Here is a 57,671-nt window from a genome sequence, read left to right on the forward strand (position 1 = left end):
GAATGCGGATCCGACAGGATCAAGCGGGTGTTGGGTTAGAGAGCGGTCTACAAACATCATTAAACCGGAATGGTTTGGGGCAATCTGGGACGGAACGACAGACGACACCTCTTCAATCCAACATGCCGTCAACTTTGCCGAACCCGATGCCACGATTGTTTACAGTCCCGGCGATGTCAGGGTGGACGGGAGTATTACGCTCAGCAAGCCCGCGAAGCATATCGCTATGGGAACATGCTTCAGGAGAACATCCCTGAACAATACGGACAACTTTTTTCATGGTCAACATATTACCGGCGTTATTGAAATGAAAGGAGCGCGATTTTATGGGTCGGTCGACCGAACCAAGCCCGGTTTTTTAGCCTCTGCGGCTTGTATACGTTTCGACGGTTGCAGCGATGTGAGAATCTATGAGGTATACGCAAGAGGAGGGGCGAGCGGCATACAAGCGTATACATGCAGCGCATTGACCGTAGTTGACACGGAAGTGACCGGGAATGTGCTTACCGGCGTTAGCGGCATAAGCAATAACGTATCCATCAAAAGAATCAAAAGTCACAAAAATGGATATGTAGCCACGGGTCTTACCCATGAAGTGTATTTTTTGAACAGTAGCAACGGGTCGATCACGGATAGCGAAATCGGCGATCCCGTTGATCCTTCGTCATCGACACTCGTTGTTCGTTACGATCAACCGCAAGATGACGGCGGAGCATTTTCCGAGGTTTCCAATTGGTCCGTTCTTGGATGTACATTTTACGGAGGCGTAGGAGTCAGATTCAACTCCATTGCCAGTACCGTTGCCACCAGGAAACCGGTTAAAGGTATAAAATTTTTCCATAATGAGTGCTCCGGCGGCGCCGGACTGCGAATCGACGAGCCGGAACGATGCGTCAGCGCCAATAATGTGATGGATTTTTTAACGGTTGCGGGGGCGGCTCAATATCCGGGATACGCCATCAGTTTCGTCAGCCAAAACGATCGTGTCAAGCGCGTCAACGAGAATGTTTTGACCGCTCTGCGGCTTGTTGCCATTAATAGCGTGCGATTCGAGAACATCACCGTGGATAACGGTACCGAGCCGGCTTTTAACGTAATAACCGGATACGGCGGCATTGCGGCATGCAGTATCGTGAATCCGATCATCGAAGGAACGGGAGTTCCGTTCGACAGCGGATTTCTGACGCGTTATCGTGTTAACCGGGACGTCAAGGTACTTTCAGCGACAGGTCTTAAGCAGTTTAACCGGGAGGACATCGTCCTCGAAACGTCCGCGACCTATACGCCCGATAATAATAAAGCCGGCGCAGCGCCGTTTTATTTGGCCCTGTCCGATCCTGCCGGCACTAGCATTCAAGCTCCTTCCGTCGCGACAGAAGGCATGGCTTTGGAGATGGTGCTGCGAAATACGGGCGGAACGGGGATGACCGTCTCTTTCGACTCCGTGTATAAATTGACGGCGCTTACCACTTCCATTCTGGGAAGCAGTTCCTTGCATCAGTTTATGTATCTAAAATTCATGTACATCCAGGGAGCCTGGAGACAATTGGGCGAAGGAGCGTGGACGCAAGCCTGATTCTCGTCAGGAACTTGACCGAACGGCACGCGACATGTCCAAAACAGAACTTTAACAGTCCGGCCACAGCCGTGTGTACGCCTTTTCCGAAAAAGGACGAACATACGGCTTCTTCTATGTATTTGGGATAGCAGTCGCGAAATTGGGAGGATGGAACGATGCGCACGTGAGTCGTGCAACATTACAATAAAAGGATAACAACTAACGCAGTATGCAGAGGAGGGAAATGATGTGGAACCGCTTGATACCCTGCTGTCGCCGTATGGATGCCAGCGTATCACAACGGAGCAGTTGCCCTTGCCAGGGAGCGAACAAGCTGCTGATCGGCAATTGCTTGTTCTGCCGAGCGACAACATCCTAGAGATGATGGACGAGGCGATGGAAGAAGGAATGCCGTTTGTTGCCTGCGTTGCGATGAAATTGGAGCAGGCCCAGCAGATGACGAAGCTCGATGCGTTTAGCAGTATTGTTCATTCGTTTCTTAACGCCCTTGATGAGATGCCGCGCGAGAAAGAAACGTATGCCACCTTTGAAGCCGTCTATGCGGCCTATGTCTCGGTGTGGGACGGGCATGAGATGCTGGAGGAGCAGTGGAGCGAGACGTCTTATACGCATCCGGACATTGATTTGTCGTGGATCGCGGATCGGGAGGAAGACGGGCTTCTGCTTTTGACGCTGCCTGCGGGTGAATCGCAGTATGCGCCGCTGATCGTGCCGATGGGCGGCTTTAATGAATGCCCCCAGCCTTTGGAACAAGCTGTGCTGTTCCGGCATTGGCAGGAAGAATACGGGATGGTTCCGCTTGTGGTCACCCAGGATACTTGGGTCGTTCGTGTCAGCGAACGCCCTGCGACGGATGCTGCGGCACTGCAGCTCGCGAAGGAGCATTTCCTGTTTTGCCAATATGTGCTGGAGACCTTTGATTCAATCGGACAATATGCATCCTATCTGCGCCGCCACGATATATGGATGTTTTGGTGGGATTGAAGCGGCTATCCGGACCGGAAAGGGAGGACTAAGATGATGGAGAATTTGTATCGGCAAGCATACGAGGCGTTGACGGAGCAGCAGCGAAACGAATTGCTGGAATCGTTGGCTGCGGGACGCACAGGTCTCATGTTTAAACGTTTGGAATCGTTTGAACGTTTCGGTATGCGGACCGAAACGGCCGTTTACGAGCTGGATGGAGCCGAGTTTGTTTTTGTTCCGGGAGATACGGTTACACTGGGATGGGAGTCGTTTGCGGACGGGCTTGACGTAGATACGCTAGCAGACTTGGATCAGGTGATGGAGGAGTATGACATTCCGGATCTCGCGTCGTTTCTCCAGAGCATGATGTCGCCTGTACGAACGGTAACAGTCGAGCCTATGCTGGTGGAACGGAAGTTGCATGAAATCGGTTGGCACCTGGTCGATCCGGATAGCGAAGTGATGGTGACGCGACGCCAAGATATTGAGGCGTTTGAGGCTTCCCCGAACAGGATATCCATTACAAACAAACGGCTGCGGCTGACCCGATCAAGCTCAGGAACCGTCGTCGAGGAGTACAAGCCAATTGCATACGCCGATCTCATTGTAACGCTGCAGGAACAAGGCTGCTCGCTCCCAACGGAGGATGAGTGGGAGTATCTGTGCGGCGGCGGCGCTCGCACGTTATGGCGATGGGGAGACAGCTTTCCGTATGACACGCATATTCGTTATTTCGAAGATCCGGCGCTGAAAGGAACGCCCTATGACATGGAACAGCCCAACCAGTTCGGCCTCCATATTGCCTATGATCCATACAAATATGAGGTTGTTGACGCTCCATGCCTGTTAAAAGGAGCCGACGGAGGCAGTTTTATTTGTGGAGGAACGGGTATTGCAATGGGGTATATGCCAGTCGCGACCTATTTTCGCTCGCCGAATGACATGATGGACAACTACAAAGCGGATATCGGCGGAGACTATACGTGTTACCGAAAAGTGATTCGGCTGTAGGTTCCAACTAGAGGCCCAGCTTCAAAGAGTACGGGGCGGGGGCTAAACATCAACACCTCCGCTTCCGTCGCGATCACAAATAACAACTTTTTCAACATCAAGTCCAACAGTCTTCGTTTCAATCAATCGAATTATTGTCTGTTTGCCGGCAATGTAATCGATGAGTGCGGGGATACCCCGAACAGCTCGGACGTGCTGATCACGGGGGCTCCAGCTATAACAGCTTGCAGGGCAATATGATTCGGAACAGGCTGAAGCAAGCCGGGACCGTGAAGTCGGGAACGACAAGCTCCATCGCCTTGGCAGACTCGGCTTCCGCAACCACCGGCGAATACAATAACATGCTTGTCTACATAACGGGCGGAACGGGATACGGCCAAAAGCGGAAAATCTCCTCTTATGACGGCACGTTAAAAGTGGCGAGTGTCTCCACAAGTTGGGCGGTCATTCCGGATGCGACCTCGGTGTACGAGGTCCGATACGGCTCGGCCAATGGAATCGCCGTTTTTGCCGCAACGGAGCTTTACAACCTGATTCAAAACAATGAACTTATTTTCGGCACACCTCTTTATAATTCCAACGGGATTAGCGACCACGGGACAGCCACGTCTATGGCCAATAATTTATCCTTTTAAGGAAGCGATCCGCAAGAGTTAAATAATGCGGCAGTTTAGGACTTTCTTTTCAGTCCAGGACTGCCGCTATTGCATTTTTCCATCTATTTCCTCGAGAGCGGTTGCTTGGTACAATCGAACTAGATCCGTGGTGCCAAAGTGAATCGACGGCCTATTTGCATGTTCAGAAATTCTCAGAACCCATTCGTCCCGAGCGGATAAAAATTTATAAAAAACTTGTGTCTTTTTTCCATCCTGAACTGTCTAACATAGCTGGGAGGTGCTACCGGTCCGTGAATTGGCACGATAATGACCTACTACTGGAGCATTATGATCGCATCAAACGGTATATTGCCTACAAAGCCGGGATCGATCAAGCGGAGGATTTGACGCAGCAGGTGTTTCTCAAGGCCAATCAGTCGCTGAACTCGTTTCAGAACAAGTCGAGTTTGTACACATGGCTGTATTCCATTGCCTCCAACCTCATGATAAACGATGCAAAGAGGGCGTATCGCACCAAAGAAATGCCGGTAGGTCAAGAGACAACCTTTTCGCGATTTATAACGACTGACTTCACGAAGGAGGTGGATTTCAAAATTGATCTCGGTACTTCCTTCAACAAACTGGATCTGCTCGATCAGGAAATTCTCACCTTGCGTTATATTGCCGACTACTCCTTTCGCGACATCGCCAAGCTGTTGAAATTAAATGAAAGCATGATCAAAAACAGGATGTACCGCTGCCTGGGGAAAATGAGACATGACCTGGAAAACTGGCACATCGCAGCGCCCTTCAATCCTAAACAGTATATTCATATGGTCAATATGCTGGAGACTGGGCAAAGCGGTCCGGAATTCCAGAAGGTGACCGACGATTTCACGTCCATTTTGCGTCAAAACTTCCGGCGCATTACATCAGCTTTAAATTTCAATCCGCACACCAAAATAGCGTATGAAATTTATCCCGATCGAGAGTCGATATTCCCGGGAGCTTATCCCCCTAATCAATCATTCATCGGAAGCTTTCGCCAGTTGAACGTTGTGAAGATCGTTTCACCTTTGAATCCGGGTCCGCGCTTTAATTATCACGGTATCGTCCGGCATTCGTTGGCTCTGTATAGTAATGCGTTAGCCAAGCAATTGAACCCGCAAATACCTACGTTTCTTCTACATGGGATAGGACAGTATCTCGGGCAAATATGGTCCCGTGAGCAAGTACGAAGTCGGGTAACCTCCATTTATCGACAACGTGAACTCCCTTCGATTACCTACTTGCGGGTAATTGACACGACAATTAAGTTTTCACAGATTGGAGGCCGCGAATTAAGTTACACCTTGATTGATTTTATCGTGACTCGATATAGCTGGGACGCCCTCCAACGCTTGCTTCGAGACCTGGGCAACCTCGAATCCATCTTCGGGCGCACACCGAGCCAGTTTGAGGCGGAGTGGAAGATGTTCTTGATGGAACAGTATATGGATGATGCACATGACTCATCAGGAGCTGTAATAACCCGGGAACAGCCAAGTCCGAAAGAAGGCTCTTTGACGATCCTTGTACCCGACAATGACGATGGCTTAACCAGGTACAGACTAGCCACGTTCTTCGAATGTGCACAGACTTTCGAATCCGCCAATCCAGGGATAGAGGTTACCATTGCTACAATGACAATATCCGATTTCCAGGGGGCCAAATTTTTGGAACGAATAAGCGGCCCCGACGCCGTAGACCTCGTCTTTTGGCCTTATGATACCGCAATCAGCAGACTGGGCCTGTTTGCCGATCTGCTTCCCTTTTATAAGGAAGATGGAATAACTCCTGACGACTTATTCAAATCGCTAACCGATATGATGACAGAGAACGGACAATTAACAGGGATCCCGATGTCTCCTCAACCGCTGGCCGTATTTTACAACCGAGATTGGTTCAACAGGGCGAATCTGCCCGAGCCGACGGAGGAGTGGACATGGGAACAATTTTTCGCCATGTCGGTCCATTTGAAAGAGGCAAACGCCGCACAGGGGAAGGAGATTTACGGTAGCGTAGTTCCGATCATCCCAGATTTATTTGAATCCTTTGCCCAAATCAACGGCGGCAGCACGCTGTCCCCCGACAATAGCCGCTTTACCGGATTTTTGGATAGCCGGCCTGTCATCGAAGCGTTCGCCTTGTTGCGGAAGGAGATGGACAACCAAGATGTCGTCAAAAAGGTGCGCAGTGGGACTGGTGCAATCTTTAGAGAAATGGCCTCCGGCCATGTGGGAATGGGCGTCGGGAGAATCGGAAACTATTTGCTTTTTACCCGTAACCCGAAGCTCAGAGAAAGGATCGGAGTCGCTCCGCTACCCCGCCTGGCGAGCGGAGTTCGGGCCAATGCGATATGAATCCAAGCTGCTCTGTCCATCGTCGCAGCTTCCAAACAGCAACAACTGGCCTGGAGGTTCATGAGGGATATTGTCCTTAATCCGGAAAGCCAATTCCAAGTGGATTGGTCCAAACAGGAAACACTAACCTCCCGTTCTTCCATTCACAAGCTTAAACTGAACGACGAGCCGGGTTGGAAGGTATTCACAGACGAATTGAATCATGCCGTCAAGCCAGTCATTTACCGCAACCCCAATATCAAAATGGCCGCTCCAGCAAAAAATATGTGGAACCATCTTGTTTCTCTGGGCTCGGAAGCGGAAGTACAGATGGAACTGGCGCGATTAGCTTCCGAGCTTGATGGATGGTTGGATGAGAACAATTGGTACTAATGAAGTGGGGGACATTATTCTTTATGGGGGGGATAGGCCGAGTGAAAAAAATCAATATGGCTATATGGGGGGCAGGGTTGCTTCTTCTCGGTTTTTGTTTATTCGCCGCCGCGACCAGCAAATCGGGCTTTGCCGGCGCCGCTCTTGCCTTTGCCTCAACCCTTAGCGTAACCGCATCGTTTCTGCTGAACCTGTCAGGGCTCAAGCGGAACATGACTAACAGGCGTATATGGATGTTTGTTATCGGCTTTTTTTTCACTGTAATCAATACGTTTGTTTACATGTACTTCTTGATCGCCGGAATGACCCAAGTAGGTGAATACAGTAACAATATGGGACTGCTTCTATTTGTATTTGCATTGATCCTACCTGCCGTTCTTGCTTTTATATTTGCCGTTAGGGGAGGACTACCGAGCACGAAGGACAGGATAGGGAAATAGAGGTGTAGGGTCGTTCTTTTGAAATGAATCATTGGGGGGAGTGGAACGAATGAAAAAAACGGCTGCGATCTTTATGTTATGCGCTGCTTTATTATCCGGGTGCTCAGGGGCGAACGACAAGAAGACGGACAGCAATAAGACCGTGAATGCAGACGAAACGAAAAACCAGGAGTTAGTGCTTGTGATGCCGGAGAATACGGCGGCTTCCGTAAAATACCGAATTAATACGTTTCAAAAGTATGCCACACAATTTGAAGCGGAAAATCCAGGCGTTCATATCACTATTGAAAAGCTCTCCGGGCAAAGCTACCAGAGAGATTTGAACGCGCGATTGAAGGAAGGCAAGCAGACGGATCTTATATTCGCCCCGTTTTATCCGCTCATGACTGAAGCGGGAATGTATGCCGATTTACTCTCCTTTTGTGACATGCTCCCACCACTTATAGAAGTGGGGGCTTCCCAGGACTTACCTGCAATCGCAGTTATCCTTACTGGGCTATCCCCGCCAGTCCGGCGGTTCTCTCTTCCTCTAAGTAAGGCCTAACATTCTCAATCCTTCGGCCCTTATGTTCCCGGCTGCATTCGCATCCCTTAGGTGGATACGGCCGCAGCCCTCGCACACCCAGACGCGTTCCTTCAGCGTGAGTAGCTTGTTGATCTTGTTACAGGCTCCGCAGCGTTTGCTGGAGGGAAACCATTTGTCGATTCGAACCAGACGCTTTCCCCGATCGGCCAGTTTATAGCCCAGGAACGTTCTGAACAGGCCATTGCCGTTATCCATCGTTGCTTTTCCGAGCGATAACGATTGCGACATGGCTTTCATATTCAGATCTTCCACGACGATGGCCTCCCAGGTTTCGGCTAGCTGTTTGCTTACTTTATGCAGGAAGTCTTTCCGCTGATTGGCTACTTTCTCATGGAGTCGCGCGATCCGAAGCTTTTGTTTGTGCCAGTTGGAGCCACCCGTTTTTCTTCGGGAGAGCACTCGCTGTTCCTTCCTCAGCCGAATCTCCATCTTGCGGAGGTACTTCGGATAGTCCGCAGATGTATTCGTATGGTCGATATAGAGGGACTTTGAGCTATAGTCCAAACCGAGTACCTTGTCAGAATGGGGGAAGATCGGTTTTTCTTCGGTCTCATAATGAGTCAGGATCGAGATATGGTATTTCCCGCTAGAACTGCGGCTGATCGTGGCCGACTTAATGGTATGGCTTTCCGGAATGTGGCGGTGGAGCTTGATTCGGATCTCGCCGAGCTTCGGAATCCGGACATGTTTGCCACCCGCTTCCAGGCGTATGGTCCCCTTCTGATTGTTGGTTGTGTAGCTCTGCACCGGATTTTTCCGGCTCTTGAACTTCGGGTATCCGGTACGCTTATCTCGGAAAAAATGCCGGAAAGCCGACTTCAGGTTCAGCTCCGCATTGCATAAGGCAAGGCTGTCTACTTCGCGAAGCCAGGGGAACTCCGTCTTGAACGCTGCCGGTGTCCGAAACTTTTGCCGCTTCGGTCGCTCGGCATCCGTTTGATCCCATTCGGACGGGGTCTTACGTTCCGCCAACATCTGATTGTAGAGAAACCGGACACAGCCAAATGTTTTACGAATCATCGTCTCTTGCTCCGATGTAGGATAGATGCGGAACCGATAAGCCTTATTCATGCACTCCCCCCCCATAACCAGATTATACCACAAGAAAGGGAATGCATGTTCCCATTTTTGATAACAAAGAACATTACGAAGAGCACCGATTCATCCCCCAACTACACGCTCACTACGTGAGTAGGGTAGTTTAAAGGTCGGGGAATTCTCGGTTTTTAAGTTAAAACGGATCGAACAGATATCAATGACCTGTACGAATCTCTCACCAAAATGGCAACGACGACCAAAGGGAATCTGATTGGCATCCCGATGTCGCCGGCACCGCTAGGCGTATATTATAACAAGGAGTTCGATAAGGCGGGAATCAGCTATCCTGGCGGCGATTGGACCTGGGAGCAATCCTTCGACCTGTCCATCAAGCTCAAAGCTGCCAATGCTGTGGCTAATAAAGAGGTTTTCGGTAGCGCGATACCGTTCGAACTCACGTTTATAGAGTCGCTGGTGCAAAGCAGCGGCGGCAGTATCTTATCGCCGGACAACAGCAAGGTCAGCGGTTATTTGGACAGTCGTTCGATCGCGGATGCTTTTGCGCTGCTGGCTCATCATAAGAAAACGAATAACTCGATTAAGGTCGTGGAAAACATGGGAAATCCCACTTTATACGAAATGTGGGATGGCAATGTAGGGATGAGCATAGCGCCATACGGCATGTATTCTTTTTTAGAGCAAACCAACCGGGCAACAGCCGGAAAAACAGCAGTCGCACCGTTGCCGCGTCTGGAAAAAGGAAAAAAAGTAAACAGCGTGAGCATGCAAACCTTGTCTATCGCAGCGATTTCGAAACAACAGGAGCTGGCTTGGAAGTTTATCAAGGATGTTATTCTGAATGCGGACAGCGGGTTTCATAAAGATTGGTCGCGTCAGGAATTGTTAACGTCCAAGTCTGCCGTTCAGAAGCTCAGTCAGGCTGCCGATCCTGTAATCAAGGTATTTCTCGAAGAGCTGAATTATGGGATTACGCCGTCTGCCTATCGAAATCCTTACTTGCCTACGTTTATGACCAAGCAAATCATCACGAGCGCGCTTGATGCTCCTTCCAGCGAGGCTATCCAAACCATATTGACAGAGGCGGCCCATACGATCGACCAGCAGTTGGCGCTTGCTGCGCAGCAACAGAAATAATAAGAAAAACGTCCAGCGAAGTACTTCAAGGATGAGCGAATGCCGGTTCGACCGGTGTTCGCTTCTTTTCGTTTTTTCGTATACCATAAGGTTATGAACATTGGGGTTCAAGGAGGATGTGTGAAATGACAGTAACGCTGGAAGAAATCATGACCAAGCTCGAAGACATGGGATCGGAGCAAACGAAAAAGACGTTTATTCGGCATGGGGCGAAAGAGCCTCTGTTCGGAGTGAAGGTCGGGGACATGAAGAAGCTGGTCAAGGACGTCAAGAGGAACCAGGAAGTCGCTCGCGCTTTATACGAAACCGGAAATAGCGACGCCATGTATTTGGCCGGACTTACCGTCGACCCGAAGACGGCGAGCAAGGAAATGCTGCTAAGCTGGGCGAGCGCCGCCAATTGGTATACGCCGGCCGAATACACGGTCGCTTGGGTCGCTGCGGAAAGTCCGTTCGCCGCTGAGCTCGCCGAAGAATGGATACAATCCCCCGAGGAATTGATCGCCGCCTGCGGCTGGAGCACCTATGCGAACTATATATCGATAACGCCTGACGACCGGCTTGACTTGGAGCGCATCGAACAGCTTTTGCGGCAAGTGGCTGCGACGATCCACGAGGAACGGAATCGGGTGCGCTATACGATGAACGGGTTCGTCATTGCGGTTGGCGCCTACGTGGCGCCTCTGCACGAAACCGCGATTGCCGCAGCGGAGCAGATCGGCAGCGTGCAGGTGGATGTCGGGCAGACGGCCTGCAAGGTGCCGCTGGCCACCGAGTACATCCGCAAGGTAGAGGAGCGGGGGACGGTAGGCAAGAAAAAGAAAACGTGCATCTGTTAACGATGCCCGCTTGAAGCGAAACTTCGGCTTAGTTGGCCGAAGTTTTTTTGTTTGAGCGTCTGCGCCCTACATTTCAGGTCAATTCGATTGGGGGGAATTTTGCGTTGCCTGCCTCGCTGGCGAACGTGAAACAGAGTGCATAAAACATGAAGGAATTAGCCATAGCCAAGGAAGGGTCAATTTAATACGATAAGGGCAAGCTTCCTTGCCGCCGGCGGAGACCCGCATGTAGGACGACTGGCGTACGGAGGGAGAAACGAATAGTTACCGATTGAACGGAAGGGAAGGTCATTATGGCAAATACGGTTCCTACCTTAATACCGGCGCCGAAGCAGATGCGCTATCACGGAACTCTCTCGTTGGACAAAAGCCGGACCGTGATCGTGGAAGCGGAGGAGCGGGCGGCTCCCGTGACACAAACGGCCTCGCGCCAACTGACCGCATGGCTGTCAAACAATTGGAGCGGCAAAGTTGCGGCGCCGGACTTTGATGCCAAGGGGCATGCGAATGCTGAAGGGGAACGCACTTACCGGATATGGCTTTCGGAAACGACAGTTGAACGGGAAGCCGCGACTGCCCCGAAAACGGCCGCAGGAACGGAGCTGAGTACCGAATCGGAAAGGTACAGCCTCGTCTCGGGTGATACGGAGATTCGCATAACCGGATCGCCGAGAGGCATTATGCACGGCGTACAGACGTTGATTCAACTGCTTCAGGTTGGGACGTCCCAGGAATTGCTGAGTATGCCTCTTGTGGAGATCGAGGATGAGCCCGATCTTGCGGTGCGGGGAATATTTGCGGAATGCTTCTGGGGCTCCGATATGATGAAGCTGGACGACTGGAAGGCGATGGTCGACGAACTGGTCGCCTTCAAACTGAATACGCTCGTGGTCGGTATATACGGGTGCTGGCCAAATCGCTACCCGACAGATGCCAACAGCAGTTCCGAATTTTTGTTCGCGCCGGTTCTCGATCATGAAGAACTGATGCCGGACAGACAGATCCAGTATTTTGACCCGATATCCAAGCAAACGGCGACCCGGACATACCGGCCGGCTCTATACGAGGATGATGGACTGGGAAAGCTGATCGCTTACGCGGTGGAAAGGGGCATCCGCGTTGCTCCTCAATTCAACGGTCCTGGTCATTCCCTGCTGCTGCCCCGACTGTACCCGGCCATTTCGGCAGTTAATGAGCGGGGGGAGGCGATAGGATCGGGCTATTCGCTGACGCATCCGGACACGTTTCCCATGCTGAAACGGATACTCAAGCGGGTAATCGATCGTTACATGCTGCCTTACGGGCAAACTTGGTTTCATATTGGAATGGATGAAATATCCCGCTGGTGCAAGACGGATTTGCAAAAGCATTCCCCTCGCGAGCTACTGGAGCTTTATCTGGTTGAAATCGGGCGGTATGTGCTCGATAACGGAATGGAAAAGGTGATTGTTTGGCACGATATGGCCGACAGTTTGACCGGATTCGACGAATCGTTCGAGGCGGTTCTGGAGAGAAACGGGCTTGCCGGGAAAGTCGTCATTCAATGGTGGAACTACACCATGCCGGTTTTTCCGGTCAAAGCGGTTCGAGGCGCGGAAGGCTGGGCAGCGCCGAGCACGGGCTGGTTGCCGGGCATGTTTTATCAAGACAATGTGGACAACATTGAAAACATGATCAACGAAGGGGTCGAGCATGCGTTCCGTGGCGCGGTAGCCTATGCTTTGTATTCGCCCAGCTATCGCAGGAATACGGCCTGCCTGGCAGAGAAAAGCTGGAATACGAGGAAAAGGGATATCGCCGATTATGACCGCCAGTATGCCGGCTGGATCGTCACGGACGAGACCGAACGCTGGGCCAAAGGCATGGGCGCGATGCGCAGGCTGTTCGAATATTCGTCCACATTTGTGCTGCTGCTGGAAATCGGCGTATTTTCGGGCAATTCCGATTCTTCCCGCCCCTATCCGGCAAGAATCATCCGAAGCGTTCTGGCAACGGACGGTACGCATAAAGCATTCAGGGTGACGCGCACGCTGGCCCGCAATGCGCTGCTGGCTTTTGAGCGAGGCAGCCCGGCAGCGGGCAAGAAATACGAGCTGGAGGTCATTCGGTTCGAATGCAGGAGGGTTATCGGGCTGATCGATGCACTGCTAGGGCTTGTTGATGCCGTTCGCGCCTATGAACGGATCGCTGGCGGCCCCGTTGCGGGGCGGAGTGGGCTTGGCGCCGTCGGCGAGCGGCTGGAGCAGGATTTGGAAGCGTTCGATGGGCTGCTTGCCGAGATGCAGGCTGTCTTGCCCGCTTACATGGTGTATGTCGGCTGGAGGGAATATAAGTTTCTGCGCGAAGCAATCCGGGCGCAAGCCGAACAGTTGGGACATCTTGCCGGAGACCGGGCCGTTCTAAGCGGCGAGGTCTGCCTCCCGCCCCCCGTTGTTTGGAAGGCGCATTGTCAACAGGACATAAAGAACTAGACTGGGCGTTTTTAATTTAGACTTATGAGGTCAGCCAGATTTTTCTGGTTGACCTCATTGTCGTTACGGAAACTATTTTCTGCTGACAACCATCGCTCTGCAGAGAAATGAAATAGAGTGCATGAAAAACGAAGTATGCGTGCATAGGAAATGAAAACGGTTTCGAATACGATTAGATTGTTAACGTTAACTATTATTTCTAGGGGGATTTAGAATGAAAACCAGACTTATGGCGGCATCGGTACTATGTGTTATACTTGCAAGCTCTTGCAGTGGGCCCAAGGATGCAAACGGAGGACAAGGAGCAGGTTCGACGCCATCGGTAAAGGAGCAAGAGCCTGTAACCGTAACGGCGGTGATAGACGGGACGTACGACGAGCAGTTTGCGGAATCCTTACGCCGGCATATTAAGATGAAGTATCCGAACATAACCTTGGATATGCTTACTTCAAACTCGGGCACCCTGGACAATCTGCTTGCAAGCAATATGATTCCGGACCTTGTTTTCACTTACAACGGCAACCTGAAATCCTACAAAGACAAAGGACTACTTTATGATCTGAGCCCGCTTATGAAACAAGTGAACGTACCCGAGGAGCGTTTCGAAGCCAATTACATGGCCGATATACGTAACGCGGTGGATGGCACAGCTATATATGGGCTTCCATACGAAACGACATTTCATGCGTTGTTTTATAACAAAGGAATCTTCGATATGTTTGGAGTGCCCTACCCGAAGGCGGGCATGTCTTGGGACGACGTATACGAGTTGGCCAAACGCGTGACACGCCAAGAAGGCGGCGTGCAATATCGCGGAGTCGACCCCGGCAGCGGAGTGATCTGGATTTCGCAGCCGTTGTCGATTGCGGCGGTAGACTACAGAACAGAGAAAGCTTCCGTGAAGTCGGATCAATGGAAGATGATTTTTGAGCTGGTTAAAAAAATGTACGACATTCCGGGCAATACGCCGGTAGGCGCGCCGCTGGATCAATTTACAAAAACAAAGACGCTTGCCATGTTAGGACAACTGAACATTTTCGGCCGATTGGCGGATGCCGAAAAAGAAGGCATGGACTGGGACGTAACGCAGTATCCGAGCTTCAAGGAACGTCCAAATACGTATGGGAATGCAAGCGTATCCGTGGCGATCATCACACAGACGAGCAAGCATAGGGAAGCGGCGATGCAAGTACTGGACGTATTGACATCCGATGCATACCAGACCGAGCGTACCCGCGGAGGCGCTATCACAACCTTGCGCAGTCCGGGAGTGAAGGCCGAATTTGGCAAAGACGTCCCGTCGCTTACGGGCAAGCATGTGGAAGATATTTTTAAAAGCAAGCCGGTGCCGTATCCTATTGCCTCCATGTACCGTTCCAAAGCCGAAAGCTTGTTGAAAAAGGAATTCGATAAATTTGCTGCCGGCGGCATGGATGTCATTACGGCGCTAAACCAAGCGGATGAAGCGATCAACAAATTAATCGAAGCGGAACGGATCAAATAAGCTTGCGTTCATCTATCAATCGGACAAAAGCGCCTTTACCGACAAACCGGTTAAAGGCGCTTTTGCTCATAAATGATGCGCTTTGCGATATTGCGAAGGGCTCATTTGCATCTTTTTGGAAAAAATGCGGCTAACGTACAGCCCGCTTTCATAACCGCATTTTGCAGCGATCTGATCAAGCGTCATAGTAGTTTCGGTGAGCAACCGACATACGCGTCTGAGACGCAAGGCGGCCAGATAATCCGACGGCGTTGCCTGGTAGACCGAGCGAAACCGGCGGGTAAATTGTACAGGACTAAGTCCAAGCTCATCGGAAATACGTCTGATGCTGACAGTGGAGGCCAGATTGTCCCGCAGCCATTGTTCGGCTTGTTCCATTAGAGCATCCGGCTGCGGCATGTGGCCGCCCTGGTTTCCCTGCTCCTTCTCCACCGCATGCAGCTGCCATATGTCTTGCAGCAGCAATCGCTTGCGTTGCAGGCCTAGCTCATCCTTGTCTATTCGCCATCGTTCCATATAGGAACAGGAAGATAGTACGCGGCCCCAGTCCTGAATAATCAGCTTGCCCGCCATGCCTGGCAAGAGCGATTGATCTTCCCGAATTTCATCTCCATCGGGCGTGAATAATCGGAAGTAGATCGACAGAAAGGACAAAGGCTCCAGTACTTCCCGCTCAAAAGGGATATCCGGCGGGCAAAGCAGCAGTTCACCCGAAGCCGCAATGCCTTGTTTGGTCGCAATCCGAAAACGAAGGCTGCCCTTCTCAATGACGAACAAGGTCCATAGCAGATTGCTGTCTTTGTGGAATTGAAATTGGCTCTTATTGTTCCATCTCGTCACAATAAGTACTTGCGGAAGAAGTTGTTCCATGCGCCATTTTTGCATCCCGTTCCAACTCCCTTGTCAAACCAATCAAGTTCATGTCCCTTGCAGAAAGCGGGGGTCCCGCCGGCTCATGATAACATTATAGCAGAAGCAAAAAACGTATAGGTAGATTGTCTTCGTTGTTTCCTCTTAGGCGCTATCTCCGTATAGAACAGAATGACAGATAAATAGGAAACGGCATTTGATAAACAGTATGAAAAAGGGAAAGGAACGGCTTCCGACGACAAAACTCAACAAACGATTAATGCATTTTCAAACGAAAGCGAGAAGGAGGCATACCGGTACTGCGCTTAAATGATTTGGAAAAATGAAAAATATCAGAAAAGCCACAATAGTCCGCAATTTCCTGATTGCTCAAATTCGTTGTAGCTAGCAGTTCTTTCGCATGCTGGATTCGCAGATGCAGTAAATATTGATACGGAGACATCCCGAAATGCTCACGAAAAACAACGTTGAAACGAGAAGGCGACAAGTTCGCTCTGTGCGCCATCTCGCCTACGGTAAGAGGTTCCGACAACCGGAATGACATATACGAGGTAATCCAGTTCATGACCTGCTTCGAGTCTGACGGCTTATCCTGTTCCTTCAGATGGTCTTTAAGTATCATAAGAACGAGTTCAGTCGCCACATTTTGCGTTTCCAACTGTGCCAGAGGATTCATGTGCTGACAAAGCTGTACAAGCCGCAGCATCTTTTCCCGGAATTGGACTGGCTGGCTCGGGGTGAACCGGACCGGAATGTCGATCCCCTGCAGATCGTTCAAGCGAGGCTGTATCAAATGACGGTACTCCGCCAGGTCCGACTGGCCGGGCCGGGTTGTGAAGCTTTGTTCGCGTAGCGGATTATAAAAAAAGTCCATATGGACAAAGGGCGTAATCGTATCGGTAACGCCTTCCAGCGTGAGCATCCAGTCCGGTTGGATTAGACAAATGTCGCCGGCCTCGAACTGGTATTCTTTGCTGTTTACCGTTGCGATAAACGTTCCTTCCTGCACATAAATTAGCAAATAATCGAGCAGCTTTCGCTCTGGGACGAACCACGGCTTGCGTATGGCGTAATCGGCTTGCCGGATAAAGGGGACGATTGGAGTTTTAGCGGTCTGTTCGCTCAATTGCATGTATATCCTCCTCCGCAGGGCGGACCCGCATGTACATCTAACCGAATCTTACCAAACCCTGCAATGAGATGACAATTGCTTTTGACAAATAGGATAAATCGATTTGACATTCAGATCGATTCCCTCGTGCATTATGATTAAGGTGACCCATACCATCCATCGAAGGGAGGACTGTTTATGAATTCCCAACAGAGTAGTAATATTTATCCGGAATTAGGCAGTGATTATCGGATCGAAAAAGAACAGTACCAATCATATCTCGAAAAAGGCCATATCGTGCTCCGGGGAGTAGCCATTCCGGAAGAAGCGATGATTTATCGCAACGAGATTTGCGATCAGGTGCGCAAGCTAAATCCGCACCAGAAAGATTTGAACGACCGGGATACTTACGGGAAAGCATTTATTCAGGTAGGCAACCTGTGGAGACAAAGTAAAGTAGTAGAGAAATTCGTATTGGCCCGCCGCTTCGCGAAAATAGCAGCGGATTTGATGGGAGTAGAGGGGATCAGAATTTATCATGACCAAGCGTTGTTCAAAGAGCCTGGAGGAGGGCACACACCTTGGCACCAAGACCAAATATATTGGCCTTTGGATACCGAGCACACGATTACGATGTGGATGCCGCTCGTCCCCATTTCCGAAGAAGTCGGCTCGATGACGTTTGCTTCCGGGACCCATAAAGAAGGCCCTATTACCCGCCAAGTCATATCGGACGAGTCGCATAAAACGCTCTCGCAATACGTTACGTCCAGGGGGTACGAGCAGGTGAATTACGGGGCGATGGCTGCTGGCGACGCGACCTTCCATTCGGGATGGACCGCGCATTGCGCACCGGGCAACCCGACAAATACCATGAGAGAAGTCATGACGATCATCTATATGGCGGACGGAGTCCGGGTTGCAGAACCTGACAGCTCGGCACGCAAAAACGATTTGCTGGCCGTTTTTCCTGGACTCAAACCTGGAGATATAGCGGCAAGCCCGATTAACCCGTTAGTTTATCATAGAAATTGGGACAAATAACCAGATAAATTATCAAAACCAATATATGATCTAACTAGAAGCCGCGTAAATCGCGGCTTCTTCTGTTTATGGGATTCAGAGGACATCCTCCAAAGCTTTTTGTCGTCTCAAGCTGGCAGCAAAATAGTTCAACGCGATCGAAACATCGTGCTATTGTCGGCTTCCCTTGCAGCGAATAAAGTTAAAGTGTCGACGATGTACAAAGCAATTGCGTGAAACTGGCATTACGATTATAGGCATAAGGGAGATCATTCGTTCATGTTCGTGTTCGATCGGGAAACATCGTCCATTCGTTACGACGGCGAGCCTGCCATTGTTTTACGGGCCATTCGGGTGAAAGCGTCCGTAGCCGGCGAAGGCGAAATCGGATTGTCGCTTCATTCCGCGGAAAAAATGGCGACGGAAGCAGGGGATGAGGACGTTCTCTCAGGCGGGTATCGCCTACAGTATGAAGATGCGCAGAACACCATTACCGCAGAGCTGCTGTTAAGATGGCGAGGGCCGTTTCTGGCCGTGAGCGTGGAGGCTCGAATCCGCAACGGTACGGCCTACCACGCCCAGCGGACGTTTACGGAAAGCGGAGGCATCCGCATCGGAATCGGGCGGCTCGACGGGCTGCAAGGACTGCTGGCGACGTCCAGGCATAAGGAGTGGTGGACTCGTCCGCATTTCGATATGGACCTCAGCCGGCTGCCGCCTCGCACCCAATCGCTTCTGTGGAAGACTGACGCCGGGTACGGCTATCTGTTGCCCATATGCGACGAGCTGCACCGGACCGACTTGACCGGATCGGAAGAAGGACTGGCCGTGCACGTTTCATCGGGGGAAACCGGGCGCGAGAGCATCGACATGAAGGCCGCCATCGTTTTGGGCGCGGGCACCGATCCGTACCGACTCGCCGCGGATAGCGCCGCCGTAGGGTTTGCCGCCCGGGGAAGCGGCGGAAGCGCGCGGGCCGGCAAAACGTATCCGCAGACGCTCGATTACGTCGGCTGGTGCAGCTGGGACGCTTTTTATGCAGAGGTGGATGAGCAGGGGCTAGTAGCCAAAGCCGCAGAGCTGGCCGGGTTCAGGATACCCGTCCGTTGGTTCATGATCGACGACGGCTGGTCGGACGTGCGGGAGCGGAAGCTGCACGGCTTCGAAGCGAATAAGGAGAAATTCCCCGGCGGCCTGGAGCGGACCGTCCGGCTGCTGAAGGAGAAGCACGGCATCCGTTGGGTCGGGGCATGGCACAATATTGCCGGTTATTGGGGCGGAATCGACCCGGACGGAACGGCGTTCGCCGAAGCTAGAGAGTACGTCCACAAGACGCGCAGCGGAAGGTGGATCCCCCATCCCGATCCGGGGAGGAACTTCGGTTTTTGGCAGCTGTGGCACTCGTCCTTGAAACGGCAGGGCATCGATTTCGTCAAAGTGGACAACCAAAGCTCGCTCAACTCCTACTTCGGCGGCGAGCAGTCGATCGCCCGAATAGCCAAGGGGGTGCATACCGGACTGGAGGCGTCGGTCGCCTTGCATTTTGACGGCTGCCTGATCAACTGTATGGGGATGGCGTCGGAAAACGTCTGGCATCGACCAGAGTCTTCCGTCTCGCGCAGCAGTAACGACTTTTTGCCGAAAATCGTGAACGGCTTTGGCGAGCACGCGCTGCAAAACGCCTACAATTCCGTCTACCACGGCCCGTTTTATTGGGGCGATTGGGATATGTTCTGGACCATGCACCATGACTCCGTGCCGCATATGACGCTGCGCGCCGTCAGCGGGGGGCCCATATATTTCAGTGACGGTCCGGGCCGCACGAATCCGGACATCATCCGTCCGCTTATTTATGGCGACGGCAAAATCATACGCTGCCAGCAGGTCGGGCAGCCGACGGAAGAGTGGCTGACGGTCGATCCGCTCACTACGCCCCAAGCTTTTAAAGTGTGGAATAGGGCAGGCGGAGCCGGGGTAGTCGCGGCGTTTCACGTGTATGACGGCGAGGAGGAAGTAGAAGGAGAAGTTGGGCCGAGCGACGTGCCTGATTTGGAAGGCGAAACCTTCATTGTGTACGACTCCTTCCGGAAAACCGCGCAGCGGCTGCAAGCGGGAGATAGGATAACACTCCGTCTCGACCGATTCGAGGCCGTGCTGTTCTTAATGATTCCGGCAGCGGAATCGTTCACCGCGATCGGGTTAACCGACAAGCTGGTCGCCACGGATGCCGTGCTGGAAGTGGAGCGCTCCGACCGTTCGGTTCGGGTGCGGCTCAAAGATAGCGGCTTATTCTCGTTCGTTTCGGAGCGTAAGCCGGCCGCCGCTTTCGTGGGGGACATTCGCGCTGCCGTCGAGCCGGCTGACGAGACAGTGGGGCTGTACAACGTCTTATGCCGGCAGGACGCCGGAAAAACATCGCGGGAAACGGAAATCCGCATCGAGTTTTGAGAGGCGACCGGCATTCCGCAACGCAGAGCCTACTTCTCGATGCGTAAAGAATGGGTCGAATCGGAGCTGCAGCTTTGCCGGTACTCGTTAGGCGTCATGCCGACGAGCAGCTTGAAAACGCGAATGAAGTAGCTGCTGCCGTCGAAGCCGGTATCCCGGGCGATCGTTTCGATCGTTTTGCGGGTTTGGCTGAGCTGGGCGGACGCTTTCTCGATGCGTACTTTACGCAAATATTGCATCGGCTGCAGACCGGTTTTCATATGGAACGTGCGGCAGAAATGGTACCTGGACATGCCGGCGCACGCGGCCAGCTCCTCCAGCGTTAGCGGCAGGGCGTACTGCGACTGCATGAGCTGGATCGAGCGGCGTATCGGCTCGGGCGTATCGTCCAGCTGGACGATCGCGTGTCCTTCGGCCATTCGCTGCAGCTCCATGACGAACCGGTACAGCTCGGCGGAGATGGCGAACTTGTCAAAATCCCGATTGTTGTAGATGTGGGCGTACAGCCTGCTGATGCACTGCATCGGCTCGGGATGGTCCTGAAACGAAATGACGGGGCCGAACAATTGGATGAGGGAGTTCCAATGGCGAATCGCGTCCTCGCCTTGGACGGCGATGAACATAAACTCCCACTCCCCGTCATGTTCGTCGAAATAGTAGACGTGATCGCCCGGCACGGTGCACAGAAAGCCGCAATGCTCAGGAACGAAGTATTCCCGGTTCCGGTACCGGATGACACCTTGGCCGGACAAGGTAAATTGGAAGACGGCGCCGTCTTCCGCCTGCCGCTTTAAGCCATCCCACCGGTAGGAGGACGAATTGACGTGCTCCCAGCCGATGGCGATGAGACGAAGGCTGTCGGACATCGGAGTTATATAGCGCGTATAAAAAGACTGCCGGTCCAGTTCCGCGTGCGGGAATAGCAAAATAATGCACCCCATTCGAAATATCGTTTTATTGTTATCCCCCATTGTATCGGATATGCTAAATATAGCAAGACGGATTCGGCAATTGCAATCGTTTCCATTGTTTCAGGGACTTGGATTATGGATTCGAAACAGTATTCCGCGAAACAATCCAATAAGCCCCTAGAAGCAAGACGTCCCATTCGGGGAGCTAGGCAAAAAAGTACTATTTTATGCGAAAACAAGAAAGGGTGGATCCTATGATCAAAAAAAGCGCAATAGCGCTGTTATCCGGAACGCTGCTGCTGATGGCCGCATGCTCGAACGGAAGCGGGGGACAGGGCCAAACCGGTAATTCGGCGAAGCCGGAAGACAAGAAAGAAGCGGCGGTTAACAAGGAGCCGGTCGAGCTCGTGTTTTACGACGGAGTATCGGATTACACCGAGGAGAGGTTCATGAAAGAAATCGGCGAGCCTATCAAGAAAAAGTTCCCGCATGTGACGCCGAAGTTTTCGCCGTTTACGAAGCTGACCCAGGTGCAGGATCTCATTTCCGCCGGTCAGGCTCCCGATATTATTTTCGCCTCCAGCGGACTGTTCAACGACGTCGTCAACAAATACAACATGCAAACCGATATTATGCCGCTCATCCAGAAGTACAAATACGACCTGAACAAAATCGATCCGGTCTCCGTCGACATGATGAAAGAGATTTCCAAAGGCGGCATGTATGCGCTTCCGACCTTGATGTCTCCGTCGCCGATCTATTACAACAAGGACATCTTCGACAAATTCGGGGTGCCGTATCCGAAAGACGATATGAAGTGGGACGATCTGTACGAGCTGGCGAAAAAAGTTACGCGCAAAGACGGCAACCAGCAGTACTACGGCTTCATGGTGTCATTCCAGCATTTGATGGTGCGCAACCAATTCTCGCTCAACTTGGTCGACCCAGCGACGGAGACGACTTCGTTTGCGGACGAGAAGTGGAACAAAATGACGGCCAACATCTCCCGGTTTTACGAGCTTGATGGGGTCGAGCCGAATGCCCAGAAGCTTGGCGCGGCCCAGCAGCGCGTTATGTTTACAAAGGAAAAGACACTTGCGATGTGGATGCCGGTCAGCACGCTGCTGACGGGGCAGGAGCTGGAAGGGATGAACTGGGATATGGCGCAGTTCCCCGAATTCAAGGAGCTGCCCGGCGTCGGACCGCAGCCGTACCCGATTTCGTTCTACATTACGACAACCAATAAGCATAAGGACCAGTCGTTCGAAGTGATCGCTTACTTGGCCTCGGAAGAATACCAGCTGCCTATGGTCAAGCAGGGGCAGTTCCCGACCGCGCTGACGAGCCCGGCGCTTCGTTCCTCCTTCGGTCAAGACACGGCGATGTACAAAGGGAAAAACGTAAAGGCGATGCTGCCGGCGAAATATGCGAAGGCGTCCGCGTTTACGAAGTTCAATAACTTGTCCAGAAACCAGCTGCAAGCGGCGTTGGAAGCTAACGTGCTGCAGAAAAAAGATATGAATACCGCTCTCCGCGAAGCGGCGGAACGCGCCAACGCGGCGATTAAGGCGGAGAAGGCGAAGTAACGGAAGATTGGGAATTCGCTCGCTATCGTTTTTCGTAACCAACCAATAGGGATGGGGCGGTTGAAATGCAGGAGGCGAACATGTCGAGAAGAGCGATGCTGGCTTCGCTCGGTATGGCCGGAGCGGCGCTGGCAACGGGAGGAATTATGGGAGCAAATGCTGGAAGTGTAAATGAATCTGTATACGGAGCGGGCACGGCGTATATCGATATCGAAGATTACGGTGCCGTACCGGGAGGAGTTACGGACTGCTCCGCCGCGATTCAGAGCGCGATAAACGCCGTCCAAGGCGGTCTGTCCGGGACCGTGCGAATACCGAAAGGAAAGTGGAAGGCCAAAAATCTCGTCGTCGAAAACTGCACGATCGCATTCGACGACGGCGCCGTGCTCGTGCTGGAGCTTGGGGCGAACGATAACGGCATGCTGCTTCGCTCCAACACGCAATTGTTAAACGCCACGTTCGAGGTAACGAATTCAGCGTCTCCGCCTGACGGCAATTTCGGCAACGTTTTTCGTCTCGGCAATTATGAAGCCGTTCCGGGAGAAGTACACTCGGGGATCAGGGTGCATGGAGCGAAGCTGTATTGCCACAATACGGTACGCAAGTCGCAAGCAGTCGAAATACTCGGGCAAGTGAGCGATTTTGTATTAGATGATATTGCATTGTACGGTCCGTTCGACGCGGGGATTATCATTCACTGGGGTGGCGACGTAGGGAGCTCCAATGCTCATAATAAGGAGGTCACTTACTCGTACCATCCGCACGATGGAGTCCTTCGCAACATTCGTTTCTTCCCGTATAACGGCACAGCGGGCAATTTCGGCATCATTTTGTCTGCGGTTTACGACATCACGGTTGAAAATGTCGTGTTCGACGGATGGATACGCCCGTTATGGATTCTCCCGGGCGACGTATATGCCCAAGTCGCAACCGACGCGGAGAAAACGAAAGTTCAGACCGGCATCGTCATTCGCGATCTGGCGATTTGGGACCCGCCTGCAAGGGTAAGCAACAAAGGGGCGGCGCCTATTTTTATACAAGGCGCTTCCGCAACCGTCCGTACGCCGCTCGGACCGACCTACACCCTGGACTCGATATCGTCCGTCCACGTCAGCGGGGTAACTTATGCGCTGTCGCCCGGAAAAACGTATAGCGGCAGTCCGCTGTTGTTGGTGTATTACTCGAGCGGGGTTACGGTGGAACGGGTGACGGCATCCGGCTTCGAAAATGTCGCCGAATATTTGGCGCTCGTCGAATACAGCAACGATTGCCGGATCTCGTATGCGGGCGCGACCGGGGCTGGCAGCAGATTGTACGGCTGCATCAATTGCGCGGTCGACGCGCGAACGACAGGTACGACGAGTACACAAACAGGAGGCAAAAGCGGGCTAACGGCAGCGGGCACTATGCTTAACGCCACGCTAACGGCTCCGCTCGCCATAGGGGCAGCGACGGTTTCGCTGTCTGCGGTCAGCACCACCCTGACCGTTCCAAAAGGACATCGGATATGGCTAACCGGAGATAAATCGGTCATGATCGCCAAAACGATCCAGCTAAGCGCCACGGCGCCTAATACGGTTCAGATCGAGCCTGCGCAAGTTTCCGAAAGCTCCGGTGCGGCTGCCGTCGTAAAAGTCGTTTGCTCGGGGATTACTCTTACAGGCAGCTACTCGAAATGGGAGCAAGGAATCATGCTGTCCGACGTAAACGGAGCGCGGGTCGAGGCGCAGTTTTTGCTGAACGGCAAATACGATGTCATCCTGTCCGGAAGCCGGGCCGACAATATCCGCATCGATAAGTCCAGCTTCGTGTCGGGCGGGCAAAAGAATAACGGCACCTTGCTCGCAAATGTTCACCTCGGCACGACCGGCGACCGGATATCCGTTACGTCATGCGGCTTCGAGCCGCAAGGCAGCCCGCTCGTAAACCGCCATATAGTCGGAAGCGCGGAACTGTCCAACGTATCGATAAGCGATAACGATTTTGGCGGAAGCACACTGGAACCTATCGCGGTCGGCCCTCAGTCGGCGGCAGCCTCGCAGCGAGGAAAAGTAAGCATCTACGGCAATACGTGCAAAATCGGCGCGGCTCCGGTCGCAGCCGGTACGATCCAAGGGCGGTACGTGGGCGGCTCCTTCCATGGGATCGCAAGCGCTGCACCTACAACGGGAAGCTGGCGCACCGGCGACCTGCTCGTGAACGAGGCTCCTGCGGTCGGTTCGCCCAAAGGCTGGAGGTGCACGGCAACGGGCACGCCGGGGACGTGGGTCAGCGAAGGTAATTTGTAACAGCGAGAACCTGCGGGACAAGAATGATTGGCGAAGAACGGGAATAAACGAGGAGGAATCGGAAATGGAAACGATTTTCTTTCGGCGGATTTCTTGTACGGCGACAATGCTTGCGTTGTTAGGGCTATTCGTTGTTCTGCTTGTCCCCGCAGGAACGGCTCTCGCGGAGGTGCGGCATACGAGCATGCCGGATATTACGGTCGCATCGGCTTCCGGCAGCTACAAGCCTTATTTTCCCGATATCGTCAAGACGGGTAATGGCGATTTGGTCGTCGTTTACTATTGGTCCGAGAGTCATGTAGGCGGCAACGGCAAGATCATGATGAAGCGAAGTACGAACAACGGTGCCACTTGGAGCGCGGCGCAAACGGTTGTCGATACGACCTACGACGATCGCGATCCGTCGATTGTCTCTTTATCGGACGGGACGCTGCTCGTGTCCTGGTTTACATACAGCGGCGGGCCGATAGACGTACGCGTTATTCGCAGTGCGGATGACGGAGCGACCTGAGGCAGTCCGGTCACGGTAGGGACCCAAATGTCGTGGGCGGCGACATCGTCCAAAATCGTCGAGCTTTCGAACGGCGATTTGCTCATACCGTTGTACGGCCCCGCTTCCGGTAGCGGTTATCAGCAATCGACCGTCGTGCGGAGCACCGATCAGGGGGCGACATGGCTTTCGTCGACAGAGACGGTTATGGGCTACTCGTTCGGCAGTCAGCTGGTCGAGCCGGCGATTGCCGAGCTGGAGAACGGACATATTCGCGGGCTCATCCGCGCATCTTCGGCAGATAATAAGGGCTACGAGGTCCATTCGTACGACTACGGCGCCACGTGGGGTACGCTCAACAAGCTCGATACGAAAATCCATGCCCCGGAGCTGTTTCGTTTTCCCGGAACCGATCGAATATTCGAGGCGTGGAGCGAGTTCCAGCATCCGGCCGGAGGACGCCCGGTCGTCGTGAACATCCGCGACCTGAACGACCCGTGGAACGGCTCGTCAAGCCGGGTGTTATACTCGAACAGGCAAACGTCCGATATGGGCTATTCGTCGACCGTCCTTCTGGACGATGGCCGGCTGTTCACCGTCTATTACGATGCGCAGAAGCAATTGCTGGGCGGCACCTATTCCAAGCCCGGCAACTGGGAAGGCGATTTCGGAACGAAAATGGATTTGGCGGGTATGTACGCTTCGTCGGCGATTACCGTGACGACGGATATGCTGTATACGGACCCGAACAATGCCGCGACCGGTCCGAAAGGCGCGCTTGACGGCAGCATCGCCTACGGCAGCGCCGCATTCAAAAACGCGACCGCAACGCCGGCGTCTCCTGCGTCCTATACGATCGATTTGCAGGGCGGTCATGAGATCATCGCTATCGGCGTATTGCTTAAAGCGGGCTATGCGGAAACCGCGGACGTGCAGCTATCAGCGGACGGCATCCATTGGGATACCGTACAGACCTATGCGAACGTGAGCATGAACGAGGTCGATTACAAGTATTTCGATTGCGGGAAAACGGTCCGCTTCGTCAAAGTAACGATAACGGCATCCGCCGGATGGGCCGGGCTGAACGAAATCCAATTGTTCGAGCTCGTTCCTTGAGTAAGTTTGCTCTAGCCGTGTAAGTGAGTTTCGAGAGGAGAAACAACATTTGACTATTAAGCCGATCGCCCATATGGCTCTCTATAAGGATGAGCAGTATAACACGTTTCCGAGTATCGTACGGAATGCGCAAGGAACATATATCACGGCGTTCCGGCAAGCTCCCGATCGTCTCGATTCGTACGGGCTCGAGCATATCGATCCGTCGTCCAAGGCGGTTTATGTAACTTCCGAGGACGGAGTCCAGTGGAGCAGGCAGTCCGGCGTCGTATACGACGATTATTTTTACGGCGTTCAAGATCCGTGCTTGAACGTGCTCAAGGACGGAACCGTTTTCGCCACTATATTTATGTGGAAGGTCGCCGAGCAGGAGGACGTTAGCGACCAGCCGGATTTTTCGCACCGCATTTTCGGCCGATGGGCGGGGAAGGCAGTCGGAGCGTATACACTGCGCTCTACGGATGGGGGGATCACTTGGGACCGACCCATCGCCGTAAGCCTCAAGGATGTATACATTCGGGGAAACGTAGCGGAGCTGGATGACGGATCGTTGCTCGCCCCGTTTTACGGTTACGAAGATGGAACTTGGAGCGTCGTGGTGGGGAGGACGAACGATCGCGGTTTGTCTTGGACGCGGCATGCGGTCATCGATCCCGAGGAAGGATACGGCTTTTTCGAGCCGAATTTATACGTAGCCCCATCCGGCAAAATCGTCCTGTTTACCCGCTGCCATAAAACGAAGCCGGAGCAGGGCGATGGCGGGACGGCTTACCCGCTCGTTACCGCCGAGTCCGGAGACGGCGGCCTTACGTGGAGCCGGCCGGTAAAGCGCCGATTTTACTCGCCCAGCCCGTTTCACGTTCTTCGGCTGGAAAGCGGCCAAGTTTTGCTGAGCTACGGATACCGGTTTAAGCCATTCGGCATACGAGCGGCGCTGCTCGATCCGGAATGCGGCAATTTGGAGCAAGCGGAGGAAGTCATCGTCCGCGATGACGGACACGGCTCGGATATCGGGTATACAAGCGCAGTCCAGCTTGAGGACGGCCGGGTGCTGATCACGTACTACTTTTCGGAGCAAGGCGAAAGGCGCAGATATATTGCGGGAACGATTTGTGAAATCGGCTGAGCTGGACGAACAGCCGCAAAAGGGGAGAGAAACACGATGGAGCAGGAACGGCAGCATAAACAAGAACAAGGGCAGCGCGACAAACGTGCGGATACCCCCATTCAAGTAGCGGCTTATTACTTCCCGAACTATCATCCCGATGAGCGAAACGCCAAATGGCACGGGTCGGACTGGACCGAATGGGAGCTCGTCCGAGCGGCGACGCCTCGTTACCCCGGCCACGCGCAGCCGAAAGTGCCGCTCTGGGGGTACGAGGATGAGTCGGATCCGCTCGTGATGGAGAAGAAAATCGATGCCGCCTCCAGTCACGGGATCGATGCTTTCCTCTTCGATTGGTATTGGTACGAGGATGGCCCTTATTTGCAGCGGGCGCTCGAGCAAGGCTTTCTGCAAGCGGCCAATAACGAGCGGCTGAAGTTTGCGCTCATGTGGGCCAATCACGACTGGCAGGACATTCATCCGGCCACGCGCAGCAGGCCGTACAAGACGCTCGCTCCGGGCGCAGTTTCGAAGGAAGCGTTTCTGAAAGCTTGCGGGCATATCGTAGAGACTTATATGGGACACCCGTCTTATTGGCGCGTGGACGGCAAGCTGTATTTCTCGATCTACGAGCTAATGAGCCTCATCGCAGGGCTCGGTTCGATCGACGAAACGAAGGAGGCGCTGGAGCAATTTCGCGGTATGGTCCGAGAGGCGGGGCTCGGCGAGCTTCATCTGAATGCCGTCGTGTGGGGCGTGCAGCTGCTTCCGGGGGAGAAGCAGGTGACGAACGGGAATGAGCTGCTTAGCTTGCTCGGCTTCGACTCGGTTGCATCCTACGTATGGATTCATCATCAAAGGCTGGAGCAATTTCCGCAGACGCCTTACGCCGATACGCGCGAGAAAGCGAGGCGAACGATGGCGGAGCTGACGGAGCAGTACAACGTTCCTTATTATCCGAACGTAACGATGGGATGGGATTCGTCTCCCCGGACGATTCAATCGGACAAGTTCGACCATCTGGGCTATCCGTATATGCCGGTGCTAGGGGACAATACGCCCGGACAGTTCGAGCAGGCTCTGCGGGAGGCGAAAGAGTTTCTGGAGGAAAACGGCGGCTCCGGCACTTCGATATGCACGATCAACGCGTGGAACGAGTGGACGGAAGGCAGCTACTTGGAGCCGGATACCGTGAACGGCATGGCCTATTTGGAGGCGGTCAGGAACGTTTTTCGACCGGAGCGTTAGGCGCGCGATACAGCCCCCGATGACCGTCCCGTTTATCTCGCAAAATGGTTCCGGTAGCGAAGCGGGGCGGTCCCGGTTTCCTTTCGAAAGCAGCTGGTGAAATAGGCGGTGCTGGAAAAGCCGGCGTGCTCGGCGATTTTGCCGATCGGCCAGTCGGTTTTGACCAGCAGCAGCTTCGCCTGATCGAGCCGGAACTTATGCAAATAGTCCATCGGCGTACATCCATAGTAAATTTTATAACATCTCACAATGTAGCCCGGATGAAAATGAAGCGCTTCAGCAAGCGTTTCGTTCGAAATCGGGCTTGCATAATTTTGCTTCAAGTAGGCTTCCGTCTTGTGCGCCAGCAGCTTGGCAGCCGGGACATTCTCCGTTCTTCTGCCCTCATCCAGTCTCCTTAACAGCTCTCCGAACAGGAGATGCTGCTCCCAGAACGATGTGTTTCGGCTTTCCCCGGATAGCCTCAGCAATCTGTTCATAAGCAGGCCTAGCTCCTTCGCATCGGGCGCGGCCGATTGCTGAGGGACGATGATGTCGCCGGAAGCGGGTATGTCCGCTGAACCGTTCACCTCCCATTTGCCCGGAACCTGAAAATGAAGCCAGTAAAACGCCGTCTCCGAGTCGCAAGGCTTTACGGCATAGTGGTGGCGGTCCGGCAGCAGCAGCAGATACTGACCGGGAGTGAGCGACCAATGCCGTTCTTCCTCGCCGATGTATAAAGCCCCCTTGGTCACAAACAGCAAGTCGAACACGCCTAACCGGTATCGGCTCACGTGCTGGTCTCCCGGGGCGTACAGCGCTTTGCCGCATTCCAAAAAATAAGGCAGCGGAGGAGCTTGAATGGATATATACGATTTGTCCTGCACCGGCGATGCTCCTTTTTGCGGGAATCACATGTGTCAAATTTTAATAAAAAGTGGTTCAACCACGAAGTAGAACAACTTCATTTTACATCATACAATGAAGGCGAGGAAGGTTTATTAATTGATAATATAAGGAGCTGGTGCCGATGACGGCAAGCCGTACGGATAGGGTGCCTTTGCGGAACATTAAGGTGAACGATCGCTTCTGGAAACGGTACGCGGATTTGGTTAGAGAAACGGTCATTCCGTATCAATGGGAGGCGCTGAACGATCGAATACCGGGAGCAACGCCCAGCTATGCTTTGCACAATTTCCGGCTTGCGGCGAAACAGACGGAAGGGGAGTATCGCGGACACTTTTTCATGGACAGCGATTTGGCTAAATGGCTGGAGGCTTCTAGCCACTCGCTTGCGACTCATCCGGACCCGGTGCTCGAGTCACACGTGGAGGAAACCGTTGATTTAATCCTAAAGTCGCAATGGGAAGACGGGTACGTAAACACGTATTTTACGATGAAGGAGCCGGCCAAACGGTGGACGAACCTGCTTGATTACCATGAGTTATACACGGCGGGCCATCTGTTCGAGGCGGCTGTCGCCTATTACGAAGCGACTGGGAAACGGGCGTTTTTGGACGCCATGCGCAAATTTGCGGACCATATTGATTCGATTTTCGGGACAGAGCCTGGCAAAACGAAAGGATATTGCGGCCATCAGGAAATCGAGCTTGCTTTAATCAAGCTATACGAGACGACCGGCGACGAGAAGTATGCGCGGCTTAGCTCCATGTTTATCGAGCAGCGGGGGCGGGAGCCGAATTTTTTTATCGAGGAATGGGAAAAACGCGAGCAGTCCGCCCTTTGGGGACGGGGAACGAGCCGGAAGCCGGTGCTGCATTACCAGCAAAGCCATCTCCCGGTCCGCGAGCAAAAGGTCGCCGTAGGTCATGCCGTCCGGGCCGTATATATGTACGCGGCAATGGCCGATCTCGCCCGTCTGGGAGAGGACGAAAGCTTGAGCGAAGCGTGCCGCACATTATGGGACAACATCACGACGAAGCAAATGTACATAACGGGAGGCATCGGCTCCACGCATCATGGGGAAGCGTTTACTATTAACTTTGATTTGCCGAACGATACGGCCTATGCGGAAACGTGTGCCTCGATCGGTTTGATTTTTTTCGCCGAACGCATGCTGCGCCTTGAAGCGAGAAGCGAATATGCGAACGTAATGGAGAAAGCTCTGTACAACGTGGTGCTTGGCAGCATGTCGCTCGACGGGATGCACTATTTTTACGTCAATCCTTTGGAAGTGTGGCCGGAAGCGTGCCGCCATAATCCGGGAAAGCACCACGTCAAGACAGAGCGGCAAAAATGGTTCGGCTGCGCCTGCTGTCCACCGAACGTGGCGCGTCTGCTCAGCTCGCTCGGGCAGTATATATACAGTGTAAACAATCGTATCCTTTATACGCACCTGTATATAGGCAGCGAAACGACGATATCCGTAGAGGATGAGCCCGTCGTCATCAAACAGCAGTCCGGTCTTCCATGGAACGGCAGCGTCAGCCTTCAAGTTCAAATCGCTGAACCGAAGCGGTTTACGCTCGCTTTACGGATCCCCGACTGGTGCTTCGGCAAGGCGAGTTTCATGCTGAACGGGCAGTCGTTTGAGCACGAAGGTTCTATGACGAACGGCTACATGCTTGTAGAGCGCGAATGGGCGGATGGGGACATCTTGGAAGCGGATTTTGCGATGGAGCCGGTTTGGATGCTTGCACACCCGAACATCCGTGCTGACAGCGGCAAAGTCGCGCTGCAGAGAGGACCTCTCGTATATTGTTTGGAAGAGGCCGATAACGGCCCGGCGTTATGTTCAATTTCGGTCTCGCCGGATCGTCCTTTGCAGGCGCGATTCGAAGACGACTTTCTCGGAGGCGCCGTCGTTATAACGGCCGAAGGTCGAAAGGATGATGCGGCGGACTGGTCTGGTCCGGAAGCGTACTTGCCTGCCCGGAAGATGAGCCGGCCTTTCACGCTGCGGGCGGTGCCGTATTTCCTGTGGGGGAACCGGGGAGCAGGGGAAATGACGGTATGGATTAGAGGCGAATGAGCGTAAAAGGGAAAATAGCTGATAAAAGCGGCAGCCGGAAAACGGCTGCCGTTGTTGCATTTTATTACCACCCCGCATCTCGCGAGAATAATAGATTAGAAAACCGTCATCTGGTGAAGTAAAATAAAGAAAAGCAGAGATGACCCCTACGAACGCAGATTTTATCGCTGGAGGAGAATACGATTTATGTTTGTAAAATCATTGGCTCATTATAAGCACCCCGATAATTTTCCTTTTTGGATTCAGCGAAACCGTCATGACCGAAGAAGCATGCCTCTTTTGCATACTCACGAATTCGTCGAACTGATCTATGTGGAGAGCGGTCAAGCGACGCATTTGTTCCAAGATACATCCTACGAGATCCATGAAGGCGATATTTTTATGATTAATCCGGGCGAAAAGCACGGTTACATCGTCAATGAAGGTCAGACCATCGAAATAATCAACTGTTTGTTCCATCCGGATTTTATAGCATCGTATGTGCTTCGCGAGTTACGGCTGGGCGATGCGTTCGATTTTTTTTACGTACAGCCTTTTTTAAATCGAGAGATCAGGTTTAACCACAAGCTGAATGTGGGAGCGGCTGACGCGGACAAAACGCGGGACATTCTGGAGGAATTGCACCGGGAAATGACCCAGCGGGATTCCGGTTATCAAGCTATCGTGCAGCTGCGAATGACGGAACTATTCATCCTGCTGTCCCGCTACTACAATAAGGCGAAGCACAAACAGCAGATCCATTCTCCGAACGAACTGCTTGTACATCGGGTCTGCGGTTATGTGGAAAGGCATTACAACCAGAAAATCACGCTGCCGACGCTGTCGAAACTGTTTTACGTCGGGGAGCGCCAATTAAATCGGCATTTCAATCGGTATCGAGGCACCAGTGTATACGAATATGTGCAGTTTATCCGGATCGAAAAAGCAAAGCGATTACTGATCGAAACCGACGACATTGTGTCTGTTGTCGCACATCGGGTCGGCTATGAGGATGCTGCTTCCTTCGGAAGATTGTTTGTTCGCCAATGCGGTTGTTCGCCAGGTAAGTACAGAGAACAGAAACGGTAGCCGAATCGAAACCAGGCATGCTGGTTAGCCTCGTTGTCTGAAGCAGATTGATCCTGGTAAGCGGGAAAGTGACCGGATCGGCACACCGTCTGTCCTTTTCCGCAATAGCCTCTCCTTTCCGTATTTTATATAGTAGAGGAAGATTCGTAGGAAGAAGGGAGGCAACACAAGTCCTGCAATGCGACTTTCCTGCAGGGGGGAGATCTTCTCGGCGGCGAAGCCTATCGTTTCGACGTGAAATGAAACCGCTTTCATATTTGGATGAACATGTTTCGTAGTAGAGCAAGATAAAACGAAGGAGGACTGTATCGTGGAGAACAAGACGATGAGTCGCAGGGTTTTGCTCGGTACCGCCGCAAGCGCGGGAGCGATGCTCATGGCGGCCAGCGTGCTGGGCCAAACCGAAGTGCGAGCGACCGGCGGCGAACAAGTGATCGTAGTCGATGACATCGCCGCGCTGAAAAGCTTATCTTCGCCGGAGGACGGCCAGCTCGTAAGGACGCGCGGCTATTACGCTTCCGGGGACGGCGGCGGCGCCTGGTACTTCATTACGCCAACTGCCAGTTATACCGGATCGCCGGACGGCTATGTCGATCACGGGCTGCTCGCATCGGGTAAAGTCGCAGTACTGGCAATCTCGCAAGGAATCGATATGCTGCAGGTCGGCGTCCAGACGGGCATCGACTGCACGGCACGAGTCCGGGCCGCATATGCCAAAGGGGCGAAAAACTATTTCTACACCGGGGACATGGCGCCGGTCATCGATTGCGACGACCCCGCTTATCCGACAACCAAGTTTAATGGGGGCATCCGGCCACCTAGCGACAGCACCCATTGGTTCGACGGCCGGTTTCGATTTCAAGCCAAAGCGAGCCCTTACGGCGAACATGTACTTTTTAACTTGCAGGGCTGCGAGTACGTTACGATGTGGCGCCCTTGGGTAATAGGGGACATCGGGATCCATACGGGGACCGGCGGAGAGTGGGGATTCGGTTTTTATATCGCTTCCGGCGCTAAACATATCGCCATCCATAACGGAACGGCCGAGAAGTTTTGGGGCGATGGCTATTATATCGGCGTATACCCGCACAATACGGCGCTGCCGATCCCCGAGCATATCCTACTTCAGGATTGCATTGCCGATTCCAATCGCAGGCAGGGGTTATCGATCGTCACCGTCCAGAGCGGACGGATCGTTGGGGGAGATTACCGCAATACCGGGAAGATCGTTTTGACGAACCCGGGCTTCGGCATCGATATCGAACCCAATAGTCAGTCCGGCAACAAGATCGACGTATCGCTTATCGATGTCAAGACTAGCAGCAACGGACGAGGCGGTTTGCAGCTCGTACCGGGGTTCCTGACCGCCTCAAGCACCGTTAATCCGTTATTTGACGTTTATATCGCCAACTATCGTTCCGAGTCGGACGGTCCGGTTGGGGGGCTTCGCTTTGCTTTTCCCGGACTGAGCGGCGGGGTGAACCTCACGAAAAAGATCCGGGGCTCGATCGTGATCGAAAAGGCGCTGATCGTGCGGCCGGCGCGCAAAGCGGTGGAGTGGGCGCGTTGGGGACCGAATGCGCCCGAAGTGATCGCGACGGATGTCGCCGTACAGGACCCCAACGAAGCTGGCGTTGCCGGCTCTTCCTATCCGCAGGAGCGGAGCGCGTTCTCGATCGATATCGTCGCCTCCCATGTGGCGAGCGGTCAAGTCCGTATCGGCAAAATAACGCTAATACGTCCGAGGGCCGTCGACACCAGAAGCACGCCGCAGATGCTCGTCCCCTTTTGGGCCAATGCGGCGTCCGGGGCGGCGATCAACGACCTGCATATTATCGATCCGTATTCGGAAAACGACCTGGAAGGCGATCGCGGTTTTTTGCGTCTTAACGTCTCCGACGATAGCCGGCTGACCTACACGGGCCAGCGACCCAGATACGTACTGGATAACAACCTTACCTTAAGCGGCGGGTTGCTCGCAGGAATCGAACTGATGCTCCCGGCCGCCGAAACGGGGACGAAGGATGTGCAGCTGCCCGATACCGCCGTATCGATCGGGCTGGAGTATGCATTCGCCAACGCTTCCCAGTCCGGAGGAAAGATCAGGCTGCTGGTATTCGGATCGGATGTACTGCAGCTGCCGGGAGCGGCCGGAGCGACAAGCTTGCTGATCGAACCGGGCATGATCTGTAAAGTGAGAGCGCAGCTACCCGGCGTCTGGTCGATCTGAGCTGCACAACAGAAAGCAGCCTCTAATCCGCTTCAAAGCGGATTAGAGGCTTTACCGTCCCTGCCCATTATTTCGCGTTTTGTCTTAGCGCGTTAATCTCTTTCGTTGCTTCTTCCTCCGCTTGGCGGAACAGGGAGTTGATGTCGGTTTGTCCTTGTGCCAGCTGCAAGGCGCCGTTTGTATGATATTTGTCGATGGCGGCGCCATAAGGCGGAGTTTTAAACGCAATCGGAGCCATCTTGTTGTAAAAAAGGGCCGAATAATTTTTATTGCTGAAGGTGGATTTGCTGCCGAAAGCTTTCTTTACGGTTTCCAATTTCAATACCGGCATTTGTCCCTTTTCCGATATTTCTTTCTGATACTCTTCGGAAAGCAGGAATTTCAGGGCGGTCATCGCGGCATCCTTGTTCGCGCTAAATGAAGTGATGCCCATCTGGAACGGATAAGGCTGCGCGCCCACACCCGGTTTCTCGCGAAAAGTAGGCAGCGACGCGATGTCCCAATCGATCTGTTTCATTTCCTCGCCCAGGGCGGAGATGAGCCCCGACGAATAGCCGTACATGGCTAACGTTTGGTCCCGCACGAAGGTGTAGTGGTCGGGTGTTTTTTTCTGCCGGATCGTTTCCGCGCGGGCGATTTCCTGTTCGAACGGACGAACAAACAACGTTTCGAACAACGGTTTCCAAAGCGGGTTCGTATTAATCGTCGGCGTCATCGTAGACGGATCGACGCTCGGCAGCGAAAACTGGTTCTGGTTGGCGGTGTTGGCCGGATTTACGGTCAAACCGACATAGGAGGTGCCGGCTTCCTGCCGGGTCAGTTTTTTGCCCAATTCGATCGCTTCGTCCCAGGTCATTCCGTTTTGCGGAAAGGGGACGCCGAATTTCTGAAACAGCGTCTTGTTGTAGAACAAGGTCATTACGTTGTTTTGAATCGGGAACCCGTAGATCGGACCGCCGGCGGCACTATTCATGTAATCCACATAAACCGGGTCCAGGTCGGACAAGGGGACGTTATGTTTCTTGATCAGCTCGCGCATATCGTACTCCATGCCACTTTCGATCATATATCGTTCGAAGTTGCCGATGGTGTTGAAGAAAATGTCGAATTTCGTGCCCGAGGCCAGCAAATCCTGCAGCGATGTGCCTGTTCCGGCCCGGATGTATTCGATCGTGTAATTCGGAAATTTTTTACGCAGGGCGTTGCCGAACGATTGATCGAAGCTTTCTTCGGAGTTGCCGTTATTGGAGTAAAATACAAGCTTGGCTTGTTCAGGCTGGCTCTCTGGAGGAGGAGTGCCGCCTGCCTCGCGACTCGGTTCCTTCGGAGCGGGAGCGCAGCCGGACGCTAGTACCAGCAGCAAGGTTGCGACGGCAGTCGAGCGGATGACGGCCCGCCGGGTTTTGCTAGAAATGGTTGGAATGGGTTTCAAGGATTTCACAGATTTCCTCTCCTTCGTCACCGATGGCTTGTGATTGCACTCGAATTCAACAGCTCTTGGATCGTTACTTTGCGTTGTTCCTGGATCGAAATATTCGCCGCTACTCCGATGAGCATGGATAGGGCGCCTTCCCAGGAGCCGGCCCGCTGCCCCAACGAATCGGTCGGCTCGTTCTGGACGAACATTTTGCGGATCCGGTCGTCGCTCCCGCCATGCGAGCCCGTTGCTTTTCGGGCTTCATGCACGACTTTTTCCCCTCTATGATTGAAAAGGTGAATCTGCTGCGTCGGTTCGTCCGCTCTGTCGCCGGTGTAATATTCGCCGGCCTCGATTCTACCCTTGGTGCCGTTGAAGGTGGCGGTCCAATTTTTATACGGGCTATGCGCAACCAGGGAATAATTCAAGACAGTACCTTTCCGGTAACGGACATGGACAGACATCGTATCGTAAATATCGATATCGTCGCCGAACACGCAGCGATCGCGGATATAGCCGTCTTCGGCCTCGCATTGATGAAAATAGTCGTTGTTGAACGAATGTTCTGTAATATCGAAATAAAACTCGCACGTGCTTGCAAAGCTGCAATTCAAGCAGCGGAAGCCGCGTTCCTCGCGCGTCGGGCCGAAAAAGCGCCGTTCGCCGAAGGCGCTTACTTCAATGGGCTCATCACGCAGCCACCAATTGGCCAAATCGAAATGATGGGTCGACTTATGGACGAGTAGCCCGCCGCTGTTGCTCATATGGCGATGCCATCTCCGGAAATACTGTGCGCCATGATTCGAGTCCAAATACCAGTTGTAGTCCACGCTGAGGATGTCTCCGATCGTACCGGCGTCCAACAGCTCTTTTACCCGCATCATGTAGGGCATATAGCGGCAATTGAAAGCGACCTTGATATTGCGGCCGGTCCGTTTCTCGGCATCCAGAATGGACTTGCATTTCTCGGCATCCGTAGTCATCGGTTTCTCGGTAATGACGTCGAGCCCGCCTTCCAATGCCCGGATAATGAAAGCATCGTGCGTACTGTCCATCGTCGTGATTAAGACAAGCTCCGTGCCGCTTTCCTGCAACATGCTGTCGAAGCTGGCGTAAACCGGTACTTGTCCGCATTCCTCCGCGAGCAGGCGCGCTCTGGATGGATTCTGATCGTAGATGCCAACGAGCTCGACCTCTTCGCGAAATTGCGTGGCCAACGGTTTCACGAGAATATGAGCACGCGCTCCCGCGCCGGCAACCGCTATTTTTTTCAACTTGTACGACCCCTTGGTTTGATTTGAATGTGCATCCTCAGATTAGCAAGAAGGAAGCGGGAGGTGTAGGTGCGTACGATAACCATTGTTTGACGATCGATAACGGGCTGCACTGTTATCATGGATGTTCATAACCTGCCCAACCGTTTACCGGCACCATTATCGGATCAGAAAAGGAGAGTGAACGGGACATGCGGAGATACGATGGCGACGGTCCGCCGACCGATGACGGACACGGCCTGCAAATAGATTGGTTTAACCGCGGAAAGCTGGCGGCCTTCGCGGTCGCGCCCCACACGTTTCGCATCCGGGGAAAGGCTCGCGGAGATTTTGCCGAATCGACGCTTCATCGATACGGCATATTGCGCAAGACGGATCTGACCGTCACAGTAGAGACGGAGGAAACGGAGTACATGTACATCATGCGTACCGAACAGACTAGTCTGCACATCGGACGCGCTGATGGTTCGATAACGTTTCGAGGGGCGGGTAAGGAGCGCTTGCCGCTTACGGTGTCGGGCCTGACAATCGGTGCAGAGGGGGGATTCGATATCCGCTTTACTTTGACGGAGGGGGAGCGGCTTTACGGTTTGGGGAATGCGGTGCCCGATCGACTTCAACTGCGCGGCAGCCGAGCTACGCTTTCGGCCACGCCAGACGGAAGCTCGGTACCGGTTCCTTTTGTGATGAGCAGCGGCGGTTGGGCCTTATTGATCAATACGACCTGGCCGCACGCATTCGATTTAGGCCAAACGAATCCGGACGAGATGAGGATCACTGCCGAAGAAGGGGAGCTTGATCTTTACGTATTCGGCGGAGACGATTACCGGGAGTTGCTGGAACGATACACGGATCTTGCCGGCAAGCCAAGACTGCTGCCGATCTGGGCGTACGGCTTGACCTACATTCGCGACATGACGACCCATGACCGGGAAGTGCTGGACGACGTCCTGAAGTTCCGGCAGGAAGGCATTCCGTGCGATCTCATCGGTCTAGGCAGCGGCTGGAACGATACGGGTAGCAGGGAAGCGACGGCTATGCGATGGCACTCGACGCGTTTTTCCGCGCCGACGAGCGGCCAGGACCGCTCGTTTACGTTTGTGGACATGCTGCAGCGGCATGGCTTCAAGCTCGGGCTGCTCATGCACTGCATCAACTACGATCTGACGGCCCATACCGAATTTGCAACGCGCCATGCAAACGGTAGCGGGACTGAAAACACGTCGGAGTCGTGGTACGCTTTTTTGCGCCCGTTCGCAGGAGAGGGGGTCGCGTCCTTTCGTTATTCCTCATTCAGTCAGATGGGCATGGAAACGGAACGGGACCGGAAGTGGGCGAATGGCATGAAAGATCGCGAGCTGCGTCATTTGTATCCGGTGCTGCTGGTCAAGCAAACGTATGACGGATATGCGGAGCAAACGGGGAAAAGACCGTTTATCCATTGTGTTTCGGGGTATACCGGCATTCAGCAGTTCACCGCTTTGGAATCGGGCAGATACAACAGCGGCGTCGCGGCGGTTGTTCAGGCGCTCAGTATGGGCTTGTCGGGTCATGCGCACACCGCTTCCCATATTAACGTGGATATGCGCGAAAGCATCCATGCCGGTTTTTTGCAGCCCTGGTCGTTTATCAACAGCGGCAGCTACTTCCGGAATCCTTGCGTACTGGAAAAACCACTTCGCGACATGTTCCGCAAGTACGCCAAATTGAGGTACAGGCTGCTCCCATACGTGTATTCAACGGCACACGTTGCCGCTCGTACAGGGATGCCTATTGCCCGAGCGATGCCGCTGATGTTTCCGAACGATCCGCATTGCGGGGAGCTGCGGCAGCAGTACATGCTGGGACCGTTTTTGCTTGTAGCCGTTTATACCGATCGCGTTTACTTGCCCGAAGGCCGTTGGATTAACTATTGGACGGGCGAAACGTCGGAAGGTGGACAGACGATTTCGTGCACGATCCCCGATGAGGTGGGAGGCCCCTTATTTGTACGCGAAGGCGCGATTGTACCGTTGTGGCCGGAAGTTGACTATGCAGATCAAACGGTGATTAAACGCATGGCGCTGCATATATATCCGGGAGAGCGCAGTCAGTTTACGATGTATGAGGATGACGGGGTTACGCTGGCTCATGAGCAGGGCTTTGCGGCCCTTACAGAAGTTATATGCGAGGCGAACGCTGGAGAGGTCCTGCTGAATATCGGTCCTCGAAGCGGATCGTATGCAGGAATGCCGGATAAACGAAGCTACGAGCTGTCCATATTCACCAGCGGCCGACCTGTCCGCATCGAACTGAACGGGATGCCTCTTCCGGAAAATAAGACAGGAGACAAAGGGAAGTCGCGATCCGGATGGCGATATATCCGACAAACCCGATGCGTTCAACTGGAAGTTACGGATGTTGCGCGGACGGGAGCGAGGGTGAAGGTGAGCCTGATCGATCCGGTTGCAGGTCTGCCGGAAGAGGCGGAAGCGGAAGCTGCCGTGTCGGGAGCCGTTGCCGACGAGGAGCTGATTATGGGTCTCGAGACAACAGACAGGGAAGCGTTCGGCATGTTGCTCTCGAACTGGTGGAATCATGCAGGAGACGACTGGCGGCTGCGCCTGCTGCACGGCTGCTCCTTGTTCATCAGCCATATGAAACGTCGCGGCTGGACGGCTTCGGAGGTGTGGGGCAAAGACTTGGAGTCTGTTTACACGATGCATAGAATTCGGTCTCCGGCTCAGGGACTCGCTTTGCTTTGCCGCCTTGCCTGGCGGATGATGGACTTCGCACGTCCACCGGCCGGTGCCGACATACACCCGGTGATCCGGCAGGTGCTGGCGATCGTGGACGCCGAACTGAAGCGGAAGCTTTCTTTACAGCAGGTCGCGCTGCGAACCAATGTGCATCCGTTTTATTTGAGCCGTTTGTTCAAGCGGCATGTCGGGCAGCCGTTCTCCAGTTACGTTTTGATGCAGCGGATGAACCGGGCTCGATCGTATCTGGAATCCGGGATGAAAGTGTACGAAGCGGCTGCCGAAAGCGGTTTTCAGGATACGAGCCACTTTTCGAGAGTGTTTGCTAAGTATTGGGGCTCTCCACCCGAAACGTTCAAACGCCGCATATAACGTTCTTATCGGGCGGGAAGATCAACGAACTATGTTTGTTGACAAAAGCAAAAAAACAAGAGTACACTGAAACTGGTTAAACATTAAACTATATACAGAGGTTTTGGAAGATGGACGTTCTTCAGCGTTATGTGTCCCGGCAGCCGTTAGAGGTGGAAGCTTTTTTTTGCATGGTGGAGACAACGGCTGAGCTTGTCGGCGTTTCGGAACGATATTGGTCCTCGCAGGGAATAAACGGAGCGCGAATCCGCATTCTGGTTGAGATCGCCAAAGCCGGCGGTACGATTCTCCCTTCCGCCCTGGCGGCCCGGATTGGAGTAACGAAGCCCAATATCAGTGTTCTGCTGGTGCCGCTAGAGCAGCAGGGTTATATTCGAGGTGTCAGTGACCCGGAGGATGGCCGCAAGCGCAGGATTTTGCTTACCGAGGATGGAGAGAATCTGCTGCTGGAGGTATTGCCGGGCAATCGGGCTGTCATCAAGAAGCGGATGGAAAATTTGAACGCGGACGAGATACAGCTGTTGCTGTCGCTTCTGCGCAAATTGCAGCTAAGGAAGGAGTAACTTCTTCCTTGCGCCCATATAGTTAAACATTTAACTTTTATCCATTAGAGAGGGTTGGTTTTATGAAAATTGTATTAACCGGTTCAACCGGCAATCTGGGGAAATTGATTCTGAAGCAGCTGCTTTTCCGCTGCCGTGCCGAAGACCTGATCCTTAGCGTCAGACAGCCTCCTATCGCGGAAGAGTATACAGATCCGAATCTGGGCATTCGTTATGGCGATTACGATGTGCCGGAATCCCTCGAACCCGCTTTTCGCGGTGCCGCCAAGCTGATGATGGTATCCTCCCCTTGTATGGATGACGTTGTTCGTCTGCAGCAGCATCTCTCGGTCATCGAAGCTGCTCGCCAAGCCGGAATCAAGCACATTGTTTATACCAGTATATGTTCCCCGGAGAAGGGCCGGTTGTCTGTTCACAAACTTCATTTGGATACGGAGCAAGCTATACGGGAGTCGAACATCCCTTATACGATCTTGCGGAATGCTTATTATACGGATATCGTGAAGCTGCTTGGAATCCGGGAAGCGGCTGCAAGCGGGGTTCTGGTCAGTCCTCCTGGGCATTGGATTTTTAATACCGCCTCTCGTTGGGATTTGGCACATGCCGCCGCTGTCGTTCTTACGGAGGAAGGACATGAGGATCGAACGTACGAGCTGGCCCCGATGCGGACTTGGAATTTGGACGATCTGGCAAGTTCCATTTCGGAGGTTACAGGCAGAAAAGTAGTGCGCCGCACGGACAACGATTATCAAAATCATGTATACCGAATGCTGCCGTATTCCGATATGCGATTCGTCTCCAAAGACCTGGCCAGGCTCGTCGGACAGCCGCTTCGCACGGTTACAGATGAAGTGCGCGACATATTCGGTTAGACGATTTGGCCGCAAAGCCACATCGAACCAGGTCTGGGGGTCCGGGCAAGTTACCGCAACATACTGGTTATTATGCGCGTCTATTGTTGTGGAATTATATGTTATTATGGAAAGCGGGACTATTAACTCGAGCTTATATTTTGGATGAGGAGGAAAATAGTATAGCTATCTATTTTAATATTTCGATGCCTATTATGGATTTTCTTACTGAGAGCCATACTGCCATGCTCAGGCATGAAGTTAAACTATATGCAGAAATTTTTGTTAACGCACAGGGTGAACGTCAATATATATCTCTTGAAAGTAATAATATCGCTTTGTTCGTCAGTTATTTTGATAATACTGCGTATAACTCTTTTTTCTTTTCCTGCTATCCCTTACAAGACATAACACGCATCAAAGAATTCGGATATTTTTATGATGCGCCAAGCTCTTATTCTATTGAAGTTAACGGCGGCAGAGAAACCGATAAAAGTCGAGAACTTATACAAATGCGGATGATATCAAAAAATCCTAATAAGCAGATACAATCTTTTTATCGAACCTTTCAAAGGAACTTAAAGAACATATCAGGATTGCAAAAGCATACCCAAAAAAAATATTATTACCTGCCAACGGAAAAAATCATAATTCCCGCTAATCCACATTCACAGAATACTAGAGATCATTGGGAAGACTTCTGTCTTTCCAAAATTGAGCGTGTTGAGTGATCCATATGAACCATTCGAAAATGGTTTTCCAAATTTTAACGTGCAGCCTGATCCTATTTCATACTGGCGCTTGCAGCCGAACGATGCCCGAGCGGCAAACAGAGGCCCAGATGAACCGTCCCCTCGTTATGGAAGCGCTGGCGGCGCCGGATACGGATACGGTCCTTCCTGATCCGCACAAATACCCGGTGCAAGCTCTGGTGGATGCTCCACTGATCTTGCAGTTTCCCGAGTTTTTAAACGGATGCGAAGTAACGAGCTTGGCCATGCTATTCTCTTTCCTCGATCTTCCTTATTCGAAAGAAGAGCTGGCAGTGCTTCTGCCGAAGGATCCGGCTGAGCCCATTTTTGACGAGGAGGGCGCGATCCTCTCCTGGGGCGATCCGGACTTGGGCTTTGTAGGAGATATGGTAGGGGAACGAATCGGGTACTCCGTGAATAACGGACCGTTGGCACAGCTTTTGGATCGGGTGTACGAGCCGGGCAGCTTGAATTTGACCGGGGAGCGTTTCGAAGAGGTTGAACGGGCCGTAGCAGACGGCCGACCCGTTATCATCTGGACGACGGAGGACTTCCAGCCGACCGAACAATGGGTGAGCTGGGTGACATCTTCGGGCAAAGAGGTGAAAGCTACCTTTCAGGAGCATGCGGTTCTGCTTGTCGGTTACGACGAGGAGTACGTGTACATCAACAATCCGCTAAACGGACAAAAGGCGGAGCAGGTCGCGAAAGCCCCTTTCGTGGAAGCCTGGAAGCAGCTCGGGCAGCAAGCTTTGACAGTCAAACGTTTCGAATAAGATGCGTGTCCGGACTTGATACACCTTCTTGTCATAACGAACAAATGGCAAGAAGGTGTTCCGATGGCTCATTTGTGGCAACCCTGGAGCTTATGTCAAGTCAAGCTAAGCTGTGCAAGTGCAAGATACGACCGTAATGTTGCAGGCACTCGCTAAATCGAGCTCGTAAGGCGTAATGACAGCGTTACCGTTCGACTCTCTAATGATTCGCACGACCGGACGATGAGCCATCGCTGAGCGATAGGATGAAACAACGCCGATCTGACCACTGCTTAGCGTCAATATGCTCGATAATGGATAGGCGATAATGGGCTTGAGAAAGTCTCTGATAAGCTCGGCATCAAAATAATAGTTGCCCGCAGCAAACATAAACTCTATCGCCTCTTGAACCTTGTAGGCGCCGCGATGTCTTCTGCTGGAAATCAAGGCATCATAGCAATCGGCAAGCGCGACAATCTGCGCATATTCGGTTATACCTCTTCCCGGAAGACGCTGTGGGTAACCCGATCCGTCAAATCGTTCATGATGTTGTAAAGCGCACTCTGCCGACAATTGCGGCATCCCTTCCACACCAAGCATGATGTGGTAGCCGATGCTTGTATGCTCCTTCATTTTAAGCCATTGATCCTCTGACAACATTCCGTCGCTCTGAACAATATCAACTGGCATCTGGGTCATCCCGATATCAAATAGCAAGGCTCCGAGCGTCAACTCCAGCATTTGTGCACTATTATAGGCACGTTCCATGCCCATTAACCCCGACCATATTGCGACATTAAGCGAATGCGCAAACAGGTACGGATCGTATTCGTAAAGACTAAACAGCAGTTCAACCGCCTTGGGCTGTGCTAGAATATCGACGATTGCTTGACGAAGCAGATGCTCGAGACGGGCCTGCTTCCAGGTACTGAGCTCGACCGAATTCGTCATGAACGTGTTTACACGGGCCATGACAGCTTTATAAATGAAATCACGATTCCTTCTGGGCATTTGGTAGCCCGTTTTGATCGCTGGCTTTGTCACACGCTCTTGCTCGATATGCACCTTATTGACACCACGTTCGATAAGTCGCTTGATATAGTAGGGGGTCAACTGTGTTCCCTGACCCAATATCATCATTCCATTGATCCCAACGATTGGTTTGGCTAAAACGTCACCTTCTTGCAGTTTCCGTACAGATGTTTCGTACACGGTTACTCCTCCTAGTCCAGCTTTATTCCCGATAGTTCACTATAATTGAAGTCTTTAATCAGCATATCAGTTGCTTTCGAATCCTTGTATTATACGCAGGTATACTTTTAAGTCATTTTGTGACAAAAATGAGATACGGGAGATGATTGCTCTTGTCAGAAGGGTTTAAAGCTACTAAGGAGCTTAAGGATTCTTTATCCCATGTACTGTGGATAGGCGGTGCTTCGGATTCGGGCAAGAGCACGGTTATGCGTATACTCGCAGAACGGCATCGCTGGCAAATATACCCTTGCGATTTCCATGAGCATAACCATTTCATCGCTCGTGCCGATCCTGCGTCACATCCCGCGATGTACAGCGGGTTAGGTAAGACGATCGACGATACTTGGGTATATACCACACCCGAGGCCATGTTTCACGATATCCTCACCACCAACGACGAGCGATTCCCCATGATCTGCGAGGATCTTCAGGGCATGCCTAAATGGCCCAAAATCTTGGTGGAGGGACCTCGACTTTTTCCAAAACTGGTCCGGCCGCTACTTTCGGACATCCATCAGGCGATATGGCTTTTGCCGACCGAGGAGTTCGCCCTTGAGTCTGCCGCCAAGAGAGATAAACCGCAACTGAGAATGAGATCGAGTGATCCGGAACGATTCCAGAGCAACTTTTTTGGTCGAGAAGCTCTTTTGAGGGAGTATCTTCGTCAAGAAGTCCTATCGCGAGGATTACCTTATATCGAAGTGGATGGTTCAGATTCTGTAGATAAGGTGGCGAGAAGGGTTGAGGCGCATTTTGAGAGCTATCTGATATAGTGGCGCAAGAGTTGAAAACAAGGGGGAAGAGCAGTGGCTTTTGCTATCGAGCTTTTTTTTGATCGAGCAAACTCATTAAAAATAGTTCATACTTGGTCCATTTTGAGGGAACAAGGAGCAGGTTCTTATCTGATTGAGTCCGGCAGCCAACCTCATATTACTTTAGCAGTGTTTAACGAAGTAGACGTCAACAAAATCAATTCAATCCTCAATCGAATTTCACAAGAGGCTAATTCGTTTAGTCTCTACTTAAGCAGTCTAGGCACGTTCTTGACTGATGAAGGAACTGTTTTCTTAGCTCCAGTTGTAACAGAACAGTTACTGAGTATACATAGAATGGTTCATGAACTTACGAATGAATACGATGAGGAAAAATGGGTGCATTACCTTCCCGGAAAATGGGTTCCTCATTGTACTATGACGACTAATCATTCAAAAGAAGAAGGAATTAGGGCATTAGATATTATTAAAAACCAATTTCGTCCGATCGATGTGATCGTCGAACGGATAGGTCTTGTAGAGTTCAGACCCATTAAGAAACATTCTGAATTTGCTCTGTATAACTGAAGTTCATTGAATAAAACAAAAAGCGGCGGTGCGGAACCTTCAATCCAGGTTCCGGACCGCCGTTTCTATTTTCCTGAAGCCTATTTCGTGTAATTATCGAAGTAGCCTTGAATGTACACAATCGGCGTACCTTTGTCTCCACTGCCCGAAGTGAGGTCGGACAAAGAACCGATCAGGTCGGTTAATTGCCGTGGGGTTGTACCTTGCGACTCCATAGCGCCTACCAGGTCCGCTTCCTTATTGGTTATGAAGGCGGAGATCGCTTGTTTCAATTCTTCGCCGCGCAGACTGGCAAAGTTGTTATCCGCCAAATATTTCAGCTTCACTTCGTTCGGCGTTCCGTTAAGACCAGCCGTATAAGCAGGAGATACTACAGGATCGGCGAGCTCCCAGATTTTCCCGACGGGGTCTTTGAAAGCCCCGTCTCCGTAGATCATAACTTCTACTTGTTTCCCTGTCTTTTCGAACAGCGTCCGCTGAATCCGGTCTACGATCGGCTGGCAGTCGCGCGGGAACAACTTCACGCTTTCCTCCGTCGATTTGTTAGAGCCCAGCAAGCCGTACGATTCGTTAAAGCCGCATCCATCGATCGGGGAAGACAAAATCTCGTCGAGGCTGTACACTTTCTGCCCGCCGTTTGCTTTCAGAATGCGTTTCGTCCGGAATCGCGAATGAATGTCGCAAGTCAGAACGTCCTTCGTGTACTCCAAAATCGTCTTCGGATGGTTGGAGAAGACAACTTCACATGCCGTGCCTTGATCTTCAATCAGCGATTTGTAATACGTGATGTAATCGACGCCTGTGAAACGGTGTTTATTGTAGCCGAAAGCTTCCCGGAACTGAGCTTCGGTCAGAACGTCGGTCCAAGGGTTAATCCCTTTCTCGTCCAGCAGATCGATATCCACCAGTTGGTTGCCTACTTCATCGGACGGGTAACTGAGCATCAGCACGATTTTTTTAACGCGTTTGGCGAGGCCGCGCAGTACGATCGAAAACCGGTTGCGGCTTAAGATCGGGAATATAACGCCAATGGTAGCGTCATTGCCGAACTTGGCATGCACATCGGCTGCAATATGATCGATCGTCGCATAATTGCCTTGTGCGCGTGCAACTACAGACTCGGTAACGGTTACGATATCTTTGTCCTTAATGGCGAAGCCTTCTACGGTCGCCGCTTTTAATACGCTGTCTACTACGATATCCTCAATACAGTCCCCTTTATTAATAATGGGACAACGAAGCCCTCTAACAACCGTTCCAACCACTCTCTCCACACTGATCGCTCCCAACAACAATTAAATAAAGTGTCACTCTTGTACCATACCTTATATGAACACTATAGTAAAATGAACATATTCGATATCAGCTATTAACTCCATTTATAGCCCCTATCAAACTGCCCCAGAGGATATCGTCTGACCGTGTTCGAATTAAAAATATTGACTCTCGCACCGCCCTATAAGGACTAAACGTCAAGGAGCCCTATCCGACTAACCATCGGGAGGGCTCCTTGCTATATGCCGTTACGGCTTAAGCGTAATCGAGGTAAGGCTGCCGTTGGTGCGGAAGTCGGTTGTATACGCCACTGTAGCGACCGCGTTCACGATCGTGCCGTCCGGGGCTTTGACCTTGATCGTCGGAGCCGACGTGTAGCCGGAGCCGGGGTTGGTGATCGCGACACCTGTGAGGACGCCATCGGTGACGATGGCCTCGGCGGTCGCCGGCTGGTGCTGCCAGAGCTGGCCTTTGCTGCCGTTGTAACGGTAGTAGTTGGACACTTCGTCCAGCCGCTCATTGGTGATGCCGTAGGGAGCGAGGACGCTCATCAAAGCGGCCTTATTCTTCTGGGCCTCCTCGGCCGTGGGGCCGCGGTCCAGCCCGGCCGGGTTCACGCCGCTGAACGCTTCGCGGAACACCTCGGTCGGCACGCCGAGTGCGGCCGCGATCAGCACAACCGGCCGGCCGTGATCGACAGGGTCGGTCTCGTATCCGCCGGAGACGGCCACCGTTTGTTCGCCTTGGGGCTCGGCAGCGGGAGCCTGAGGCCCTCGAGGTCCGCCCAAGCCTCCCGGGGCGGGTGCGGGTCGTCCGCCACGGCCCTCGGCGCCGGGTGCCGGAGCCGCGTCCGGAGCGGAGGATTCAGGGCAAGGGCGGTCGTCCTTCCGCTCGTCCTTCTTCGGCTTCCCTTGGCCCGGCGGCTTCCGCTGGCCGCCCTCGCGAGGCGGCTTCGGTACCGTTTGATCCGAAACGGCGTCAGCCGCCCACGCATGATTCCAACCGATCGCGCTGCCTCCGCCTACAATCAACAGGGCCGCTACCGTTCCAATCATCAAAACTTGCATCTTCTTTTTCATCCTTCATCGTTCCTTTCACTTGGGATTGTTCTTCCTTGACCCCTATGTTACTTGGACTTGGTGAAAATATGGTGAAAGCTGAAAGTCGTTCCGGTATACTTTTGGCTAGAATCTAATTCCTGGAAAAGGGGCGGCAGCATGAAGCTCTTGTTGGCGGAGGATGACCTGCGGTTGGGCGAGCTCACCGTACATTTGTTGAAGAGGAAAACCGGCTGCGCCATCGACTGGGTGACGACCGGCAACGAGGCGTTCGACTACGCGAAAGCCTCCAGCTACGATGTGGTCGTACTCGATTGGATGATGCCGGAAGGAGACGGCCGCGAGACGTGCGCCCGGCTGCGCAAGTCCGGGTACGACGGGGCGATCCTCATGCTCACGGCTCGGGATGCGCTGCAGGACCGGGTAGAGGGACTGGATGCAGGCGCAGACGACTACTTGGTCAAGCCGTTCGAGATGGACGAGCTGCTGGCGCGATTGCGGGCGCTGATGCGGCGCACCTTTGTACCTTTGCAGGAGGAGGTCGTCCGGGTACAGGATCTCGAGCTGAGGCGGACGAGTCAGATCGTAGTCTGGGGGGAGCAAACGATCCAATTGTCTCCGCGCGAATATCAGATTCTGGACCTGCTGCTGCAGAACCGGGGTCGCACCTTGACCCGCGATGTGATCCTGGACAAGGTCTGGGGACTGGATGCGGACGTCAATCTGAAGACGATCGACGCTACGGTGAAATTGATCCGCAAGAAGCTGGAACCTACGAAATCCCGCGACCTGATCCAGAGCGTGAGAGGCGTGGGGTACAAAATCGATGCTTAACTGGCGCGCGATCCGCAAACGGCTGTCGGAAGCCGATCTATTCGACCGGACCCGCAGCAAGCTGACTTGGCAGTACAGCTGGGTTCTCGTGATGTTCCTCAGCCTATTCGTCCTCATCGTCTACACCCTGCTGTACTTGTTCATCTGGAGCGATCAATATCACCGCTTGAATACGCTTGCGAACAGCGAGATCGAGACGCTGCAGCGCTGGGCTGACCAGGACGGCGATCCCAATCGGCGGCCTCCGCGCGAGATCGAGGACGCGTTCTCGATCAGCTCCGACCAGTCGTTCTATTACTTAATCGCCGAGAACCGGAATCTCCAACTGGGGAACGAGATTCAGCCGGCGCTTCGCCCTCAGGTGATGGCGTACATCGACCAAGAGCGTTTTCGGGGGAAAGGGGTCGTAAAGATCGCGCTGCACACGGTAGTGAAGCCTTCGGCCGGCGAGGGGGGACCTGGCGAACAGGGCCGCTTCATCGTCACCGCTCGGGGACTAACCCATAAAGGGGAACGGGTAGGCATGTTGTATATAGGGAAGGAAGTAACGTTTCAGCACGATCTGTTCCGCTGGCTCCTGCTGCTCCTGCCTGGGCTGGCGCTGCTGTTCTTCCTGCTCGCTCTCTGGCTCAGCCACCGGATGGCCCGGCGGGCGATCGTTCCCATCGCACGGGCGTACGCAAGGCAGCGCGAATTCGTCGCCGACGCTTCCCACGAGCTGAGGACGCCGCTTAGCGTCCTGCTATCTTCCATCGAGGCGCTTCAACTGGAGGAGGCGCTGGAGCGCGAGCCCTTCGCCCGTCAAATGCTTCAAGGGATGAAGGAGGAGGTACACTCGATCACTAAGCTGGCGGCGGGACTGCTGCAGCTGGCCCGATCCGATTCCGGGGAGATCGTGCTGAACCGCTCGCGGTTCCAACTGAACGAAGCCGCCGCCGCAGTGATTCGGAAGCTCCAGCCGCTGGCGCAGGCCAAGGACATCGCCGTGCGCCTCCAGGCCGACGAGGTTATCCATGTCGAGTGGGATGCGGAGAAAATGAATCAATTGTTAGTGTTGTTAATAGATAACGCCATAAAATACACGCTGGAGCATGGCCGGGTGGATGTGAGGCTGGCGGAGCGCGAAGAAAAGGGGGCACGCTTGCTGATCCTCGAGGTGTTGGACAATGGGATCGGCATCGAACCGGAGGCGCTGCCTCGCATTTTCGACCGATTTTACCGGCAGGACAAAGCCAGGACGCGCCAGATCGGCGGCCACGGGCTCGGCCTCACCATCGCCAAAAGCATCGTCGAGGCAGGCCGGGGGACGATTCATGTGGAAAGCGAAGCGGGCGCAGGGACTACGTTCAGGGTGAGATTGCCTTTGTAGCTCGGCATGCCTCTCTTGCTCGACGAACGAACATTAGCAATCCATGAGAAACCGGGCATGCTGTTGGATGATAAAATGTAGACATAAAGGAGGCTTACATATGGGAAGTGTAATCCTGAAGACGAATGTGCAAGAAAACCAGGGAGGAGAGATAGTCGCATGGCAAAGATCGTTTTCGCATTGAACCAGTCTCTGGACGGATTCGTAGACCACGACCACCCGGCCTTTCAGCCCGACCCCGTGTTATTCCGTCATTTCATCGACGACGTGCGCGGCCTGGCGGGCTGCCTTTACGGGCGCCGCATGTACGAGACCATGCGATATTGGGACGAAAACCAAAATGTATGGGATGCGCCGGAACGAGAATACGCAGCGGCATGGCAAAGCAAACCGAAGTGGGTGGTGTCGAGGACGTTAAAGTCCGTCGGTCCGAACGCCTCTCTGATCGAGGGCGACCTCGCGGCGGCCATACGCGGGCTGAAGGCTAAGTATGAAGGGGAGATTGAAGTTGCCGGGCCGGAGTTGGCGCACAGTCTAACGGAGCTCGGTCTCGTAGATGAGTATCGACTCTATTTCCATCCAGTCGTGCTAGGTCACGGCAAGCCGTTCTTCGCCGGGCCCCGGCCGCCGCTGCGCCTCGTAGCAAACGATCGAATTGGCGAGCAGGTAATCAGGTTGACCTACGTTCCAGTTTGATTGTGCGGTCGACCCAGTAGCATAAGGAGTAAGTTAGTTTAACAACAGCGTTTGTGAAGGCCGCCGATTGGCGGCCTTCTTTTTTGCGTTTACGGCAATGCAATAGGTGCATGGTTAACCGACTGGGGGCAACAAGATGAATTGTTTCCTATGGAGACTGTAGAATTGCGATGTGTTGACATTCAACTCAACATTGCATATATTTGGAAATGAACGGATTGAAGTTGTTGAGCGAGTTTGGAGAATGATTGAGGTCATTTTGAGTTGATTATCAACACAATATTTTAAATCCATTTTTAATAATCGTTGAGTTATTTGATATATCGAACAATGAATCATTCTTACAGATATTTAATTTTGAGATGAAGTTGAAAATCAGCGCAAAGTCGGAACTAAGAATGGTACTCAAAACCTTGGTCGTTTTAGATTGATAAAGGGGAGGAGCATTGATGAATAAAAAATCAGATAAACGAGATCGGTTCGAATTTATAATGCAACAGGTTGGAATCCCACAAGATGTAAGGGAGACTTTTTTTCTTGACGGTTATATTGAGTTGGTCGTATGTTCAAGCAAAAATCGTACATGGACGATTTATTTGTATAAGGAAACGCTCATACCATCTGACATCTACTGTTCATTCTGTGCCATGGTAATGAAGAAATATGCTCATATTGCTGATATTCGGTTCGTGGTGCATTACGGCCCTGATATAAACGATATCACTCTTACAAAGGAATATTGGCCCTTATGTGCGGAATGGGTTGAGCAACAGTCGTCTTCAGTCAATGGTTGGCTAAGATGCGCTAAGATAGATCTAAGCGATAAAAATCTAGCGATAAAGCTCACGGACAAAGTTACGCTTCGTTTAGCGCAAAAACGTGGTTTTGACAGACTAGTACGAATGTTCTTCGAAAGTTATTTTGGTCGGACGTATAACGTAAAACTGGACGTATTGGAATCGACAAGTGATGAGTTGGAAAAGTTCGCACGGAAAGTCGTTGAGGAAGATCAGCAAGTGGCGTTCGATGTTTGGGCCGCCACTAAGAAGAGAGTAGCGGAAGAAAAACCAGACCCAGACAAATTAGTGTATGGCTACGATATTCAAGATCCGGCTGTGCCGATCCAGCAGATCCAGGAAGAAGAACGACGGGTAACCATACAGGGTGTCTTATTTGGTTTGGAGAAGAAGGCGTTAAAATCCGGCAGCACTTTATATAGCTTTTCGTTAACGGATTATTCCGACTCTCTGTCTGCAAAGGTCTTTGCCAAGACTAAGGAAGACGAAAAGATTCTCGACTTATTGACAGACGGTAAATGGGTAAAATTGAGAGGGAAGGTAGATTACGACCGTTTTATGAACCCCCCGGAACTGTGTCTATTTGTGACGGATGCAGCTGAAATTCTCGGACCATCGGAACCGGCGGATGAAGCTGAGGAGAAACGGGTAGAATTCCATCTTCATACTGCCATGAGTGCTATGGATGGGGTCACACATGTAGAAGACTACATCAAGCAGGCGGCGAAATGGGGACACAAAGCCATAGCCATTACTGATCATGGAGTGGTCCAATCGTTCCCTGAAGCTGCTAAAGCTGCTAAAGCCGCAGGAATCAAGCTTATCTATGGTTTGGAGGCCAATGTCGTTAACGATTGCGTACCTGTGGTTCATACAGAACAGGATCTGCCCCTCGCCGACGCAATGTATGTGATATTCGACATTGAGACCACTGGTCTTTCGGTTGTCACCAACAAAATAATCGAAATCGCCGGAGTTAAAATGAAGGATGGTAAAATTGTAGAAAAATTCGCTTCCTTCGTAAATCCGCATGAGAAAATTCCATATAACATCCAACAACTGACCAATATTACCGACGAGATGGTAATCGATGCGCCTGAATTAGAAGAAGTGCTTCTCAAGTTTACCGCTTTTGTAGAAGGTACTGTCCTGGTAGCCCACAACGCTAGATTCGACATGGGTTTTATGCAGGCCAATTTAAAGAAACTAGGGATGGCAGAACTGACAAACCCGGTGCTGGATACCCTCGAATTGGCTAGACAGCTGTTCCCCGCACTGAAAAACCACCGACTAAACACGTTAACGAATAAATATAAGGTCGGTTTAGTTAACCATCACCGGGCCGTAAACGATGCGGAAGCCCTTGGTCATGTACTAGTTGGATTACTCAAGGATGCCGCAGGTAGTGGACTTACAAATCTTCGGGATCTTAATAAAAATGTGGGTAAGGACTTGACCAACATCAAGCCGTTTCATTGCTGCCTCTATGCCAAAAATCCGGCCGGCAAGAAAAATCTCTTCAAGCTGCTCTCTTTATCCTATACGGAACAGTTTAACAAGATCCCTTGCATCCCTAAAAGCCGACTTGCCGAACTGCGTAATGGTCTCATCATCAGTTCCGGATGCGAGAAGGGGGAATTTTTCGAGGCAGTTCTGTTTAAAACAGAGGAGGAAGCAGAGCGGATTGCTGAGTTTTACGATGTGCTGGAGATTCAGCCCATTGAAATCAATTTACACTTGGTAGAGAAAGGATTAGTTGGGTCGCGGATGGAATTGGAGCAGGCCAATCGCTCTGTTGTGGAAATTGGTCGCAGGCTGGGAAAACCAGTCATTGCTACTGGCAATGTGCACTATTTGCACCCGCGGAATAGAATTCAACGGGACATTATTATCCACGGCATAACTGGGTTCAGCCCATTGAAAGATCAGAGAAAGCCGGACTGCCATTTCCGTACCACCCAAGAGATGCTAAGACAGTTTGCCTTCCTCGGGACAAACACAGCTTATGAGGTTGTAGTTAAGAACACAAACACACTCGCTGATGAGATTGAGACAGTTGACCTCTTTCCCAAGAAACCGTTTTTTCCCATTTTGGACAATGCAGATAACGAAATCCGGGAGAAATGTTATAACAAAGCAAACCATCTTTATGGCGATCCGTTACCAGAGATTATAATCAATCGACTTGAACGGGAACTAGTGCCAATTAGCAAAGCCGGGTTTTCCACACTGTATTTGATAGCGGAACGTCTGGTTAAGAAATCGAACGAGGACGGGTATCTTGTGGGATCCAGGGGCTCTGTCGGCTCGTCCATCGTAGCCATGATGCTAGGCATATCCGAGGTTAACCCGTTGGCCCCACATTATTTATGTTCCAATTGCAAAACGAGCGAATGGTTCACCGACGGCAGTATCTCTAGTGGATTCGACTTGTCGGACAAACCATGTCCTAACTGCGGTGCAACTATGCTTGGTGATGGCCAAGATATCCCCTTCGAGACCTTTCTCGGCTTCAAGGGTGATAAGGTACCGGATATTGACTTGAACTTTTCTGGCGAATACCAATCCGTCGCCCATAATTATACGAAAGTTCTGTTTGGTGACAAAAATGTGGTAAGGGCAGGTACAATAGGAACCGTTGCTGAGAAAACAGCCTATGGTTATGTGAAAAAGTATGAAGAGGACCACGGAAAGAAATGGCGTACGGCTGAGGTCCTCCGATTAGCATCTGGTTGTACGGGGGTGAAAAGAAATACCGGTCAACACCCGGGAGGCATCGTGGTTGTTCCGGATTACATTGAAGCCGAAGAAATAACACCGTTACAATACCCAGCTGACGATGTGAAATCCGAGTGGAAGACGACGCACTTTGACTATCATGCTTTCGAAGAAAATCTACTTAAACTGGATATTCTCGGTCATAGTGACCCCACCATGATGCGTCTGCTGCAAGAACTAACCGGTGTGGATCCGTTAAATATCCCCATGAATGATCCGAAGGTGCTCAGTTTGTTTTCTTCACCAGATGCATTGGGAGTAACAGCCGTGCAGATCCGTTCAGATGTGGGGGCCTATGGACTTCCGGACTTTGGTTCCAAATTCACGCGTCAGATGCTATCGGAGACAAGACCAAAGGTTTTTTCAGACCTGTTACAGATTTCGGGTTTATCACACGGAACTGGAGTATGGCTGGGAAATGCGCACAAGTTAATTTTGAATGGAACCTGTACCATCAAAACAGTGATTGGGTGCCGGGATAACATTATGCTTTACCTGATTTATAAAGGGATGGACGCTGGGTTAGCCTTTACAATCACAGAAAGCGTTCGGAAAGGTAAAGGTCTAACCGACGAATGGATGGAAGAAATGCGAAAGATTAATACACCGGAATGGTACATTGATTCTTGTTTGAAGATTGAATATATGTTTCCGCGTGCACATGCTGCAGCATATTGCATCTCAGCTGTACGTACCGCATTTTATAAACTGTATTATCCTATTGAATATTATGCGGCATTGTTCACAGTAGATGGTATCGAGCACGTGGATGTAGAATTGTTTCGAAAGGGCTATGATGCTATCCTCAAGCGAATTGTAGAGATTGAAGAGAAAGGGTTCGAAGCTACTACCAGGGAGAAAAATAGTATTTCGGTATTGGAAAACGCCCTTGAGATGACGGCACGCGGATATATTTTTCAAAATATCGATTTGTACCGATCCCATTATAATAAGTTTATTGTATATGACAAATCACTTATTCCACCATTCTCGGCGCTGCAAGGAGTAGGTGAAAACGCCGCAAAAGCTATTAAGGCAGCATGCGAGAATGGCCCGTTTCTTTCTATTGAGGATTTTCATTCAGGAACAAGAACTTCCAGAACTATAGTGCAAATCTTAAAAGAGATGGGCTGTTTTCATGGTTTACCAGAATCAAACCAATTGATTTTATTTTAAAAATATTTAAATGAAAATGTTGACAAATTCCTGTCACAGAATCTAAACCTTATTGATTAAAATTCGTGAAGCCTATGATTTCTTTTCCCTGAGTCCAGTTCCATTGCCGGAACCTCTGAGTCTTCGGCTTCGCTGCCGACGCCCTTGCCCTCTGCTAACAGTTCCTACTGCCAAGCCTGTAGTGGACTTGCACCACCTAGTTATCGCCCATACCGGGCTCACATAAAAAAGAAGGCATTCAGCCTTCGAATGCCTTCTTTGCTTTGCGTTTAACCGCAAATTTCTTGATCTCCCCAAACCCTACGAATTTCTTGCTTTGTTCATTCCAAATCCGGAAACGAAGCGATTCCAGACTCGTTCGCAAAGTAATCGTCTTAACATCGCGCAGTCGAGGATTGCTGTTATGCACCGATTCGAGATAGTAGTTAGGCACTCTTGGACTCAAATGGTGAATATGGTGAAAGCCGATATTGCCAGTGATCCAGTGCAAAATTCTCGGCAGCTTGTAGTAGGAGCTTCCATGCAGCGCCGCTTTCACGTAGTCCCATTCCTTTTCTTCTGCGAAATAAGATTCCTCGAACTGGTGCTGCACATAAAATAGCCAAATGCCCGCCACGCCCGAAACGAAAAAGATCGGGCCTTGGATGAGGAGAAACTCCTGCCAGCCAATCATCCAGCAAAGCAATGCGCTTCCGCCAAAGATGCCCACGTTAGTAATATACGTATTGATACGTTCTTTAAACCCGGCGCGCGGCCGGTTAAACCGATAATCGATCAAAAAAATGTAGATCGGGCCGATCGTAAACATAAGGAACGGATTGCGGTAAAGCCGGTAAACGAGCCGTCGCAGCGTAGACGACGACACATATTCGTCCATCGTTAGCGTCCATATATCTCCTGTCCCTCTTTTATCCAGATTGCCGCTGGTCGCATGATGAACAGCGTGAC

At 52.2% G+C, this 57,671-nt stretch carries 45 protein-coding genes (2 of these 45 only partly in view); 34 read left to right on the forward strand and 11 right to left on the reverse strand.

Annotation, left to right across the window (positions count from 1 at the left end; translation table 11 throughout):
• The 8 genes from D7M11_RS04650 to D7M11_RS04685 all read left to right on the forward strand — a co-directional run.
• A protein-coding gene (locus D7M11_RS04650) for a right-handed parallel beta-helix repeat-containing protein (RefSeq protein WP_120745997.1) crosses the window boundary here: on the forward strand, positions 1-1,576 show its 3' portion. It extends 392 nt beyond the left edge of the window; 1,576 of the gene's 1,968 nt are visible here — the last part of the coding sequence; its start codon lies off the left edge, out of view; its stop codon occupies positions 1,574-1,576.
• Positions 1,577-1,807: 231 nt separating this feature from the next.
• Entirely contained in the window at positions 1,808-2,563 is a 756-nt protein-coding gene (locus D7M11_RS37225) for a DUF4253 domain-containing protein (RefSeq protein ID WP_240040952.1), read from the forward strand.
• Between the two features lie 33 nt (positions 2,564-2,596).
• A complete protein-coding gene (locus D7M11_RS04660; protein WP_120745998.1) occupies positions 2,597-3,556 on the forward strand; it encodes a formylglycine-generating enzyme family protein in 960 nt (319 codons plus the stop codon).
• Positions 3,557-3,792: 236 nt separating this feature from the next.
• Complete coding sequence (locus D7M11_RS04665) at positions 3,793-4,191, forward strand: hypothetical protein (RefSeq protein WP_147433392.1); 399 nt, start codon at positions 3,793-3,795, stop codon at positions 4,189-4,191.
• A 272-nt stretch (positions 4,192-4,463) separates the two neighbouring features.
• Positions 4,464-6,554, forward strand: a complete 2,091-nt coding sequence (locus D7M11_RS04670) for an extracellular solute-binding protein (protein ID WP_147433393.1) — start codon at positions 4,464-4,466, stop codon at positions 6,552-6,554.
• 60 nt (positions 6,555-6,614) lie between these two features.
• Entirely contained in the window at positions 6,615-6,926 is a 312-nt protein-coding gene (locus D7M11_RS04675) for a hypothetical protein (protein ID WP_120746001.1), read from the forward strand.
• A gap of 41 nt (positions 6,927-6,967) precedes the next feature.
• Positions 6,968-7,366 (forward strand): hypothetical protein, encoded by a 399-nt coding sequence (locus D7M11_RS04680; protein ID WP_147433394.1) that lies wholly within the window; start codon positions 6,968-6,970, stop codon positions 7,364-7,366.
• 49 nt (positions 7,367-7,415) lie between these two features.
• Positions 7,416-7,910: an extracellular solute-binding protein gene (locus tag D7M11_RS04685; protein ID WP_120746003.1), complete on the forward strand. Its 495-nt coding sequence runs from the start codon at positions 7,416-7,418 to the stop codon at positions 7,908-7,910.
• Here D7M11_RS04685 and D7M11_RS04690 read toward each other — a convergent pair.
• Positions 7,896-9,023 carry an RNA-guided endonuclease TnpB family protein gene (locus tag D7M11_RS04690; RefSeq protein ID WP_120746004.1) on the reverse strand — a complete coding sequence of 376 codons (1,128 nt, stop codon included), beginning with the start codon at positions 9,021-9,023 and terminating at the stop codon, positions 7,896-7,898. The two genes, D7M11_RS04685 and D7M11_RS04690, sit on opposite strands and share 15 nt — an antisense overlap.
• A 210-nt stretch (positions 9,024-9,233) precedes the next feature.
• Between D7M11_RS04690 and D7M11_RS04695 the strand changes: the two genes are divergently transcribed.
• From D7M11_RS04695 to D7M11_RS04710, 4 genes are all read left to right on the forward strand, one after another.
• The gene (locus D7M11_RS04695) at positions 9,234-10,145 is read left to right on the forward strand and encodes an extracellular solute-binding protein (protein WP_120746005.1); all 912 of its coding nucleotides are present in this window, start codon (positions 9,234-9,236) and stop codon (positions 10,143-10,145) included.
• Between the two features lie 125 nt (positions 10,146-10,270).
• Positions 10,271-10,984, forward strand: a complete 714-nt coding sequence (locus D7M11_RS04700; protein ID WP_120746006.1) for a DNA alkylation repair protein — start codon at positions 10,271-10,273, stop codon at positions 10,982-10,984.
• A 293-nt stretch (positions 10,985-11,277) separates the two neighbouring features.
• Entirely contained in the window at positions 11,278-13,455 is a 2,178-nt protein-coding gene (locus tag D7M11_RS04705) for a family 20 glycosylhydrolase (RefSeq protein WP_120746007.1), read from the forward strand.
• A 214-nt stretch (positions 13,456-13,669) separates the two neighbouring features.
• A complete protein-coding gene (locus D7M11_RS04710) occupies positions 13,670-14,959 on the forward strand; it encodes an ABC transporter substrate-binding protein (RefSeq protein WP_120746008.1) in 1,290 nt (429 codons plus the stop codon).
• Positions 14,960-15,025: 66 nt separating this feature from the next.
• On the opposite strand, the gene D7M11_RS04715 is transcribed toward D7M11_RS04710, so the two are convergent.
• Together D7M11_RS04715 and D7M11_RS04720 are read right to left on the reverse strand one after the other, a co-directional pair.
• A complete protein-coding gene (locus D7M11_RS04715; protein ID WP_120746009.1) occupies positions 15,026-15,844 on the reverse strand; it encodes a helix-turn-helix domain-containing protein in 819 nt (272 codons plus the stop codon).
• Between the two features lie 241 nt (positions 15,845-16,085).
• Positions 16,086-16,961 carry an AraC family transcriptional regulator gene (locus D7M11_RS04720; RefSeq protein ID WP_120746010.1) on the reverse strand — a complete coding sequence of 292 codons (876 nt, stop codon included), beginning with the start codon at positions 16,959-16,961 and terminating at the stop codon, positions 16,086-16,088.
• A 177-nt stretch (positions 16,962-17,138) separates the two neighbouring features.
• On the opposite strand from D7M11_RS04720, the gene D7M11_RS04725 reads away from it, so the two are divergent.
• Positions 17,139-17,984: a phytanoyl-CoA dioxygenase family protein gene (locus tag D7M11_RS04725; RefSeq protein WP_120746011.1), complete on the forward strand. Its 846-nt coding sequence runs from the start codon at positions 17,139-17,141 to the stop codon at positions 17,982-17,984.
• 258 nt (positions 17,985-18,242) lie between these two features.
• Positions 18,243-20,411: a Sip1-related alpha-galactosidase gene (locus D7M11_RS04730; RefSeq protein ID WP_120746012.1), complete on the forward strand. Its 2,169-nt coding sequence runs from the start codon at positions 18,243-18,245 to the stop codon at positions 20,409-20,411.
• A gap of 29 nt (positions 20,412-20,440) precedes the next feature.
• Here the strand turns inward: D7M11_RS04730 and D7M11_RS04735 are convergent, their stop codons facing one another.
• On the reverse strand, positions 20,441-21,352 hold the full coding sequence (locus D7M11_RS04735) for an AraC family transcriptional regulator (RefSeq protein ID WP_205127026.1): 912 nt from the start codon (positions 21,350-21,352) through the stop codon (positions 20,441-20,443).
• A 224-nt stretch (positions 21,353-21,576) separates the two neighbouring features.
• Between D7M11_RS04735 and D7M11_RS04740 the strand changes: the two genes are divergently transcribed.
• The 6 genes from D7M11_RS04740 (at position 21,577) to D7M11_RS04765 (ending at position 29,155) form a co-directional block, all read left to right on the forward strand.
• On the forward strand, positions 21,577-22,908 hold the full coding sequence (locus D7M11_RS04740; RefSeq protein WP_158606433.1) for an ABC transporter substrate-binding protein: 1,332 nt from the start codon (positions 21,577-21,579) through the stop codon (positions 22,906-22,908).
• Between the two features lie 80 nt (positions 22,909-22,988).
• Positions 22,989-25,196, forward strand: a complete 2,208-nt coding sequence (locus D7M11_RS04745) for a glycoside hydrolase family protein (protein WP_158606434.1) — start codon at positions 22,989-22,991, stop codon at positions 25,194-25,196.
• Between the two features lie 106 nt (positions 25,197-25,302).
• Positions 25,303-25,707: a sialidase family protein gene (locus D7M11_RS04750; RefSeq protein WP_193556108.1), complete on the forward strand. Its 405-nt coding sequence runs from the start codon at positions 25,303-25,305 to the stop codon at positions 25,705-25,707.
• A gap of 27 nt (positions 25,708-25,734) precedes the next feature.
• Positions 25,735-26,802: a discoidin domain-containing protein gene (locus tag D7M11_RS04755; protein ID WP_120746017.1), complete on the forward strand. Its 1,068-nt coding sequence runs from the start codon at positions 25,735-25,737 to the stop codon at positions 26,800-26,802.
• A gap of 49 nt (positions 26,803-26,851) precedes the next feature.
• A complete protein-coding gene (locus D7M11_RS04760; RefSeq protein WP_120746018.1) occupies positions 26,852-27,928 on the forward strand; it encodes a sialidase family protein in 1,077 nt (358 codons plus the stop codon).
• 36 nt (positions 27,929-27,964) lie between these two features.
• Entirely contained in the window at positions 27,965-29,155 is a 1,191-nt protein-coding gene (locus tag D7M11_RS04765; RefSeq protein WP_120746019.1) for a glycosyltransferase WbsX family protein, read from the forward strand.
• A gap of 32 nt (positions 29,156-29,187) precedes the next feature.
• On the opposite strand, the gene D7M11_RS04770 is transcribed toward D7M11_RS04765, so the two are convergent.
• Positions 29,188-30,021 carry a helix-turn-helix transcriptional regulator gene (locus D7M11_RS04770; protein ID WP_120746020.1) on the reverse strand — a complete coding sequence of 278 codons (834 nt, stop codon included), beginning with the start codon at positions 30,019-30,021 and terminating at the stop codon, positions 29,188-29,190.
• 143 nt (positions 30,022-30,164) lie between these two features.
• Between D7M11_RS04770 and D7M11_RS04775 the strand changes: the two genes are divergently transcribed.
• The 3 genes from D7M11_RS04775 to D7M11_RS04785 all read left to right on the forward strand — a co-directional run bounded on the left by D7M11_RS04775 (position 30,165) and on the right by D7M11_RS04785 (position 35,424).
• Positions 30,165-32,126, forward strand: coding sequence for a glycoside hydrolase family 127 protein (locus tag D7M11_RS04775; protein ID WP_120746021.1), 1,962 nt, complete (start codon positions 30,165-30,167; stop codon positions 32,124-32,126).
• 186 nt (positions 32,127-32,312) lie between these two features.
• Positions 32,313-33,194 carry an AraC family transcriptional regulator gene (locus D7M11_RS04780; protein ID WP_120746022.1) on the forward strand — a complete coding sequence of 294 codons (882 nt, stop codon included), beginning with the start codon at positions 32,313-32,315 and terminating at the stop codon, positions 33,192-33,194.
• A 310-nt stretch (positions 33,195-33,504) separates the two neighbouring features.
• Positions 33,505-35,424 (forward strand): hypothetical protein, encoded by a 1,920-nt coding sequence (locus D7M11_RS04785; RefSeq protein ID WP_120746023.1) that lies wholly within the window; start codon positions 33,505-33,507, stop codon positions 35,422-35,424.
• 67 nt (positions 35,425-35,491) lie between these two features.
• On the opposite strand, the gene D7M11_RS04790 is transcribed toward D7M11_RS04785, so the two are convergent.
• On the reverse strand, positions 35,492-36,865 hold the full coding sequence (locus D7M11_RS04790) for an ABC transporter substrate-binding protein (protein ID WP_158606436.1): 1,374 nt from the start codon (positions 36,863-36,865) through the stop codon (positions 35,492-35,494).
• A 17-nt stretch (positions 36,866-36,882) separates the two neighbouring features.
• The gene (locus tag D7M11_RS04795) at positions 36,883-38,115 is read right to left on the reverse strand and encodes a Gfo/Idh/MocA family protein (protein ID WP_120746025.1); all 1,233 of its coding nucleotides are present in this window, start codon (positions 38,113-38,115) and stop codon (positions 36,883-36,885) included.
• A 191-nt stretch (positions 38,116-38,306) separates the two neighbouring features.
• Between D7M11_RS04795 and D7M11_RS04800 the strand changes: the two genes are divergently transcribed.
• From D7M11_RS04800 to D7M11_RS04820, 5 genes are all read left to right on the forward strand, one after another.
• Positions 38,307-41,225 carry a TIM-barrel domain-containing protein gene (locus D7M11_RS04800; protein ID WP_120746026.1) on the forward strand — a complete coding sequence of 973 codons (2,919 nt, stop codon included), beginning with the start codon at positions 38,307-38,309 and terminating at the stop codon, positions 41,223-41,225.
• Between the two features lie 110 nt (positions 41,226-41,335).
• A complete protein-coding gene (locus D7M11_RS04805; RefSeq protein WP_120746027.1) occupies positions 41,336-41,788 on the forward strand; it encodes a MarR family winged helix-turn-helix transcriptional regulator in 453 nt (150 codons plus the stop codon).
• Positions 41,789-41,850: 62 nt separating this feature from the next.
• A complete protein-coding gene (locus D7M11_RS04810; protein WP_120746028.1) occupies positions 41,851-42,660 on the forward strand; it encodes an NAD(P)H-binding protein in 810 nt (269 codons plus the stop codon).
• Positions 42,661-42,758: 98 nt separating this feature from the next.
• The gene (locus D7M11_RS04815; protein WP_147433395.1) at positions 42,759-43,370 is read left to right on the forward strand and encodes a hypothetical protein; all 612 of its coding nucleotides are present in this window, start codon (positions 42,759-42,761) and stop codon (positions 43,368-43,370) included.
• 83 nt (positions 43,371-43,453) lie between these two features.
• Positions 43,454-44,167: a C39 family peptidase gene (locus tag D7M11_RS04820; RefSeq protein ID WP_205127028.1), complete on the forward strand. Its 714-nt coding sequence runs from the start codon at positions 43,454-43,456 to the stop codon at positions 44,165-44,167.
• A gap of 105 nt (positions 44,168-44,272) precedes the next feature.
• Here D7M11_RS04820 and D7M11_RS04825 read toward each other — a convergent pair whose 3' ends face one another.
• Positions 44,273-45,358, reverse strand: coding sequence for an HD-GYP domain-containing protein (locus tag D7M11_RS04825; protein WP_120746031.1), 1,086 nt, complete (start codon positions 45,356-45,358; stop codon positions 44,273-44,275).
• Between the two features lie 152 nt (positions 45,359-45,510).
• Between D7M11_RS04825 and D7M11_RS04830 the strand changes: the two genes are divergently transcribed.
• Positions 45,511-46,173: a hypothetical protein gene (locus D7M11_RS04830; RefSeq protein ID WP_120746032.1), complete on the forward strand. Its 663-nt coding sequence runs from the start codon at positions 45,511-45,513 to the stop codon at positions 46,171-46,173.
• Between the two features lie 33 nt (positions 46,174-46,206).
• Complete coding sequence (locus D7M11_RS04835) at positions 46,207-46,740, forward strand: 2'-5' RNA ligase family protein (protein WP_120746033.1); 534 nt, start codon at positions 46,207-46,209, stop codon at positions 46,738-46,740.
• Between the two features lie 80 nt (positions 46,741-46,820).
• Here D7M11_RS04835 and D7M11_RS04840 read toward each other — a convergent pair whose 3' ends face one another.
• Both D7M11_RS04840 and D7M11_RS04845 read right to left on the reverse strand, forming a co-directional pair.
• Positions 46,821-48,014, reverse strand: a complete 1,194-nt coding sequence (locus tag D7M11_RS04840; RefSeq protein ID WP_120746034.1) for a coenzyme F420-0:L-glutamate ligase — start codon at positions 48,012-48,014, stop codon at positions 46,821-46,823.
• 249 nt (positions 48,015-48,263) lie between these two features.
• Entirely contained in the window at positions 48,264-49,094 is an 831-nt protein-coding gene (locus D7M11_RS04845) for a hypothetical protein (protein ID WP_120746035.1), read from the reverse strand.
• A 138-nt stretch (positions 49,095-49,232) separates the two neighbouring features.
• Between D7M11_RS04845 and D7M11_RS04850 the strand changes: the two genes are divergently transcribed.
• The 4 genes from D7M11_RS04850 to D7M11_RS04865 all read left to right on the forward strand — a co-directional run bounded on the left by D7M11_RS04850 (position 49,233) and on the right by D7M11_RS04865 (position 56,723).
• Positions 49,233-49,907 carry a response regulator transcription factor gene (locus D7M11_RS04850; RefSeq protein WP_120746036.1) on the forward strand — a complete coding sequence of 225 codons (675 nt, stop codon included), beginning with the start codon at positions 49,233-49,235 and terminating at the stop codon, positions 49,905-49,907.
• Positions 49,900-51,276 carry a sensor histidine kinase gene (locus D7M11_RS04855; protein WP_120746037.1) on the forward strand — a complete coding sequence of 459 codons (1,377 nt, stop codon included), beginning with the start codon at positions 49,900-49,902 and terminating at the stop codon, positions 51,274-51,276. Before D7M11_RS04850 ends, D7M11_RS04855 begins: the two co-directional genes overlap by 8 nt.
• Positions 51,277-51,435: 159 nt before the next feature.
• Entirely contained in the window at positions 51,436-51,972 is a 537-nt protein-coding gene (locus D7M11_RS04860; RefSeq protein ID WP_120746038.1) for a dihydrofolate reductase family protein, read from the forward strand.
• Positions 51,973-52,421: 449 nt separating this feature from the next.
• The gene (locus D7M11_RS04865; RefSeq protein ID WP_193556110.1) at positions 52,422-56,723 is read left to right on the forward strand and encodes a PolC-type DNA polymerase III; all 4,302 of its coding nucleotides are present in this window, start codon (positions 52,422-52,424) and stop codon (positions 56,721-56,723) included.
• Positions 56,724-56,961: 238 nt separating this feature from the next.
• Here the strand turns inward: D7M11_RS04865 and desA are convergent, their stop codons facing one another.
• A protein-coding gene (gene desA, locus D7M11_RS04870) for a Delta(5) desaturase DesA (RefSeq protein ID WP_120746040.1) crosses the window boundary here: on the reverse strand, positions 56,962-57,671 show its 3' portion. Its footprint extends 319 nt past the window's final position; 710 of the gene's 1,029 nt are visible here — the last part of the coding sequence; the start codon falls outside the window, past its right edge; its stop codon occupies positions 56,962-56,964.

The organism is Paenibacillus ginsengarvi, from assembly GCF_003626695.1.
Classification (GTDB): Bacteria; Bacillota; Bacilli; order Paenibacillales; family NBRC-103111; genus Paenibacillus_AB; species Paenibacillus_AB ginsengarvi.

Bases quoted from the DNA above. Each gene is read 5' to 3' on its own strand.
- D7M11_RS04660 (WP_120745998.1), top strand. From the start codon at position 2,597: ATGATGGAGAATTTGTATCGGCAAGCATACGAGGCGTTGACGGAGCAG.
- D7M11_RS04665 (WP_147433392.1), top strand. From the start codon at position 3,793: ATGATTCGGAACAGGCTGAAGCAAGCCGGGACCGTGAAGTCGGGAACG.
- D7M11_RS04675 (WP_120746001.1), top strand. From the start codon at position 6,615: ATGAGGGATATTGTCCTTAATCCGGAAAGCCAATTCCAAGTGGATTGG.
- D7M11_RS04685 (WP_120746003.1), top strand. From the start codon at position 7,416: ATGAAAAAAACGGCTGCGATCTTTATGTTATGCGCTGCTTTATTATCC.
- D7M11_RS04690 (WP_120746004.1), bottom strand. From the start codon at position 9,023: ATGAATAAGGCTTATCGGTTCCGCATCTATCCTACATCGGAGCAAGAG.
- D7M11_RS04695 (WP_120746005.1), top strand. From the start codon at position 9,234: ATGGCAACGACGACCAAAGGGAATCTGATTGGCATCCCGATGTCGCCG.
- D7M11_RS04700 (WP_120746006.1), top strand. From the start codon at position 10,271: ATGACAGTAACGCTGGAAGAAATCATGACCAAGCTCGAAGACATGGGA.
- D7M11_RS04705 (WP_120746007.1), top strand. From the start codon at position 11,278: ATGGCAAATACGGTTCCTACCTTAATACCGGCGCCGAAGCAGATGCGC.
- D7M11_RS04710 (WP_120746008.1), top strand. From the start codon at position 13,670: ATGAAAACCAGACTTATGGCGGCATCGGTACTATGTGTTATACTTGCA.
- D7M11_RS04715 (WP_120746009.1), bottom strand. From the start codon at position 15,844: ATGCAAAAATGGCGCATGGAACAACTTCTTCCGCAAGTACTTATTGTG.
- D7M11_RS04720 (WP_120746010.1), bottom strand. From the start codon at position 16,961: ATGCAATTGAGCGAACAGACCGCTAAAACTCCAATCGTCCCCTTTATC.
- D7M11_RS04725 (WP_120746011.1), top strand. From the start codon at position 17,139: ATGAATTCCCAACAGAGTAGTAATATTTATCCGGAATTAGGCAGTGAT.
- D7M11_RS04730 (WP_120746012.1), top strand. From the start codon at position 18,243: ATGTTCGTGTTCGATCGGGAAACATCGTCCATTCGTTACGACGGCGAG.
- D7M11_RS04735 (WP_205127026.1), bottom strand. From the start codon at position 21,352: ATGGGGTGCATTATTTTGCTATTCCCGCACGCGGAACTGGACCGGCAG.
- D7M11_RS04740 (WP_158606433.1), top strand. From the start codon at position 21,577: ATGATCAAAAAAAGCGCAATAGCGCTGTTATCCGGAACGCTGCTGCTG.
- D7M11_RS04745 (WP_158606434.1), top strand. From the start codon at position 22,989: ATGTCGAGAAGAGCGATGCTGGCTTCGCTCGGTATGGCCGGAGCGGCG.
- D7M11_RS04750 (WP_193556108.1), top strand. From the start codon at position 25,303: ATGCTTGCGTTGTTAGGGCTATTCGTTGTTCTGCTTGTCCCCGCAGGA.
- D7M11_RS04755 (WP_120746017.1), top strand. From the start codon at position 25,735: ATGTCGTGGGCGGCGACATCGTCCAAAATCGTCGAGCTTTCGAACGGC.
- D7M11_RS04765 (WP_120746019.1), top strand. From the start codon at position 27,965: ATGGAGCAGGAACGGCAGCATAAACAAGAACAAGGGCAGCGCGACAAA.
- D7M11_RS04775 (WP_120746021.1), top strand. From the start codon at position 30,165: ATGACGGCAAGCCGTACGGATAGGGTGCCTTTGCGGAACATTAAGGTG.
- D7M11_RS04780 (WP_120746022.1), top strand. From the start codon at position 32,313: ATGTTTGTAAAATCATTGGCTCATTATAAGCACCCCGATAATTTTCCT.
- D7M11_RS04800 (WP_120746026.1), top strand. From the start codon at position 38,307: ATGCGGAGATACGATGGCGACGGTCCGCCGACCGATGACGGACACGGC.
- D7M11_RS04805 (WP_120746027.1), top strand. From the start codon at position 41,336: ATGGACGTTCTTCAGCGTTATGTGTCCCGGCAGCCGTTAGAGGTGGAA.
- D7M11_RS04810 (WP_120746028.1), top strand. From the start codon at position 41,851: ATGAAAATTGTATTAACCGGTTCAACCGGCAATCTGGGGAAATTGATT.
- D7M11_RS04815 (WP_147433395.1), top strand. From the start codon at position 42,759: ATGTTATTATGGAAAGCGGGACTATTAACTCGAGCTTATATTTTGGAT.
- D7M11_RS04820 (WP_205127028.1), top strand. From the start codon at position 43,454: ATGCCCGAGCGGCAAACAGAGGCCCAGATGAACCGTCCCCTCGTTATG.
- D7M11_RS04845 (WP_120746035.1), bottom strand. From the start codon at position 49,094: ATGAAAAAGAAGATGCAAGTTTTGATGATTGGAACGGTAGCGGCCCTG.
- D7M11_RS04850 (WP_120746036.1), top strand. From the start codon at position 49,233: ATGAAGCTCTTGTTGGCGGAGGATGACCTGCGGTTGGGCGAGCTCACC.
- D7M11_RS04855 (WP_120746037.1), top strand. From the start codon at position 49,900: ATGCTTAACTGGCGCGCGATCCGCAAACGGCTGTCGGAAGCCGATCTA.
- D7M11_RS04860 (WP_120746038.1), top strand. From the start codon at position 51,436: ATGGCAAAGATCGTTTTCGCATTGAACCAGTCTCTGGACGGATTCGTA.
- D7M11_RS04865 (WP_193556110.1), top strand. From the start codon at position 52,422: ATGAATAAAAAATCAGATAAACGAGATCGGTTCGAATTTATAATGCAA.